General features: G+C 67.9%; 60 protein-coding genes (1 of these 60 only partly in view). 8 read left to right on the top strand and 52 right to left on the bottom strand.

Annotated features, from left to right (window positions below; all coding sequences use genetic code 11):
• Positions 1-24: 24 nt before the first annotated feature.
• The 5 genes from H9633_RS08610 to gabT all read right to left on the bottom strand — a co-directional run bounded on the left by H9633_RS08610 (position 25) and on the right by gabT (position 6,803).
• Positions 25-1,494: an NAD-dependent succinate-semialdehyde dehydrogenase gene (locus H9633_RS08610; protein WP_191712987.1), complete on the bottom strand. Its 1,470-nt coding sequence runs from the start codon at positions 1,492-1,494 to the stop codon at positions 25-27.
• Positions 1,495-1,522: 28 nt separating this feature from the next.
• A complete protein-coding gene (locus H9633_RS08605) occupies positions 1,523-3,088 on the bottom strand; it encodes an APC family permease (RefSeq protein ID WP_191712790.1) in 1,566 nt (521 codons plus the stop codon).
• On the bottom strand, positions 3,088-3,981 hold the full coding sequence (locus H9633_RS08600; RefSeq protein ID WP_191712789.1) for a universal stress protein: 894 nt from the start codon (positions 3,979-3,981) through the stop codon (positions 3,088-3,090). The genes H9633_RS08605 and H9633_RS08600 overlap by 1 nt, the downstream gene beginning before the upstream one ends.
• Positions 3,978-5,357 (bottom strand): flavin monoamine oxidase family protein, encoded by a 1,380-nt coding sequence (locus H9633_RS08595; RefSeq protein ID WP_071643848.1) that lies wholly within the window; start codon positions 5,355-5,357, stop codon positions 3,978-3,980. Before H9633_RS08595 ends, H9633_RS08600 begins: the two co-directional genes overlap by 4 nt.
• An 87-nt stretch (positions 5,358-5,444) precedes the next feature.
• Positions 5,445-6,803, bottom strand: coding sequence for a 4-aminobutyrate--2-oxoglutarate transaminase (gene gabT / locus H9633_RS08590; protein ID WP_191712788.1), 1,359 nt, complete (start codon positions 6,801-6,803; stop codon positions 5,445-5,447).
• 95 nt (positions 6,804-6,898) lie between these two features.
• Here gabT and H9633_RS08585 point away from each other — a divergent pair, with 95 nt between their 5' ends.
• Complete coding sequence (locus H9633_RS08585; RefSeq protein ID WP_191712787.1) at positions 6,899-8,404, top strand: PucR family transcriptional regulator; 1,506 nt, start codon at positions 6,899-6,901, stop codon at positions 8,402-8,404.
• 10 nt (positions 8,405-8,414) lie between these two features.
• On the opposite strand, the gene H9633_RS08580 is transcribed toward H9633_RS08585, so the two are convergent.
• A complete protein-coding gene (locus H9633_RS08580; protein ID WP_191712786.1) occupies positions 8,415-9,851 on the bottom strand; it encodes an XRE family transcriptional regulator in 1,437 nt (478 codons plus the stop codon).
• 143 nt (positions 9,852-9,994) lie between these two features.
• Here H9633_RS08580 and aceB point away from each other — a divergent pair, with 143 nt between their 5' ends.
• From aceB to H9633_RS08560, 4 genes are all read left to right on the top strand, one after another.
• On the top strand, positions 9,995-11,659 hold the full coding sequence (gene aceB, locus H9633_RS08575; protein ID WP_191712785.1) for a malate synthase A: 1,665 nt from the start codon (positions 9,995-9,997) through the stop codon (positions 11,657-11,659).
• Positions 11,660-11,687: 28 nt separating this feature from the next.
• Positions 11,688-13,283 (top strand): isocitrate lyase, encoded by a 1,596-nt coding sequence (locus H9633_RS08570; protein WP_191712784.1) that lies wholly within the window; start codon positions 11,688-11,690, stop codon positions 13,281-13,283.
• An 82-nt stretch (positions 13,284-13,365) separates the two neighbouring features.
• Positions 13,366-13,830, top strand: a complete 465-nt coding sequence (gene rraA / locus H9633_RS08565; RefSeq protein WP_071644036.1) for a ribonuclease E activity regulator RraA — start codon at positions 13,366-13,368, stop codon at positions 13,828-13,830.
• 104 nt (positions 13,831-13,934) lie between these two features.
• Complete coding sequence (locus tag H9633_RS08560) at positions 13,935-15,152, top strand: pyridoxal phosphate-dependent aminotransferase (RefSeq protein WP_071644034.1); 1,218 nt, start codon at positions 13,935-13,937, stop codon at positions 15,150-15,152.
• A 43-nt stretch (positions 15,153-15,195) separates the two neighbouring features.
• Here H9633_RS08560 and H9633_RS08555 read toward each other — a convergent pair whose 3' ends face one another.
• From H9633_RS08555 to H9633_RS08535, 5 genes are read right to left on the bottom strand one after another with little or no spacing between them, the layout of a single operon-like run.
• A complete protein-coding gene (locus H9633_RS08555; RefSeq protein ID WP_191712783.1) occupies positions 15,196-15,591 on the bottom strand; it encodes a VOC family protein in 396 nt (131 codons plus the stop codon).
• Positions 15,592-15,623: 32 nt separating this feature from the next.
• Entirely contained in the window at positions 15,624-16,760 is a 1,137-nt protein-coding gene (locus H9633_RS08550; RefSeq protein ID WP_191712986.1) for a UDP-N-acetylmuramate dehydrogenase, read from the bottom strand.
• Positions 16,761-16,776: 16 nt separating this feature from the next.
• On the bottom strand, positions 16,777-17,178 hold the full coding sequence (locus H9633_RS08545; protein ID WP_071644022.1) for a MaoC/PaaZ C-terminal domain-containing protein: 402 nt from the start codon (positions 17,176-17,178) through the stop codon (positions 16,777-16,779).
• Positions 17,178-17,639: an FAS1-like dehydratase domain-containing protein gene (locus tag H9633_RS08540; RefSeq protein WP_191712782.1), complete on the bottom strand. Its 462-nt coding sequence runs from the start codon at positions 17,637-17,639 to the stop codon at positions 17,178-17,180. The genes H9633_RS08545 and H9633_RS08540 overlap by 1 nt, the downstream gene beginning before the upstream one ends.
• A 56-nt stretch (positions 17,640-17,695) precedes the next feature.
• Positions 17,696-18,493 (bottom strand): sulfite exporter TauE/SafE family protein, encoded by a 798-nt coding sequence (locus H9633_RS08535; RefSeq protein ID WP_404802959.1) that lies wholly within the window; start codon positions 18,491-18,493, stop codon positions 17,696-17,698.
• A gap of 125 nt (positions 18,494-18,618) precedes the next feature.
• Between H9633_RS08535 and H9633_RS08530 the strand changes: the two genes are divergently transcribed.
• On the top strand, positions 18,619-20,202 hold the full coding sequence (locus H9633_RS08530) for an AMP-binding protein (protein ID WP_191712780.1): 1,584 nt from the start codon (positions 18,619-18,621) through the stop codon (positions 20,200-20,202).
• 93 nt (positions 20,203-20,295) lie between these two features.
• Here H9633_RS08530 and rplQ read toward each other — a convergent pair whose 3' ends face one another.
• The 7 genes from rplQ to H9633_RS08495 all read right to left on the bottom strand — a co-directional run bounded on the left by rplQ (position 20,296) and on the right by H9633_RS08495 (position 24,161).
• Positions 20,296-20,814 (bottom strand): 50S ribosomal protein L17, encoded by a 519-nt coding sequence (gene rplQ, locus H9633_RS08525; RefSeq protein WP_191712779.1) that lies wholly within the window; start codon positions 20,812-20,814, stop codon positions 20,296-20,298.
• A gap of 35 nt (positions 20,815-20,849) precedes the next feature.
• Positions 20,850-21,839 carry a DNA-directed RNA polymerase subunit alpha gene (locus H9633_RS08520; RefSeq protein WP_071644014.1) on the bottom strand — a complete coding sequence of 330 codons (990 nt, stop codon included), beginning with the start codon at positions 21,837-21,839 and terminating at the stop codon, positions 20,850-20,852.
• 127 nt (positions 21,840-21,966) lie between these two features.
• Positions 21,967-22,365, bottom strand: a complete 399-nt coding sequence (rpsK, locus tag H9633_RS08515; RefSeq protein ID WP_071644012.1) for a 30S ribosomal protein S11 — start codon at positions 22,363-22,365, stop codon at positions 21,967-21,969.
• 27 nt (positions 22,366-22,392) lie between these two features.
• Positions 22,393-22,767 carry a 30S ribosomal protein S13 gene (gene rpsM, locus H9633_RS08510; RefSeq protein WP_071644010.1) on the bottom strand — a complete coding sequence of 125 codons (375 nt, stop codon included), beginning with the start codon at positions 22,765-22,767 and terminating at the stop codon, positions 22,393-22,395.
• A 178-nt stretch (positions 22,768-22,945) separates the two neighbouring features.
• Positions 22,946-23,062 (bottom strand): 50S ribosomal protein L36, encoded by a 117-nt coding sequence (gene rpmJ, locus H9633_RS08505; RefSeq protein ID WP_071644008.1) that lies wholly within the window; start codon positions 23,060-23,062, stop codon positions 22,946-22,948.
• 65 nt (positions 23,063-23,127) lie between these two features.
• On the bottom strand, positions 23,128-23,349 hold the full coding sequence (infA, locus tag H9633_RS08500; RefSeq protein ID WP_017201569.1) for a translation initiation factor IF-1: 222 nt from the start codon (positions 23,347-23,349) through the stop codon (positions 23,128-23,130).
• Between the two features lie 152 nt (positions 23,350-23,501).
• Positions 23,502-24,161 (bottom strand): DsbA family protein, encoded by a 660-nt coding sequence (locus tag H9633_RS08495; RefSeq protein WP_071644006.1) that lies wholly within the window; start codon positions 24,159-24,161, stop codon positions 23,502-23,504.
• Positions 24,162-24,542: 381 nt separating this feature from the next.
• Here H9633_RS08495 and H9633_RS08490 point away from each other — a divergent pair, with 381 nt between their 5' ends.
• Entirely contained in the window at positions 24,543-25,538 is a 996-nt protein-coding gene (locus H9633_RS08490) for a hypothetical protein (protein ID WP_191712778.1), read from the top strand.
• A 101-nt stretch (positions 25,539-25,639) separates the two neighbouring features.
• Here H9633_RS08490 and map read toward each other — a convergent pair whose 3' ends face one another.
• From map to H9633_RS08320, 34 genes are all read right to left on the bottom strand, one after another.
• The gene (map, locus tag H9633_RS08485; RefSeq protein WP_191712777.1) at positions 25,640-26,488 is read right to left on the bottom strand and encodes a type I methionyl aminopeptidase; all 849 of its coding nucleotides are present in this window, start codon (positions 26,486-26,488) and stop codon (positions 25,640-25,642) included.
• 7 nt (positions 26,489-26,495) lie between these two features.
• On the bottom strand, positions 26,496-27,116 hold the full coding sequence (locus tag H9633_RS08480; RefSeq protein WP_191712776.1) for an adenylate kinase: 621 nt from the start codon (positions 27,114-27,116) through the stop codon (positions 26,496-26,498).
• The gene (secY, locus tag H9633_RS08475; protein ID WP_071640251.1) at positions 27,113-28,435 is read right to left on the bottom strand and encodes a preprotein translocase subunit SecY; all 1,323 of its coding nucleotides are present in this window, start codon (positions 28,433-28,435) and stop codon (positions 27,113-27,115) included. The genes H9633_RS08480 and secY overlap by 4 nt, the downstream gene beginning before the upstream one ends.
• A gap of 113 nt (positions 28,436-28,548) precedes the next feature.
• Complete coding sequence (gene rplO, locus H9633_RS08470; protein ID WP_083428546.1) at positions 28,549-29,130, bottom strand: 50S ribosomal protein L15; 582 nt, start codon at positions 29,128-29,130, stop codon at positions 28,549-28,551.
• On the bottom strand, positions 29,130-29,315 hold the full coding sequence (rpmD, locus tag H9633_RS08465) for a 50S ribosomal protein L30 (RefSeq protein ID WP_071640253.1): 186 nt from the start codon (positions 29,313-29,315) through the stop codon (positions 29,130-29,132). The genes rplO and rpmD overlap by 1 nt, the downstream gene beginning before the upstream one ends.
• Entirely contained in the window at positions 29,315-29,998 is a 684-nt protein-coding gene (gene rpsE / locus H9633_RS13160) for a 30S ribosomal protein S5 (protein ID WP_071640255.1), read from the bottom strand. The genes rpmD and rpsE overlap by 1 nt, the downstream gene beginning before the upstream one ends.
• Positions 29,995-30,354, bottom strand: coding sequence for a 50S ribosomal protein L18 (rplR, locus tag H9633_RS08455; RefSeq protein WP_071640257.1), 360 nt, complete (start codon positions 30,352-30,354; stop codon positions 29,995-29,997). The genes rpsE and rplR overlap by 4 nt, the downstream gene beginning before the upstream one ends.
• 2 nt (positions 30,355-30,356) lie before the next feature.
• Positions 30,357-30,893 carry a 50S ribosomal protein L6 gene (rplF, locus tag H9633_RS08450; RefSeq protein ID WP_071640259.1) on the bottom strand — a complete coding sequence of 179 codons (537 nt, stop codon included), beginning with the start codon at positions 30,891-30,893 and terminating at the stop codon, positions 30,357-30,359.
• 6 nt (positions 30,894-30,899) lie between these two features.
• Positions 30,900-31,298 carry a 30S ribosomal protein S8 gene (rpsH, locus tag H9633_RS08445; RefSeq protein WP_071640261.1) on the bottom strand — a complete coding sequence of 133 codons (399 nt, stop codon included), beginning with the start codon at positions 31,296-31,298 and terminating at the stop codon, positions 30,900-30,902.
• 162 nt (positions 31,299-31,460) lie between these two features.
• On the bottom strand, positions 31,461-32,051 hold the full coding sequence (rplE, locus tag H9633_RS08440; RefSeq protein ID WP_071640263.1) for a 50S ribosomal protein L5: 591 nt from the start codon (positions 32,049-32,051) through the stop codon (positions 31,461-31,463).
• The gene (gene rplX, locus H9633_RS08435) at positions 32,051-32,410 is read right to left on the bottom strand and encodes a 50S ribosomal protein L24 (protein WP_191712775.1); all 360 of its coding nucleotides are present in this window, start codon (positions 32,408-32,410) and stop codon (positions 32,051-32,053) included. The genes rplE and rplX overlap by 1 nt, the downstream gene beginning before the upstream one ends.
• Positions 32,411-32,412: 2 nt before the next feature.
• Complete coding sequence (gene rplN / locus H9633_RS08430; protein ID WP_071640267.1) at positions 32,413-32,781, bottom strand: 50S ribosomal protein L14; 369 nt, start codon at positions 32,779-32,781, stop codon at positions 32,413-32,415.
• Positions 32,778-33,092, bottom strand: coding sequence for a 30S ribosomal protein S17 (gene rpsQ, locus H9633_RS08425; RefSeq protein ID WP_071640270.1), 315 nt, complete (start codon positions 33,090-33,092; stop codon positions 32,778-32,780). Before rpsQ ends, rplN begins: the two co-directional genes overlap by 4 nt.
• Positions 33,092-33,406 carry a 50S ribosomal protein L29 gene (rpmC, locus tag H9633_RS08420; RefSeq protein ID WP_071640272.1) on the bottom strand — a complete coding sequence of 105 codons (315 nt, stop codon included), beginning with the start codon at positions 33,404-33,406 and terminating at the stop codon, positions 33,092-33,094. Before rpmC ends, rpsQ begins: the two co-directional genes overlap by 1 nt.
• Positions 33,406-33,825 carry a 50S ribosomal protein L16 gene (rplP, locus tag H9633_RS08415; RefSeq protein ID WP_071640274.1) on the bottom strand — a complete coding sequence of 140 codons (420 nt, stop codon included), beginning with the start codon at positions 33,823-33,825 and terminating at the stop codon, positions 33,406-33,408. Before rplP ends, rpmC begins: the two co-directional genes overlap by 1 nt.
• Positions 33,825-34,589: a 30S ribosomal protein S3 gene (gene rpsC, locus H9633_RS08410; protein WP_071640276.1), complete on the bottom strand. Its 765-nt coding sequence runs from the start codon at positions 34,587-34,589 to the stop codon at positions 33,825-33,827. The genes rplP and rpsC overlap by 1 nt, the downstream gene beginning before the upstream one ends.
• Positions 34,589-34,990: a 50S ribosomal protein L22 gene (gene rplV / locus H9633_RS08405; protein WP_071640278.1), complete on the bottom strand. Its 402-nt coding sequence runs from the start codon at positions 34,988-34,990 to the stop codon at positions 34,589-34,591. Before rplV ends, rpsC begins: the two co-directional genes overlap by 1 nt.
• A gap of 38 nt (positions 34,991-35,028) precedes the next feature.
• A complete protein-coding gene (rpsS, locus tag H9633_RS08400) occupies positions 35,029-35,310 on the bottom strand; it encodes a 30S ribosomal protein S19 (protein ID WP_071640280.1) in 282 nt (93 codons plus the stop codon).
• A gap of 12 nt (positions 35,311-35,322) precedes the next feature.
• Positions 35,323-36,162 carry a 50S ribosomal protein L2 gene (gene rplB / locus H9633_RS08395; RefSeq protein ID WP_071640282.1) on the bottom strand — a complete coding sequence of 280 codons (840 nt, stop codon included), beginning with the start codon at positions 36,160-36,162 and terminating at the stop codon, positions 35,323-35,325.
• A gap of 20 nt (positions 36,163-36,182) precedes the next feature.
• Positions 36,183-36,503, bottom strand: a complete 321-nt coding sequence (rplW, locus tag H9633_RS08390; protein ID WP_071640284.1) for a 50S ribosomal protein L23 — start codon at positions 36,501-36,503, stop codon at positions 36,183-36,185.
• On the bottom strand, positions 36,500-37,165 hold the full coding sequence (gene rplD / locus H9633_RS08385) for a 50S ribosomal protein L4 (protein ID WP_071640286.1): 666 nt from the start codon (positions 37,163-37,165) through the stop codon (positions 36,500-36,502). The genes rplW and rplD overlap by 4 nt, the downstream gene beginning before the upstream one ends.
• Positions 37,166-37,169: 4 nt before the next feature.
• A complete protein-coding gene (rplC, locus tag H9633_RS08380; protein ID WP_071640288.1) occupies positions 37,170-37,829 on the bottom strand; it encodes a 50S ribosomal protein L3 in 660 nt (219 codons plus the stop codon).
• 8 nt (positions 37,830-37,837) lie between these two features.
• On the bottom strand, positions 37,838-38,146 hold the full coding sequence (rpsJ, locus tag H9633_RS08375; RefSeq protein WP_017201594.1) for a 30S ribosomal protein S10: 309 nt from the start codon (positions 38,144-38,146) through the stop codon (positions 37,838-37,840).
• Between the two features lie 445 nt (positions 38,147-38,591).
• Positions 38,592-39,785 (bottom strand): elongation factor Tu, encoded by a 1,194-nt coding sequence (gene tuf, locus H9633_RS08370; protein ID WP_071640290.1) that lies wholly within the window; start codon positions 39,783-39,785, stop codon positions 38,592-38,594.
• Positions 39,786-39,938: 153 nt separating this feature from the next.
• Entirely contained in the window at positions 39,939-42,053 is a 2,115-nt protein-coding gene (gene fusA / locus H9633_RS08365; RefSeq protein ID WP_071640292.1) for an elongation factor G, read from the bottom strand.
• A gap of 77 nt (positions 42,054-42,130) precedes the next feature.
• Positions 42,131-42,601 (bottom strand): 30S ribosomal protein S7, encoded by a 471-nt coding sequence (rpsG, locus tag H9633_RS08360; protein WP_017201608.1) that lies wholly within the window; start codon positions 42,599-42,601, stop codon positions 42,131-42,133.
• A gap of 5 nt (positions 42,602-42,606) precedes the next feature.
• A complete protein-coding gene (gene rpsL, locus H9633_RS08355; RefSeq protein WP_018187369.1) occupies positions 42,607-42,975 on the bottom strand; it encodes a 30S ribosomal protein S12 in 369 nt (122 codons plus the stop codon).
• A 211-nt stretch (positions 42,976-43,186) separates the two neighbouring features.
• Entirely contained in the window at positions 43,187-43,834 is a 648-nt protein-coding gene (locus H9633_RS08350; RefSeq protein ID WP_071640295.1) for a spermidine/putrescine ABC transporter substrate-binding protein, read from the bottom strand.
• A gap of 65 nt (positions 43,835-43,899) precedes the next feature.
• Positions 43,900-44,391, bottom strand: coding sequence for a hypothetical protein (locus tag H9633_RS08345; RefSeq protein ID WP_191712774.1), 492 nt, complete (start codon positions 44,389-44,391; stop codon positions 43,900-43,902).
• 15 nt (positions 44,392-44,406) lie between these two features.
• A complete protein-coding gene (locus H9633_RS08340) occupies positions 44,407-45,522 on the bottom strand; it encodes an ABC transporter (RefSeq protein WP_191712773.1) in 1,116 nt (371 codons plus the stop codon).
• A gap of 123 nt (positions 45,523-45,645) precedes the next feature.
• Positions 45,646-45,804 carry a hypothetical protein gene (locus tag H9633_RS08335; protein WP_181417655.1) on the bottom strand — a complete coding sequence of 53 codons (159 nt, stop codon included), beginning with the start codon at positions 45,802-45,804 and terminating at the stop codon, positions 45,646-45,648.
• 93 nt (positions 45,805-45,897) lie between these two features.
• On the bottom strand, positions 45,898-46,782 hold the full coding sequence (locus H9633_RS08330; protein WP_191712772.1) for a sugar ABC transporter permease: 885 nt from the start codon (positions 46,780-46,782) through the stop codon (positions 45,898-45,900).
• Positions 46,782-48,386, bottom strand: coding sequence for a maltose ABC transporter permease MalF (malF, locus tag H9633_RS08325; RefSeq protein WP_191712771.1), 1,605 nt, complete (start codon positions 48,384-48,386; stop codon positions 46,782-46,784). The genes H9633_RS08330 and malF overlap by 1 nt, the downstream gene beginning before the upstream one ends.
• An 88-nt stretch (positions 48,387-48,474) precedes the next feature.
• Positions 48,475-49,689, bottom strand: coding sequence for a sugar ABC transporter substrate-binding protein (locus H9633_RS08320; protein WP_191712770.1), 1,215 nt, complete (start codon positions 49,687-49,689; stop codon positions 48,475-48,477).
• 241 nt (positions 49,690-49,930) lie between these two features.
• Here H9633_RS08320 and H9633_RS08315 point away from each other — a divergent pair, with 241 nt between their 5' ends.
• Positions 49,931-51,059, top strand: the 5' portion of a protein-coding gene (locus tag H9633_RS08315) for a serine/threonine-protein kinase (protein ID WP_191712769.1). 251 nt of this gene lie beyond the right edge of the window; 1,129 of the gene's 1,380 nt are visible here — the first part of the coding sequence; it begins with the start codon at positions 49,931-49,933; the stop codon falls past the right edge of the window.

Genomic DNA, 51,059 nt, shown 5'->3' with positions numbered 1-51,059 from the left:
GCCCCCCCCCCCCCACCTCGCGGGTCAGCTGTTCGGAATCAGGGTGTACTTGGTGGACAGGTACTCGTGGATGCCCTCGGCGCCGCCCTCACGGCCGATGCCGGACTGCTTCACACCGCCGAAGGGAGCCGCGGCGTTCGAGACGACGCCCACGTTCAGACCCATCATGCCCGTCTCCAGCGCGTCGATCATCCGGTGGCCCCGGGCGAGGTTCTCGGTGAACACGTACGAGACGAGTCCGTACTCGGTGTCGTTCGCCAGCCGCACGGCCTCCGCCTCGTCGGCGAAGGTCGCGATGGCGAGCACGGGCCCGAAGATCTCCTCGCGGAGGATCGCGCTGCCGGCGGCCACATCGGTGAGCACGGTGGGCTCGTAGAACGTGCCGGTGCCCTCGACGGCCTTGCCGCCGGCGAGCACGCGGGCGCCGCGGTCGACGGCGTCGCCCACGAGCTCCTCCGCCTTGGCGACGGCGTCCTCGTCGATCAGCGGGCCGATGGCCACGCCGTCTTCGGTGCCGCGGCCGATCTTCATCGCCTGCACGCGCTCGGACACGCGACGGCCGAACTCCTCGGCGACGTCCTGGTGCACGATGAAGCGGTTGGCTGCGGTGCAGGCCTGTCCGATGTTGCGGAACTTCGCGGCCATCGCGCCGTCGACCGCCTTGTCGAGATCCGCGTCCTCGAAGACGACGAACGGGGCGTTGCCGCCCAGCTCCATCGACACGCGCAGGATGCCGTCGGCCGCCTGTGCGATGAGCTTGCGACCCACCTCGGTCGACCCCGTGAACGAGAGCTTGCGCAGCCGCGGGTCGGCGATGATCGGGCCCGACAGCGCGCCGGAGCGCGAGGTCTGCACCACGTTGACGACGCCGGCGGGCAGGCCCGCCTCCTCCAGCAGCTTCGTGAAGAAGATGGTGGTCAGCGGGGTCAGGGCCGGGGGCTTGATCACGACGGTGCAGCCGGCGGCGAGCGCCGGTGCGATCTTCCGGGTCGCCATCGCGAACGGGAAGTTCCACGGGGTGACGAAGAACGACGGGCCGACCGGGCGCTGCGACACGATCATCTGACCGGTGCCCTCGGGGTTGCTGCCGTAGCGGCCGCTGATCCGCACGGCCTCCTCGCTGAACCAGCGCAGGAACTCGCCGCCGTAGACGACCTCGCCGCGGGCCTCGGCGAGCGGCTTGCCCATCTCGAGGGTCATCAGCAGCGCGAGGTCCTCCTTGTGCTGCTGCACGAGGTCGAAGGCGCGGCGCAGGATGTCGCTGCGGGTGCGCGGGGCGGTGGCCGCCCAGGCGTCCTGCGCGGCGACGGCCGCGTCGAGGGCCCGGATGCCGTCGGCGGGCGTCGCGTCGGCGATCGACGCGATCACCTCGTTCGTCGCGGGGTCGCGCACGTCGAAGGTGCGCCCCTCCTCGGCATCCGTCCACTGCCCGCCGATGAAGAGGCCGCCGGGGACGCGGGAGAGGAGTTCCTGCTCGTTCGATGCGAGTGTCATGGTCATCTCGATTCTGTGGGAAGGATGGTCAGCGGCGGCGGGCGCTGGGCGGGGCGTCCACGCTCAGCGTCTCGCCGCGGAAGAAGGCGGGGGCGAAGATCCGCTGCACGAACATCAGCACCGCGCCGAAGACGAGCAGGCCGACGCCGATGAAGAACACGATGCCGATGCCGCCCTCGCCGTTGGCGTCGACGCCGATGGCGATCGATCCGTAGTCGGGCGCGAGGCTGTCGACCGCGGTGATCACGAACAGCACGAGCAGGATGATGCCGCCGACGAGCGGGCTGGCGAACTTGAAGAAGAAGTCCTTGCCCGAGTCGAACCACTGGCGGCGGAAGTACCACACGCACGAGAGAGCCGTGATGCCGTAGTAGAAGCAGATCATCATGCCCAGCGCGAGGATCGTGTCCCACAGCGCGTCCTCGCTGAGGAAGCGCATCACGGCGTAGAACCCGCCCGCGACGAACGCGGACACGATCGTCGCGTAGCCCGGGGTGAAGAAGCGCGGGTTGACCCGGGCGAACTTCCGGGGCATCGCGCCGTAGTGCCCCATGGCGAGCAGGGTGCGGGCCGGCGAGATGAACGTCGACTGCAGCGACGAGGCAGACGAGGTGAGCACCGCGAGCGAGAGCAGGAAGGCGAGACCGCCCATCACCGGACCGGACAGCGCGAAGAACACGTTGCCGCCGATCTCCTCGTTGGTCAGACCGAGGCCCTCATCGCCGATGCCGGAGTACATCAGGCTGCTGATGGTGAGCAGGAGGTAGATGGCGATGATCGAGACCACCGTGAGCATCGCGGCGCGGCCCGGCGTGCGCTCGGGGTCCTTCGCCTCCTCGTTCATCGTGAGGGTGACGTCCCACCCCCAGAACATGAAGACGGATGCCGACAGCCCCATCACGATCATCGAGAGTCCGCCCTGGATCTCGAACGGGTTGAACCACGCGAACTCGGGCAGGTTCGCCTCGAACGCGCCGCCCTGCACGGTCTCGACGATCGCCATCACGGAGAAGAGCACGAGGATCGCGACCTGGAAGGCGACCAGGCCGTACTGCAGCTTCTGCGACGTCGACACGTCGCGGTACGACACCCAGGTCGCGAGGGCCACGAAGATCAGGCACACGGCGACGTTGACGAACGGGTTGCGCGTGATCGACGCGATCTCCTCGTTGCCGGAGATCTGCGAGATCAGCAGGAAGAGGAAGTCGACGGCGATGCCGGCGAGGTTGGACAGCACGAGGATCGTCGCGACGATCAGGCCCCACCCCGCCATCCACCCCACGTACGGGCCGAAGGCGCGGGTGGCCCAGGTGAAGCTGGTGCCCGAGTCGGGCATGGCCTTGTTGAGCTCGCGGTAGCCGAAGGCCACGAGCAGCATCGGGATGAAGCCGAGCAGCAGGATGGCCGGAACCTGGAACCCGACGGCGCCCACCGCTCCGCCGATCCCGGCGGTGTACGTGTACGCCGGGGCGATGCACGAGATGCCCATCACGAGGGCGCCCAGGACGCCGACGGTGCCGACGCTGAGACCCTTGCGGGAGATACCGGTCGTGACTCCGGAGTCGGGCGCCATCGCCCGATCGGTGCTGGACATCAACGTTCTCCTGCTTCAGCGCGGGTGCGCGGGACGACGATCATGGGTACGGGAAGCTCGTGCAGCATCTTCGCCGCAGTCGATCCCAGGAAGAGCCGGCGGGGCTGGGCGAGTCGGCTGGAGCCGACCATGACGACCTCTCCCGGATGCCAGCGCAGGTGCGCCACGGCGTCTTCGACGCTGTCTCCTGCCGCACGCTCGACCTCGGCGTCGATGCCCTCGGGAAGGGCTGCCCGCACCTGCTGCAGGACGTCCTCTCCGTGCGCGTTCTGCGCGAGGGTGATCGCGCCGGTGTCGAGGCCGGCCGGCACGTCGAACGGCACGAGCGAGACGAGACGCAGGGTGCCGTGGGCGGCTGCCGCGAGGCGGGCCGCCTCCTCGACCAGCGCGTCGGCGCCGGCACGGGTGCCGACGGCCGCCGTCACCCGCGGGATCGGCATCTCGGCGTCCGCGTTGTCGCGGGAGCCGGCGGGTGCCAGGGCCACGGGGATGGGCGAGGAGTGCACGAGTTCGGAGGCGACGGAGCCGAGGCGGTGGCGGCCGAGGGTGGTGCCGTTGGCCGCCCCGACGACGAGGAGCCGCGCGTCGAACTCCTCGCCGGCGGCGATGATGCCCTCGGCGAAGGATTCGTTGAAGCGCACGTGTCCGAGGCAGCGGACGTCGGCGGGCACCTGAGCGACGGCTGTCCGCAGCCACGCCTCGGCCTGCGCGCGCACGTGCTCCTCGAAAGCGCGCTCCGGGGGCACCACGGCCGAGCTGCGGGTGCCCTCGGGCGGAAGCACGATGACGAGATCGAGATGCGCGTCGATGCTGCGCGCGAGCCTGGCCCCGAGGGCGAGGGCGTCGGCGCCCTCGTCCGTCGCCGTGTATCCGACGACGATCGACCCGGTCATGCCTCGGCGACCTCGGCGCCGGCCTTCTCGAGGATCTGCGAGGCGGCGAGGCGCCCCATCCGGATCGCACCGTCGACGTGCTGGTACCCGGCGCCGGCCATGTCGCTGCACGCGAAGTGGATCGGGCCGACGGCGGTGCGCAGGTCGGCGCCGTAGCGGTGCAGGCCGCCCATGTCGAAGCTCGCGGCGTAGGCTCCGCGGGTCCACTCCTCGCTGCCCCAGTCGCTCTCGTAGTACACGACCGGGTTCTTCGCCTCGGGTCCGTAGTAGTGCGACAGCGACTCGAGGATGCGCTCCTTGCGCTCCTCGGCGCTCAGCGTGAACAGGTCGTCGGCGTTCTGGTCGCTGACGAAGCCGACCAGCGTGCCGCGCTCGTCACCGTGGTTGGTGTTGTCGTACGCCTCGTGCGAGAGCTCGTAGGGGCTGAACGCGGTGCCGCTGAGGCCCTGTTCCCGCCAGAACGGGCGGTCGTACACGGCGTGCACCTTGATCACGAAGCCCATCGACAGGTGCTGGTGCAGCTGGTGCTGGCGGCGCGGCAGCGGCGGCACGAACGAGATGCGGTCGTACAGCACGGGGGCGTGCGCGAGGATCGCGTGCGTCGCGCGAACGGTCATGCCGTCAGCGTGCGCGACCACTCCCTGGTCGGACCACTCGAGCGTGCGCACCGGCTGGTTCAGGAAGACGTCGTCGCCGAGGCGCTCGGCGAGCAGCTGCGGAACCTGCTGCAGGCCGCCGACCACGCGCTTGTCGAGGATGAAGTCCGCGTCGACGAGGTTCGAGTACGACCCGGCGGATGCCGCCATCAGCAGCGACTGCAGCAGCGAGAACGCGTGCGTCGGCTTGGTGAGCATGGCGGAGCCCGTGGCGAAGGCGAGGTTTCGGACGGCCTCGTCATCGTCGGTCTGCCGGCGCAGCCAGGCATCCCAGGTGATCGAGTCCCACTCGGCGGCGTTCGGGTGCTCCCACGGACGGTCGGGGTCGATCTCGGCCACCATCGCGTCGAGGCGCTCGGTGATCTCGGCGATGACGGCCTCTGTCTCGGCCGACACGGGGAACATCTCTCCCGTGAAGCGGTGCACCGCACCATCGGGACCGACGTAGACGCTGTCGCCCTCGCGGTAGCGGTCGAAGGTCTCGAGGCCCAGCTCGGCGATCGTCTCCTTCAGCGCGTCCTGATCGGGCGAGACCCACTGACCGCCGAGTTCGAGCATCGCGCCCTCGATCTCGTCGGTCCAGAGCCGGCCGCCGACGCGGTCGCGCGCCTCGAGCACGGCCACCGACAGGCCGGCCCTGCGCAGCTCGTTCGCCGCTGTGGTGCCGGCGGCTCCCGCGCCGACGATGACGACGTCGCGCGTGATCTCGTGCTCTGCCATGGGTGATCTCCTTTGATGCGGAATGTACGAGTCGGGGTGTGTCGGCCGCGACCCCTGATCCCCCGACCAGGGTCGCGGCCGACCGTCTCAGGCGCCCTGGAGCGCGGTGGCGAGGACGTCGATGCCCTCGTTCAGCAGGTCGTCGCCGATCGACAGCGGCGGCAGGAAGCGGATGACGTTGCCGAAGGTGCCGCAGGTCAGGATGATGACGCCCTCGGTCACGCACGCCTTCGCCACGGCGGCGGTGAGGGCCGCATCCGGAGCGCCGGTCTCGGGGTCGACGAATTCGACGGCGATCATCGCGCCGTGGCCGCGGATGTCACCCAGGCGCGGGTCGTTCTCGCGGATCGCGCCGAGGCGGTCGGTGAGCACCGCACCGATCTGCTGAGCCCGTTCGATGAGCCCGTCGTTCTCGAAGGCGTCGATCGCGGCGAGCGCGGCCGCGCAGGCGATCGGGTTGCCGCCGTAGGTTCCGCCCAGGCCACCGGCGTGGGCGGCGTCCATGATCTCGGCACGGCCGGTGACGCCGGCGAGGGGCAGGCCGGCGGCGATGCCCTTGGCCGTGGTGATCAGGTCGGGCTCGATGCCGAAGATCTCGCTGGCGAACATCGCACCGGTGCGAGCGAAGCCGGTCTGCACCTCGTCGGCGATGAAGACGACCCCGTTGGCGCGGCACCAGGCCACGACCGCGTCGAGGAATCCGTCTGCCGGGACGATGAAGCCGCCCTCGCCCTGGATCGGCTCGATGATCACGGCGGCGAGGTTGTCGGCACCGATCTGCTTCTCGATGAGGGTGATGGCGCGCGCGGCCGCCTCGGCGCCGGTCAGCCCGTCGCGGTACGGGTACGAGCCCGGAACGCGGTAGACCTCGGGGGCGAACGGTCCGAATCCGGACTTGTAGGGCATCGACTTCGCGGTCAGCGCCATGGTGAGGTTGGTGCGGCCGTGGTAGCCGTGGTCGAAGGCGACGACGGCCTGGCGTCCGGTGTGCTTGCGGGCGATCTTGATCGCGTTCTCGACGGCCTCGGCACCCGAGTTGAACAGCGCCGTCTTCTTCGCGAAGTCGCCCGGGGTGAGGCGGTTGAGCGCCTCGGCGACGTCGACGTACGACTCGTACGGCGAGACCATGAAGCAGGTGTGCGTGAACTGCGCGGCCTGGGCGGCGACGGCGGCTGCCACCTTCGGGTGGGCGTTGCCCACGCTCGTCACGGCGATGCCGGACCCGAGATCGATGAGCGAGTTGCCGTCGGCGTCGACGACGACACCGCCGCCGGCGGCGACGACCGAGACGGGCATCGAGTGCGCGACTCCGGCGGCGACGGCGTCGGCCTTGCGGGCGAGGATCGCGGCGGAGCGCGGGCCGGGCAGGTCGGTGACGACACGACGGACCTGCTCGAGGGTGGGTCCGCCTGCGGGAATCGTGGAGGTCTCGTCGATGAGGGTCATGAGGCGAGGCTACGACTCGGCCCGACGGGACGCATTCGCCGCAGCGTACACTTCTGATCATCCATTCGCCGCGTTGTACAACATGAGGAGATCCCGTGGAGATCGCCACCCCGCCGACGCTGCGCACGCTGCTGGGAAACGGGGATCTGCGCCTGAGCCTGGTGTCCGCCGAGCGCTCCCTCGCCGACGGGGCACTCGACCGCCCCGTGCGCGGCGTGCACAGCTCGGATCTGGTCGACCCGACGCCGTTCCTCGCCGATGATCTCGTGCTGATGACCACCGGCAGCCAGTTCGCCGACCACGACGAGCGCGGGGTCGGCGACTACGTCGCCCGTCTCGTGCACCGCGGTGTGCGAGCGCTGGGTTTCGGCTCGGGTGTGCACCGGGTGGGACCGCCCGACGAGCTCGTCGCCGCGTGTGCGGCGTCGGGGCTCGCGCTGTTCGACGTGCCGTACGACATCCCGTTCCTCGCCGTCGCCCGAGCGCACGCGGAGGCGATGGCGTCGCACGCGTACGCTCGGCGCACCTGGGCGCTCGAGGTGCAGCGCGCTCTCGCCGTCGCGGCGCTGCGGCCGCGCGGCCTGGAGGCGACCCTCGCCGAGCTCGCTCGGCGGCTGGGCTGCTGGGTGGGGCTGTTCGACTCGAGCGGGACGATCGCTCAGGAGCATCCGGCCTCTCTCGCCGGCGGCGCGGATGCGGTGGCGGATGCCGTCGCCGAGCTGCTCGGCCGAGGGACGACCGCGACGCGCTCGCTCGAGGAGGGCGAGCGCACCGTGACGCTGTACACCCTCGGTCGCAGCTCGCAGCTGAAGGGCGTCATCGCGGTCGATCTGCGCCCCATCGACGCCGAGGCGCGCGCCGTGATCACGACCGTGATCGCCATGGCGGGCCTGGCGCTCGAGCAGAGCGAGCAGCTCGCCCGCGGGCGCCGCCGCATGCACACTCAGCTGCTCGCCTCGCTGCGGGCGGATGATCCGACCCTCGCCCGGCGCACGCTCGGAGCCCTGCCCCCGGCGCCGATGGTCGTCGCGACCGCCGCCGACGCGCCGGTCGAGGCGATCGTCGGCTGGTTCGAGCGGCAGCGCGCGGTCGGCGGCACGGTGTCGTTCGTGGCGGAGGACGCCGACGGGCTGACGATCTGCCTGGGGGCATCCTCCAGAGCGCTGCTCGACCAGGTGGCGGGGCGATTCGGCATCCGGATCGGCGTCTCCGAGCCGGCCGAGTACAGCGCGTTCTCGCATGCGCATGCGCAGGCGACGACCGCTCTGCAGCGTTCCGGCGGGGACGGCGTGATCGAGTATCACGACGTCGAATCCGGCGGAGTGCTCGACGCGCTCGTCTCGGCCGAGACGCGGACCCTGGCGCGCACGAGGCTCGCGCCGTTGCGCGCGCACGACGCGACGACCGGGGCAGAGCTCGAGCGCACCCTGCGGGTCTGGCTCGAGCAGGACGCGCGCGCAGAGCAGACCGCGGCGAGCCTCGGCATCCATCGCCACACGCTGCGCAGCCGCATCGCGCAGGCTGCTGTCCTGCTCGGCACCGACCTCACCTCGTTCCCGGCGCGGGCGGAGCTGTGGGCGACGCTGCGCGCGGCCGGGTGAACGCCGCCACTCAGCGCGGTGCGTGCGCCTCGAGGAACTCGTACACGTCGGTGGTGTCGACACCGGGGAACGACCCCGTCGGCAGGGTGGCCAGCAGGGTGCGCGGAGTGCGCACATTCGGCCACGCCTGATCGCGCCAGCGCTGCTCGAGCTCGGCGGGCGCACGACGGCAGCAGGTCTCGACCGAGTGCGTCGACACTCCTCGGTTCGGGGTGTCCCGCCCGACGAACCACTTCGTGTCGTCGAAGCGCACGCCCACGCTCACCGAGTGCAGTCCTTCGCTCGACGGCTCGACGCGAGCGGTGCACCAGTAGGTGCCGTTGCCGGTGTCGGTGTACTGGTAGTACGGGTTGAACCGGTCGTCGACGTCGAACACCTCCCGGCTCGTCCACCGACGGCAGCACATCTGCCCCTCGATCGACCCCAGCCGGTCGGTCGGGAAGTTCACGTCGTCGTTCTCGTAGGCCTTGGTGATGGTGCCCGACTCGTGCACCTTGAGGAAGTGCACCGGGATGCCCAGATGCCGCGTCGCAAGATTCGTGAACCGGTGCGCCGCGGTCTCGTACGAGACGGAGTAGGCGTCGCGCACGTCCTCCACCGAGATGGCGCGGCGCTGCTTGGCGTCCTGCAGCACGGGCACGACGTGCGTCTCCGGCACGAGCAGCGCGCCGGTGAGATAGTTCGTCTCGACCCGCTGCCGCAGGAACTCGGCATAGCTGCGCGGCTCGGAATGCCCGAGGATCCGGCTCGACAGCGCCTGCAGCACGGCGGTGCGCGCATCGCCCTTCGCCGGGACGCTGCTGGAGAGGTACAGCCGACCATGCGCGAGATCGGCGACGCTGCGCGTGGACTGCGGCAGGTCGGGCGCGTAGTGCAGCGTGAAGCCGAGGTGGGCCGCGATCTCCGACGCGGTGCGCTGGGTCAGCGGCCCGCCCGGGTGACCCACCGCGTCGAGGATCTCGCGCGCCTGCGCTTCGAGCTCGGCGAAGTAGTTGTCCTGTCGGCGCATGAGATGGCGCAGCTCGAGGTTGGCGCGGCGAGCCTCCTCCGGCGTCGCGGCGCGCTCGTCGCGCAGCCGCTCGATCTCGCCGTGCAGCGCGAGCATCGCGTCGATCACGTCATTCGAGAGCGATTTGCCGATCCGGAACGACGGAATGCCCAGAGCCTGGAACGTCTGGCCCTTCATGGCGCGCTCGAGCGCGATCTCGCGGGTCGCACGCTCATCGAGGGGCTCGCCCTCGAGCAGCCCGTCCAGGGTCGTGTCGAGCACCCTGGCGATCGTCTGCAGGAGGGTGAGCTTCGGCTCGCGCTTGCCCGTCTCGAACATCGACACCTGGCTCGGCGCGCGGTCGATGCGCGCGGCGAGATCTTCCAGCGTCATGCCGCGGGCGAGGCGCAGCTGCCGGATGCGGCGGCCGATGGTGAGCGCGTCGGAGTCGTCGATCATGAACGCAGTCTGTCACAGAAACAGAAATTCAACCGAACTTCTCCGACCCTTCGGCCATCAAGGGCGTATTTCTTCACGCACAGTGGATGCCACGCCCCCGTCAGCCGCCTGGCCGACCGAACATCTCACGGAGGAGAACGACCATGAGCACTGCCCCTGCAACCGCCCCCGCGCGTACCGCCGCCGCTGCCGTCTCCGCCGACCTCGGCCCGACCCTGCACATCACCGGACCACGCCTTGCCCGCCAGGACGAGATCCTGACCGCGGAGGCCATCGCGTTCCTGACCGAGCTGCACCACCGCTTCGGCGGGCGGCGCCACGACCGCCTTGCCGATCGGATGCGCCGTCGGTTCGAGATCGGCAACGGCCACGACCCGCGCTTCCGCGACGACACCGCGCACATCCGCGACGACGCCGACTGGCGGGTCGCCGGAGCCGGGCCCGGCCTCGATGACCGCCGGGTCGAGATCACCGGGCCCACCGATCCGAAGATGACGATCAACGCCCTCAACTCCGGTGCCAGCGTGTGGCTGGCCGACCTGGAGGACGCCACCAGCCCGACGTGGCGCAACATCATCGGCGGCCAGCTGACGCTGCGCGACGCGATCCGCGGCGAGCTCACCCACACCAGCGCCGACGGCCGCGCATACCGGGTCACCGCCGAGCAGACGCCGACCATCGTGATGCGCCCCCGCGGCTGGCACCTGCCCGAGAAGCACGTAGAGTTCACCGACCGCGCGGGCCGCCGGCTGGCGGCATCCGCATCCCTGATCGACTTCGGGCTGTACTTCTTCCACAACGCCCGGGCGCTGATCGACGCGGGGCGGGGCCCGTACTTCTACATCGCCAAGATCGAGTCCCGCGAAGAGGCCCGGCTGTGGAACGACGTGTTCTCGTTCAGCGAGGAGTACATCGGGATCCCGCACGGCACCATCCGCGCGACGGTGCTGATCGAGACGCTGCCGGCAGCCTTCGAGATGGACGAGATCCTCTACGAGCTGCGCGACCACTGCGCGGGCCTGAACGCCGGCCGCTGGGACTACATCTTCTCGATCATCAAGAACTACCGCGGGCGCGGCGCGCGGTTCGTGCTGCCCGACCGCAGCGAGGTCACCATGACGGTGCCGTTCATGCGGGCGTACACCGAGCTGCTGGTGAAGACCTGCCACCGGCGCGGAGCGCACGCGATCGGCGGTATGAGCGCCTTCATCCCGAACCGACGCGACGCCGCGGCCACGGAGCACGCGCTGCAGAAGGTCGCCGCAGACAAGCGCCGCGAAGCCGGCGACGGGTTCGACGGCACCTGGGTCGCGCATCCCGACCTCGTCGCCGTCGCGAGGGCCGAGTTCGACGCGGTGCTCGGCGAGCGCCCGCACCAGCTCCACCGCCGGCGCGACGACGTCGAGGTGACGGCGGCGCAGCTGCTCGACCTGCGCATCGGCCGGCCGGTGACCGAGGCCGGTGTCCGCGAGAACGTCTCGGTGGCGATCCGCTACCTCGAGGCGTGGCTGCGCGGGCAGGGCGCGGTCGCCATCGACGGCCTGATGGAAGACGCCGCGACCGCCGAGATCAGCCGTTCGCAGGTGTGGCAGTGGATCCACCAGGATCGCCGCACCCAGGAGGGCTCGGCGATCACCGTCGACCATGTCGAAGGCCTGATCCGCGATGCGCTCGCCCAGGCGGCGCGATACGAGGGCGACCGGTTCGACGATGCCGCAGAGATCTTCCGCGAGGTGACTCTGCGCCCCGAGTTCCCTGCGTTTCTCACCCTGCCGGCGTACTCGCGCTACCTGACCGACAACGACTGACCATCCCTCCCCACACGAAGGACATGCCATGACCCGCTACCAGGACGACATCGACGCCATCCGGCAGCTCACGCACGCGCACGGCGCGGGCTGGGCCGCCATCGACCCCGAGTCGGCAGCGCGCATGCGCGCGCAGAACCGGTTCCGCACCGGGCTGGAGATCGCGCAGTACACGGCCGACATCATGCGCCGCGACATGCAGGAGTACGACGCCGACTCCTCGGCGTTCACCCAGTCGCTCGGCGTCTGGCACGGCTTCATCGGGCAGCAGAAGATGATCTCCATCAAGAAGCACCTGAAGTCGACGAACAAGCGCTACCTGTACCTGTCGGGCTGGATGGTCGCGGCCCTCCGTTCCGAGTTCGGCCCGCTCCCCGACCAGTCGATGCACGAGAAGACCGCGGTCCCCGCGCTGATCGAAGAGCTGTACACGTTCCTCCGGCAGGCGGATGCCCGTGAGCTCGACCTGCTGTTCACCCAGCTCGACGACGCTCGGGCCGCCGGCGACGAGACGGCCGCGGAGTTCATCCAGTCGCAGATCGACGAGCACGAGACCCATGTCGTGCCGATCATCGCCGACATCGACGCCGGCTTCGGCAACCCCGAGGCGACGTACCTGCTCGCGAAGAAGATGATCGAGGCCGGCGCCTGCGCCATCCAGATCGAGAACCAGGTCTCGGACGAGAAGCAGTGCGGTCATCAGGACGGCAAGGTCACCGTGCCGCACGAGGACTTCATCGCCAAGATCAACGCGGTCCGCTACGCGTTCCTCGAGCTCGGGATCGACAACGGCATCATCGTCGCGCGCACTGACTCGCTCGGCGCCGGCCTCACGCAGAAGATCGCCGTCTCGCGCCAGCCGGGCGACCTGGGAGATCAGTACAACTCGTTCCTCGACGTCGAGGAGATCGCACCGGCCGACCTCGGCGACGGCGATGTCGTGATCAAGCGCGACGGCCGGCTGCTGCGCCCGAAGCGGCTGGCCAGCAATCTGTATCAGTTCCGCGCGGGCAGCGGCGCCGACCGCGTCGTGCTCGACTGCATCACCTCGCTGCAGCACGGCGCCGATCTGCTGTGGATCGAGACCGAGAAGCCGCACGTCGAGCAGATCGCGGAGATGGTCGACCGCATCCGCGAGGTGGTCCCGAACGCGAAGCTGGTCTACAACAACAGCCCGTCGTTCAACTGGACGCTGAACTTCCGCCAGCAGGCGTACGACCTGCTCGCCGAGCGGGGCGAGGACGTGTCGGCGTACGACCGCGACAGGCTGATGAGCGTCGAGTACGACGACACCGAGCTCGCGGCGCTGGCCGACGAGAGGATCCGCACCTTCCAGCGCGACGGGTCCGCGCGGGCGGGCATCTTCCACCACCTCATCACGCTGCCGACGTACCACACGGCGGCTCTCTCGACCGACGACCTCGCGAAGGGCTACTTCGGCGACGAGGGCATGCTCGCGTACGTGAAGGGGGTGCAGCGGCGGGAGATCCGCGGCGGCATCGCCACCGTGAAGCATCAGAACATGGCCGGCTCCGACCTGGGCGACAACCACAAGGAGTACTTCGCGGGAGAGGCCGCGCTGAAGGCGGGCGGGCAGCACAACACGATGAACCAGTTCAGCTGATCCGCCGGGCTGATACGGAGGCCGGATGCGGCACAGCATCCGGCCTCCGCCGCGCGGCCGCTGCACCTGATAGGAGTGAGTCATGACATCCACCGCTGATCTGTACGACCTGCACGGCGACGACCTGCAGTCCCTGCCGCTGCAGCTGCGCTCGTTCGGCGGGCGCACCTCGTTCGAGGGCCCGATCCGCACCGTTCGGTGCTTTCAGGACAACGTGCTGCTGAGATCGCTGCTCTCCTCCCCAGGCGAGGGCGCGGTGCTCGTCGTCGACGGCGACGGGTCGTACGGCACGGCGCTGATGGGCGACATGATCGCGCAGCTCGCGGTCGACAACGGCTGGGCCGGCGTCGTCATCAACGGGTGCGTCCGCGACAGCGCGGCGATCGCGACCATGCCGCTGGGCGTCAAGGCGCTCGGCACCAATCCCCGCAAGAGCGGGAAGCAGGGCACCGGCGAGGCCGACGTGACCGTCGAGTTCGGCGGAGTCGCCTTCCGCCCGGGAGCTCGGCTGTACGCCGACGAGGACGGCGTGCTCGTCGAGCGCTGAGCATCCGGCGAAGAATGCCGGTTTTCTTCGGATGCCGGGGTTTCGCCGCTTCTCGTCCTGCCTCAGACCGATCGGGGCCTTCGGCCCCGAGTACGATCGGAGTCGTGACCGAACGCGCCCCGCTCTCCCGCAAACTGTCCGCCATCGCCGAGTCCGCCACTCTGAAGGTGGATGCCAAGGCCAAGGCCCTCAAAGCCGAGGGCAAGCCCGTGATCTCGTACGCTGCCGGGGAGCCCGACTTCGCGACTCCGCAGTTCATCGTCGACGCGGCCGCGACCGCTCTCGCCGACCCGGCCAACTACCGTTACACCCCCGCCGCGGGTCTGCCCGAGCTGCGCGAGGCGATCGCCGCGAAGACGCTGCGCGACTCGGGTCTGAAGGTCTCGCCCAGCCAGGTCATCGTCACCAACGGCGGCAAGCAGTCGGTGTACCAGGCGTTCCAAGCGGTCGTGAACCCGGGCGACGAGGTGCTGCTGCCGGCGCCGTACTGGACCACGTACCCGGAGGCCATTCAGCTGGCCGACGGCGTGCCGGTCGAGGTCTTCGCCGGCGCCGACCAGGAGTACAAGGTCACCGTCGCGCAGCTCGAGGCCGCCCGAACCGAGCGCACCACTGTTCTCGTGTTCGTCTCCCCGTCGAACCCGACCGGGTCGGTCTACACGGCTGAGGAGACGAAGGCGATCGCCGAGTGGGCGCTCGAGCACGGCATCTGGGTGATCAGCGACGAGATCTACCAGAACCTCACCTACGAGGGGGTCAAGGCCACCTCCATCGTCGAGGCGCTGCCCGAGATCGCGAACCAGACGATCCTCGTCAACGGCGTCGCGAAGACCTACGCCATGACCGGATGGCGGGTCGGCTGGATGGTCGGCCCCGCGGACGCCATCAAGGTCGCCGCGAACCTGCAGTCGCACCTGTCGAGCAACGTGAACAACGTCGCCCAGCGCGGCGCGATCGCCGCCCTGAACGGTCCGCAGGACGAGGCCGAGAAGATGCGCGAGGCGTTCGACCGCCGGCGCAAGCTGATCGTGGCGGAGCTGTCGAAGATCGACGGCATGGTCGTGCCCACCCCGACCGGTGCGTTCTACGTCTACCCGGACGTGCAGGGCCTGCTCGGTCGCGCCTGGACCCGGCGCGACGGCAGCACGGTGACGCCGAGCACCTCGCTGGAGCTCGCCGACTTCATCCTCGACGAGGCCGAGGTGGCGGTCGTGCCCGGCGAGGCATTCGGTCCGTCCGGCTACCTGCGCCTGTCGTACGCCCTGGGCGATGACCAGCTGCTCGAGGGCGTGCAGCGCATGCAGCGCCTGTTCTCGGCCTGAGGTCGATCACCGGCTACTCGACACTCGATACCGGGGTCTGCCGTCAGCCCTGGTATCCGATGAGCCAGGGCACGCCGAAGCGGTCGACGAGCGTGCCGTCGTGGTCGCCCCACGGGCGCTTCTGCAGCGGGTCGATGATGCTGCCGCCCTCGGCGAGCGCGTCGAACCACGCCGCGAGCGTCTCAGGCTCCGCCGCACCCAGAAGCGAGAAGAACATGCCGTTCACCGACACCGTGCTCTCGCCGGCCGCGGCATCCGCCCCCGCCAGCTCGATCGGGCCGTCGAGCATGCCATGCGCGATCGCGTCGCCGGGACCGTCGGCGCGCCCCGCCTCGGCATAGGTGAACAGCCGCGTCTCACCGCCGAACACCGATGCGTAGAACGACAGCGCCTCTGCGGCGCTGCCGGGGAAGAGCAGATACGGGATCAGTCCGGCCATCCGGCGAGTGTACGCGCGGTGCCCCGTTCGATCTACAGGTCCACCCCGACGAGCACCGGCTCGGGCTGCAGCAGCAGGCCGAACTCGGCGTGCACACGGCTCTGGATGAACCTGGCCAGCTCGCTCAGCTCCGCAGCGGTCGCGCCGCCCCTGTTGCTGAGCGCGAGCGCGTGCTTGGTCGACAGCCCTGCGCGCGACTGCGGCAGACGGAAGCCCCTGCGGATGCCGGAGTTCTCGATGAGCCACGCGGCGCTGACCTTCACCGAGGCGAGGGGCTTCTCCTCGCGCGGCGCGAGTCCGTGGTACGAGTCCAGCGGGATGACGGTGACCGAGTCGAGGTCGGGCTCCACGGGCCAGCGCGGGCACTCCGGCGGCAGACTCCGCGCCACGGTCTCCGGCACGATCGCATTCTGGAAGAACGAGCCGGCGCTCCACGTGTCCGGGTCGTCGGCGTCGAGCAGCATGCCCTTCGCCGCACGCGTCTCGAGGATCCGCGAGCGCACCCACGCGAGGGGGACGGCCTCGTAGTCCTCGAGGCCCAGTGCTCGACGCAGCTGCTCGCCGCGCACCACCCGGCCGGCGTCGCCGGTGACGGCGAGATCGAGGGTCACCGAGACGATGACAGCGCGGCGGCCCTCCGCCTCTCCGTAGTGATGCTTGAGCACGGAGGTGCGAAAACCCAGGCCGAGTTCGGCCGCGGGGAGTATCGTCGGGGCATCTTCGTGCTCGTCGATCAGCTCGACCTCGACGAGGGTCTCCTGGATCTCCTGCCCGTATGCGCCCACGTTCTGCACGGGCGCGGCCCCGACCGTGCCGGGGATCCCGCTCATCGCCTCGATGCCGGCGTACCCGCGGTCGACGGCGTACGCGACCAGGGCGTCCCAGCTGTGCCCGGCCTGCACGCGCAGACGGACGCGGCCGGCATGCGGAGAGGGGAGCTCTTCGATGCCCTCGGTGAGCACACGGATCACCGCGCCCTCGAAGGGCGCATCGCCGACGAACAGGTTCGATCCGCCCCCGAGCACGAACCAGTCGTCGCCGGTCGCCCAGACGTCCTGCAGCGCAGCGAGCAGCTGCTCGCGCGTGCGCGCCTCGAGCATCCGCTGCGGGGCGGCGCCGGTGCGCAGGGTGGTGAGCTCGCGCAGGGCGATAGGCGGGATCTCGATCACGTCGGCGGTTGCCATGTCAGAGCGCGACCCGGAGCTGAGCCTTGACGAGCACGGTCGTCCCGGCCGCCTTCACGGTGAGGTCGATGCGCGCCGCGGTCTCGTCGACCGCGGCCACCTTGGCGACGATGTGCACGTCGGCCCCCGTCTCGGCGTCGACGACGACCGGCTTGGTGAACCGGACCCCGTAGTCGACGACCCGCGTGTCGGCCGGCAGAGCCGAGAGGACGACGGACGACGCGATGCCCATGGTCAGCATCCCGTGCGCGAGCACACCGGGCAGGCCGACGGCGGCGGCGATGTCGTCGCGGTAGTGGATCGGGTTGAAGTCTCCGGATGCCCCGGCGTAGCGCACGAGGGACTCGCGGGTCAGATGCAGGGTGCGCTCGGCGATGACATCGCCGACGGTGAACTCGGCCATCACGCGGTCTCCCCTTCGCTGTCGGAGCCGACCAGCAGCACGCTGACCGCCGTGACGACGTGCTCGCCCGCCGCGTCGGTGATGCTCGCCTCGCTCGTGATCATCGCGTTGCCGCCCAGCGAGCGGATGCCCGTGACGGCCAGCTGGGCGGTCAGCTCATCGCCGGCCACGATCGGCCGGGAGTACTGGAACCGCTGCTCGGCGTGGATCGTGCGCGCCAGGACGATGCCGGAGTCGGGCTCGGAGAGCAGCTGCTGCAGAGTGAGATCCTGGATCACCATCGGGAAGGTCGGCGGAGCGACGAGGTCGGAGTAGCCCGCTGCGCGAGCCGCATCGACGTCGATGTGCTGCGGGGCGTCGGCGAAGACGGCGCGCGCGAACTCGCGCACCTTCTCGCGGCCGACGAGGTACGGGTCTGTCGGCGGGAACTCCCTGCCGACCAGTTCACTGTTCACGGGCACCCCCCGATCCTACCCGGCAGCCCGATCCGCACCCTGCTGGGCGCCGTGCACACGCGTCAGCGCCGGCGCGACCGCAGCGCCTTCAGCGCCATCTGCACGGCGATCACGACGAGATACGCGGCGAACAGGATGTTGCCCGCGAACGGGTCGATCCGCGTGGCGAGCCAGGCGCCGAGCGCGGTCGTCGTGCACGCGGAGACGCCGATCAGGGCCGCCGCGACCAGATCGACGTTGCGGTGACGCAGGTTGCCGATGGTTCCGGAGACCGCCGTGGGGATCATCATCAGCAGCGAGGTTCCCTTGGCGACCAGGTCGCTCGTGCCGAAGCCGAGCATGAGCACGGGGACGATGATCACTCCCCCGCCGACGCCGATCAGCCCGGCGATGACGCCGGTGACCACGCCGACGGCGACCAGCGCGACGCCGTTGAGCCAGCCGAGCTCGAACTCGGCGGCGCGGGAGGGGATGACCAGGAACAGACTCACGATCACGACGATGAGGAACACGACGAATCCCCACCGCAGCGCGTTCTGCGAGACCCGCGGCAGAAGACGCGAGCCGATCTGCGCGCCCACCACGGCGCCGGCGGCGAGGATGAGCGCGGGGATCCAGGCCACGGAGCCCGAGATCGCATACGAGATCACCCCGACGCTCGCGGTAGGAACGATGGCTGCCAGCGACGTGCCCGCGGAGATGCGCTGTCCGAAGCTGAGCAGCAGCACCAGCAGCGGCACGATCACCGTGCCGCCCCCGACGCCGAACAGCCCCGAGAGCAGACCGGCCAGGAGGCCGATGCCGATGAAGGAGAGGTAGGCGCGCGGCCCTCGGGTGATGGCCTGGTGCTCTGCATTCACGCAGTTCAGACTATCGCCGGGGCCGGGCGTCACGATCCGCACTCGATTCCGGACCATTGAGACGGTGTCTCAGCCCGTGCGAGACTGACGCTCACAAGCCGCCCGCTCTGATCGAAGGAGATCACATGCTTCGCAGCCCTCTGGCCGACGTGCACATCCCGGCCGTGACGATCTACGACTACCTGTTCTCCGAGCTCGACGAGACGACACTGGACGCCGTCGCGATCGTCGACGGCACGACAGGTGCCGAGACGACGTACCGCCAGCTGGTCGCACAGATCGGTCTGTTCGCAGGCGCTCTCGCCGCACGGGGGATCGCCGTCGGCGACCGAGTGGGCGTGCTCTGCCCGAACGTGCCGGCATTCGCCACGGTGTTCCACGGCATCCTGCGCGCGGGGGCGACCGCCACCACCATCAACTCCCTGTACACCCCCGACGAGATCGCGAACCAGCTCGACGACGCGGGCGCGGAGTGGCTCGTGACGGTGTCGCCGCTGCTCGCCGGCGCCAAGGCAGCCGCAGCGCAGCGCGGCATCGCCGATGACCACCTCATCGTGCTCGACGGCGCTGACGGGCATCCCAGCCTGCGCGACCTGCTCGGCGAGGGCCACCCTGCTCCCGACGTGACGTTCGACCCGGCCACCCACCTCGCCGTGCTCCCCTACTCCTCGGGCACGACGGGGCGACCGAAGGGCGTGATGCTCACGCACCGCAACCTCGTGGCCAATGTCGCCCAGTGCCGCCCCCTGCTCGACGTCGACCACACCGACCGGGTGCTGGCAGTGCTGCCGTTCTTCCACATCTACGGCATGACCGTGCTGCTCAACTTCGCGCTGCGGCAACGGGCCGGGCTCGTCACCATGCCGAGGTTCGACCTCCCCGAGTTCCTGCGCATCATCGCCGAGCACCGCACCACCTGGGTGTTCGTCGCGCCGCCCATCGCCGTCGCGCTGGCGAAGCATCCGGTCGTCGACCAGTACGACCTGTCGGCCGTCAAGGTGATCTTCTCGGGCGCCGCTCCGCTCGACGGCGCACTGGCCGCCGCGGTCGCGACCCGCCTCGGCTGCGAGGTGGTGCAGGGATACGGGATGACCGAGACCAGCCCCGCCGTGAACCTGATACCGGCGGGTCGACCCGAGATCGACAAGTCGTCGATCGGCCCGCTGGTGCCGAACACCGAGGCCCGGATCGTCGATCCCGAGACGGGCGCCGATCTCGCGGTCCCCGCGGAGGGCGACAGCGCTGCCGGCGAGCTGTGGGTGCGCGGCCCGCAGGTCATGGTCGGCTACCTGAATCGTCCGGATGCCACGGCGGAGATGCTGGATGCCGACGGCTGGCTGCACACAGGAGACATCGCGACCGTGTCGGCGGACGGGATGTTCCGGATCGTCGACCGCCTCAAGGAGCTGATCAAGTACAAGGGGTACCAGGTGGCGCCGGCGGTGCTCGAGGCGGTGCTGCTCGAGCATCCGCTGGTCGCCGACGCCGCGGTGATCGGCGCGAACGACGACGACGGACAGGAGGTGCCGAAGGCGTTCGTCGTGCCGCAGAAGGATGCCGCGCTCACCGCGGAGGACGTCATGACGTTCGTGGCGGCGAGGGTCGCACCGCACGAGAAGGTGCGGCAGGTGGAGTTCATCGACGCCATCCCGAAATCGGCATCCGGGAAGATCCTGCGCAAGGATCTGCGGATGCGAGACCGCGGCTGACCCTGTTCACGGCCCGCTGCGCGACTGCGCACCTGCGCGAAGAAGCCCGCCGCCCCGGAAGGGACGACGGGCTTCTTGTGCAGAAGAGAGGACTTACTCGGACTTCTCCTCGGCGGGAGCCTCGGTGGTCTCCTCAGCGGCCTCGACCGGAGCCTCGGTGGTCTCCTCGACGGGAGCCTCCTCGACCTTCTCGGCCTTGGGGGCCTCGGCCTTGACGGCCGGCTTCGCAGCGGCCTTCTTCTTCGGGGTGACGGGCTCGAGGACGAGCTCGATCACGGCCATCGGGGCGTTGTCGCCCTTGCGGTTGCCGATCTTCGTGATGCGGGTGTAGCCACCCTGACGGTCGGCGACCAGCGGCGCGATCTCGTTGAACAGCACGTGCGCGGCGTCCTTGTTGGTGCGCAGCACCGTGAGCGCACGACGACGCGCGTGCAGGTCGCCGCGCTTGCCGAGCGTGATCAGGCGCTCGGCCAGCGGACGCAGGCGCTTCGCCTTGGTCTCGGTCGTCTTGATCGACTTGTGGGTGAAGAGCGCTGCCGCGAGGTTCGCGAGAAGAAGGCGCTCGTGTGCGGGGCCGCCTCCGAGGCGGGGACCCTTGGTGGGCTTGGGCATAATCGTCTAGCTCCTGGTCAGAAAGATGTCGGGTTTCAGAAGGACTCGTCTTCGCCTGCGCTGTAGAAGTGGGCGCCGTCGAAACCGGGCACCGAATCCTTCAGCGACAGACCGAGCGAGACGAGCTTGTCGCGCACCTCGTCGACCGACTTCTGTCCGAAATTGCGGATGTTCATCAGCTGCGTCTCGGAAAGGGCGACCAGCTCCGAGACGGTGTTGATGCCCTCGCGCTTGAGGCAGTTGTACGAGCGAACCGACAGATCGAGGTCCTCGATCGGCATGGAGAGCTCGCTGGAGAGCACAGCCTCGACCGGCGCGGGGCCGATCTCGATGCCCTCGGCCTCGACGTTCAGCTCGCGGGCGAGGCCGAACAGCTCGGTGAGGGTCTTGGCTGCGGAGGCGACGGCGTCGCGCGGGAGGATCGAGGACTTGGTCTCGACGTCCAGCACGAGCTTGTCGAAGTCGGTGCGCTCACCGGCACGGGTGGCGTCGACGCGGTAGCTGACCTTGAGCACCGGCGAGTAGATCGAGTCGACCGGGATCTGGCCGGCCTCAGCGTACTCGTTGCGGTTCTGAGCGGCCGAGACGTAGCCGCGGCCGCGCTCGATGGTCAGCTCGAGCTCGAAGCGAGCGGTGTCGTTGAGCGTCGCGATGACCAGGTCGGGGTTGTGCACCTCGACACCCGCCGGAGCGGAGATGTCGGCTGCGGTGACCTCGCCGGCGCCCGTCTTGCGCAGGTACGCGGTGATGGGCTCGTCGCGCTCGCTGGAGACGACCAGCTGCTTGATGTTGAGGATGATCTCGGTCACGTCCTCCTTCACACCGGGGATCGTGCTGAACTCGTGCAGCACGCCGTCGATGCGAATGGTGGTGACCGATGCGCCGGGGATCGACGAGAGCAGGCTGCGACGCAGCGCGTTGCCGATCGTGTATCCGAAACCGGGCTCCAGCGGCTCGATGACGAACCGGCTGCGGTTCTCGGAGATCTTCTCCTCGGTGAGAGTGGGACGCTGTGCGATGAGCACTATGTGTTCCTTTCGATCACATGCCCGCTATATGACATGTGTGGGGTGAGGTCTGAAGTTGTGGGGAATCTGGGGGCGAGTCTGCCCCTCCCGTGCCGCGTGGGCTCAGGAAGGGCAGACTGCGAGATCAGACGCGACGGCGCTTCGGCGGGCGGCAGCCGTTGTGGGCCTGAGGCGTGACGTCCTGGATGGACCCCACCTCGAGGCCGGCGGCCTGCAGCGAGCGGATCGCGGTCTCGCGGCCGGAGCCCGGACCCTTCACGAAGACGTCGACCTTCTTGACGCCGTGCTCTGCCGCCTGGCGGGCAGCGGACTCCGCGGCCATGCCGGCGGCGTACGGCGTCGACTTGCGCGAGCCCTTGAAGCCCACGCCACCCGACGAGGCCCAGCTGATGACAGCGCCGGACGGGTCGGTGATCGAGACGATGGTGTTGTTGAACGTCGACTTGATGTGGGCCTGGCCCAGCGCGATGTTCTTCTTTTCCTTGCGGCGCGGCTTGCGCGCGGCGGCCTTGGGTGCAGCCATGAAAGTGTTCTCCTATTCCCTGGCCGCTTAGCGGGCCTTCTTCTTGCCGGCGACGGTGCGCTTCGGGCCCTTGCGGGTACGCGCGTTGGTCTTGGTGCGCTGACCGCGGACCGGAAGGCCGCGGCGGTGACGCAGACCCTCGTAGGAGCCGATCTCGACCTTGCGGCGGATGTCGGCGGCGACCTCGCGGCGCAGGTCACCCTCCACCTTGTAATTGCCTTCGATGTGATCGCGCAGTGCGATGAGCTGCTCGTCGGTGAGGTCCTTGACGCGGATCGACTCGTCGATCTCGGTCGCCTGAAGGATCTCGACGGAGCGGGTGCGGCCGATGCCGTAGATGTAGGTGAGGGCGATCACCACGCGCTTGTCGCGCGGGATGTCAACGCCGGCAAGACGTGCCATGCGGTTCTCCTGGAGTGTTGTGGAGGTGTGGAGCAGCATCCGGTCCCGGGCCTCCGCCCCGAGGTGTCCGCCGCGATCGCCCGTGAGGGGCGAGCCGCGGCATCCGATGCTGCCTGTTTTCGATGTTCAGTTCTTCAGCTGCCGGGCCCGATACCGAAGCACGTGGCCCGACCCCTGCTCAGCCCTGGCGCTGCTTGTGACGCGGGTTCGACTTGCAGATGACCATGACGCGACCGTGACGACGGATCACGCGGCAGTGGTCGCAGATGGGCTTGACGCTGGGGTTGACCTTCATGATGTTTCCTGTTCGCTGTCTTCACCGGGCAGGCGGGAACGCCTGGGGTGTTACTTCTCGACCGATCAGCGGTAGCGGTAGACGATCCGACCGCGGGTCAGATCGTAGGGCGAGAGCTCCACGACCACGCGGTCCTCGGGGATGATGCGGATGTAGTTCTGCCGCATCTTTCCGGAGATCGTGGCGAGCACCTTGTGTCCGTTGCTGAGCTCAACGCGGAACATCGCGTTGGGCAGCGCCTCGGAAATGACGCCCTCGATCTCGATGACACCGTCTTTCTTAGCCATAGCCTCGCTGACGCTTCTGCAGATCGGTCGATCTGCGGTGGGTGGGTGATGAGTGTGGTGCGACCTGTTCGGACACGCCGGAACAAGGCACAAGGCACCAAAGAACTAAGATATACCCTTGGCGGCCCTGCGGCAAATGAAGCCCGGCTCGATCAGGGCAGCACCTTGGGGAGCTCGGTGTTGATCTCGCTGATGTCGAGACGTTTGCCGTTGATCTCGACCGTCGGAGTGCCCGTGATCTCGTGCGCCTTGGCCTGCGCGGCGCCGTACTTCAGGTAGGTGCCGTCGTCGATGCACTCCGCCGCCTTGTCGGCGCCCACCTGGTCGGCGATCTCCTTCAGCTGATCGTCGGTCAGGCCGGTCGAGTTCTCCTGAGGCTGGTTCGCGAACAGCGCGTTCATGAAGTCGAGCGCCTTGTCGGGGTTGTTCTCGGCGACGCAGTACATGGCCGCCGCTGCGCGTGACGAGTAGTCCGTACCCTGCGAGAGGTGGTCGAGGATCGCGATCGGGTGCACCTCGAGGGTCAGCTGGTCGGACGCTGCGGCCTCCTGCAGCTGCTGGCCGTACGCCTGCTCGAACGAGTTGCACGCCGGGCACATGAAGTCGATGTAGGTCGAGACGACGTCCTCGCCCTCGCCGAAGCTGATGGCCCCGGTCTCGGAGTTGACGATCTCGCCCTTCGGAGCCGGCCCCGCGTCGGTGGCCTGGTTGTTCAACCAGACGACGACCGCGCCCAGCGCGACAAGCACGATGACGACGGCGGCGGAGATTCCGATGGCGAACCAGTTGGGCTTGCTCTGGGCGTGGGCCATGACAGTCCGATCTTCAGCACAAAATTGTCGCGTCCATTCTCCCCCGCGCACGCTATGCCTGCCATGTGAGCCCCCGGGCGGCGGGCCCTTCGGCCTTCCGCCCTTCCTTTCGGCGAGCCGCCTGCCGGTGGCCGCCCCCCTCCGCCTCCCCCTCCTCCGCCGCCTCCCCTGCCCCATAAACCAGATCCAGCGCGAGAAACCAGATTCCGCATGAGAAACCAGCGCAGCGGTGGGTTCTCACGCAGGAAGAGGTTTCTCACGCACGAAGGGGTTTCTGCTTCGGCCGCACTCACCCTGCACAGCCAGCGCTTCCGTCCGAATGCTCCACAGATCGCCGGATTCGTCTGCGCGGCCAGAGCCAACCAGGCATCCTCGAGTCGTATGACCATCACCCTCGACCACCGAGCGATCAATCAGTCGCCACTCGCTCTTCTGACGGCGTCGGAGGCGCGGATGCTCGGCATCGGCCTCGGCGTGCGACAGTACGCACGCGTGCGCGCCGGGATCTACGTCGCACGCGCGGCGTACGAGAAGCTTCCCGGTTGGCAGCGATACGCCGTCCGGGTCCACGCGTTCGTCCGCAAGCATCCCGACGCCGTCCTCTGCCTCGAGTCCGCCGCCGTGCTGCTCGGGCTGCCCTACTTCAACGAACCCAAAGACATCCACGTCTACGACGCGGACCGCTCGGCGTCCCGGCGCTTCGGCAACGTCGCGGTGCACACCGGCGCAGACCCGCGTGCGGTCGGCGACGTCCGCGGCGTGCTGACCACCTCTCCAGTCGACACCGCCATAGACCTGATGCGCGTGCTCCCCCTCGCGCAGGGGCTCGCGGTCGCCGACGCGGCCATCTCGCCCAAGCAGCAGGGGTTCACCAGCGTCAGGGGGATGCGGGATCTCGGGCTGTCACAACGGAACCGGCGCGGCCGCGGTCGGATGAACTGGGTACTCGACCACGCCGATGATCGTGCGGAGTCTCCGGCGGAGAGCGTGAGCCGAGCTGTCATCGGCTGGTGCGGTTTCGAGCATCCGGAGCTGCAGCGGGAGTTCCACTATGAGGGCGAAGATGACCGCGTCGACTTCCTGTTCCCCTCGGTGGGCGCCATAGGTGAAGCGGACGGGTGGGGGAAGTATGACTTCGACGACCCGAGGAAGGCGGAGCAGCACCTGCGAAACGAGAAGCGCAGAGAGGACAGGCTGCGGCGACATGGACATGCCTTCGCGCGTTGGGACCTGAGCGATGTCTGGAAGATCACGCCGCTCGTCACGGCGCTGCGTGCGGCTGGTGTGCCTCTCAAGCATCCGCGCAAGACGGCGAAGCTGGCCAGCCTCAAATCCCGGCCGCGCGAGAAACCATATCGAGCGCGAGAAACCACTTGAGAGGTGGTTTCCCACGCTGGATGTGGTTTCCCACGCGAGAAGTGGTTTCTCAGCCCAGTCGGCGACGCGAAGCCGGGCCCCGAGCCGACAGGGTTCGGGGGCTACGGGATGGGGACGGGGGTCACGCCGAAGGGCGCGAGGCCGGCGGCGCCGCCGTCGGGCGCGGTGAGCACCCAGATGCCGCCCTCGTGACGAGCCACGCTGTGCTCCCAGTGCGATCCGTCGGAGCCGTCGATCGTCGAGACCGTCCAGTCGTCGTCCTCGATGAACGTCGCCTCTCCCCCGGCCGTGACCATCGGCTCGATGGCGAGCACGAGCCCGGGGCGGATCTCGGCCCCGGCATCGGGAGTGCGGTAGTTGAACACGCTGGGCGCCTCGTGCATCTTGCGCCCGATGCCGTGCCCGACGTACTCGCGCAGGATGCCGTAGGTCTCCCCCGACACCTCTGAGGGTCCCTGCGCCTCGATGTAGTCCTGGATGGCCGCTCCGAGGTCGCCGAGATGGGATGCGGATGCCATGGCGGCGATGCCCGCCCACATCGACCCCTCGGTGACCCGGGAGAGCTCCTCCCGGCGCGCCACGAGCTCCGGCCGGGACGCATCGGGAACCACGAAGGTCACCGCGCTGTCGCCGTTCCAGCCCTTGAACTGGGCGCCGCAGTCGATCGAGACGATGTCGCCCGGCTCGAGCACCCGGTCACCAGGGATGCCGTGCACGACCTGCTCGTTGACCGAGATGCACGTCGTGTGGCGATACCCGCGCACGAGCTGGAAGTTCGATTCCGCACCGCGATCGAGGATGGTGCGCTCGGCCACGGCATCCAGCTCCGCGGTCGTCACCCCCGCCCGCACCAGCGGACGGATCGCGTCGAGAGCCGCGGCGGTGATCAGCCCCGGCTCGAGCATCGAGCGCAGCTGGGCGGGCGTCTTGTAGATCGACTTGCGGAACATCGACAGGTCAGACCAGCTGCGCGATGCCGCGCGCGGCGAGGGCAGCCGAGATGCGCGCCGTGATCTCGTCGAGGGAGCCGACGCCGTCGATGCGATCGACGATGCCGCGCTCCTCGTACACCGAGATGATCGGAGCGGTCTCGTGCTCGTAGATGTCGAGACGGTGCGCGATGGCCTCATCCGTGTCATCGGAGCGGCCCTGCTCCACAGCACGCAGGCTGAGGCGCGCGATGCTCTCCGCGCGGGGCACGTCGAGCAGGATGACCGCGTCGAGCGACGCGTCGTGCTCGCCGAGGAACGCGTCGAGGTGATGCACCTGCGCGGTGTTGCGGGGGTAGCCGTCGAGCAGGAAGCCGCCCTGCGCGTCGTCCTGCGACAGGCGGTCGCGGACGATCTCGCTGGTCAGCTCGTCGGGCACCAGGTCGCCGGCGTCGAGGATCGCGGTGACCTTCTGCCCCAGCTCGGTGCCCTCCTTGATGTTGGCGCGGAAGATGTCGCCGGTCGACACGACGGGGATGTTCAGCGCCTCGGCGACGCGGATGCCCTGGGTGCCCTTGCCGGAGCCCTGCGGGCCGACGATCAGAAGACGAGCGGAAGCGAGGTCGTCCTGAGCCTGTCGAAGTGTCATCGGAGGAGCCCTTCGTAGTGGCGCTGCTGCAGCTGCGCGTCGATCTGCTTCACCGTCTCGAGGCCGACACCCACGATGATGAGGATCGAGGCGCCACCGAACGGGAAGTTCTGGTTGGCCTGCACCGTCGCCAGCGCGATCAGCGGAATCAGCGCGACGAGGCCCAGGTAGAGCGAACCGGGGAACGTGATGCGGGTGATGACGTAGTCGAGGTACTCCGCGGTCGGACGCCCGGCGCGGATGCCGGGGATGAACCCGCCGTACTTCTTCATGTTGTCGGCGACCTCGACCGGGTTGAACGTGATCGCGACGTAGAAGTACGTGAAGCCGATGATCAGCAGGAAGTACGCGGCCATGTACAGCGGCTGGTCGCCGGATGCCATGTTCGCCAGGATCCACGCCACCCACGCGGGCGGCTCGCTGCCGTCGGCAGGGGTGTTGAACTGCGCGACGAGCATCGGCACGTACAGCAGCGACGAGGCGAAGATGATCGGGATCACACCCGCCATGTTGACCTTGATCGGGATGTACGTGTTCGTGCCCCCGTAGGTGCGGCGGCCGACCATGCGCTTGGCGTACTGCACGGGCACGCGGCGCTGCGACTGCTCGACGTACACGATCAGCGACATCACGACGATGCCGATGATCATCACCAGCAGGAACGTCTCGAAGCCCTTCGCCTCCCAGATCGCCCACATCGACGACGGGAAGGTGGCGGCGATGGAGGTGAAGATGAGCAGCGACATGCCGTTGCCGATGCCGCGCTCGGTGACGAGCTCGGCCATCCACATGATCAGACCGGTTCCCGCGGTCATCGCGATGATGATGAGCGCCTGCGCCCACCACACGTCGTTGGTCAGCAGATTGTTGCAGGCTGCGACGTCGGTCTGACCGAACAGCTGCCCGCTGCGCGCCACGGTCACCACGGTCGCCGACTGCAGCAGTGCGAGCGCGATCGTGAGGTAGCGGGTGTACTGGGTGAGCTTGCTCTGGCCCGCCTGGCCCTCCTGGTGGAGGGTCTCGAAGTGCGGGATGACGACGCGCAGCAGCTGCGTGATGATCGTCGCGGTGATGTAGGGCATCACGCCGAGGGCGAAGATCGACAGCTGCAGCAGCGCACCGCCGGAGAAGAGGTTGACCAGTCCGAGCAGTCCGTCGGTGCCGGCGTTGGCCGCGAGGCACTGCTCGACGTTCGGGAAGTTCACGAAAGGAGCCGGCACGTTCGAGCCCAGACGGTACAGAGCAATGATGCCGATGGTGAAAAGGATCTTCTGCCGCAGGTCAGGCGTGCGGAAGATTCGCGCGATGGCGCTAAACAAGGGCGTTCCTCCTGAAGGGATTGCCGAACGTGGAAGGACGGCCGAAAGTCCAGGGTAACGCAAAGGAGGGGCCGGATAATCTCCGACCCCTCCCAGCGTTCACTGCAGCCTGATCAGTTGACCGAACCGCCGGCGGCGACGATCTTCTGCTCGGCGCTGCCGGAGACCTTGTCGACCGACACGGTCAGCTTGACCGAGATGTCGCCGTCGCCGAGGACCTTGACCTTCTCGTTCTTGCGCACGGCACCCTTGGCGACCAGGTCGCTGACGGTGACATCGCCACCCTGCGGGTACAGCTCCGCGAGCTTGGCCAGGTTCACGACCTGGTACTCGACGCGGAACGGGTTCTTGAACCCGCGCAGCTTCGGGGTGCGCATGTGCAGCGGCATCTGCCCACCCTCGAAGCCGGCGCGCACGGTGTTGCGCGCTTTGGTGCCCTTGGTTCCACGACCGGCCGTCTTGCCCTTCGAGCCCTCACCGCGACCGACACGGGTCTTTGCGGTGTGAGCGCCGGGGACCGGACGCAGGTGGTGCACCTTCAGGACAGACGGACGCGCGGCCGGAGCCTCGGCATCCTTCTTGGCCGGAGCCTTCTTGTCGGCAGCCTTGGCCGGAGCGGCCTTGGCGGCAGCCGGCTTCTTGGCGGCGGACTTCGGGGCCTTCTCGGCCTCGACGGTTTCGTTCTTCTCAGCCATTAGTCGATCTCCTCAACCTTGACGAGGTGCGCGACGGCGCGGACGTAGCCGCGGGTCTGAGCGTCGTCGGGACGAACGACCGAGTCGCCGATCCGCTTGAGACCGAGCGAACGCAGCGTGTCGCGCTGGTTCTGCTTCTCGCTCACCTTGGACTTGATCTGCGTGACCTTGAGGCGCTCAGCCATCAGGCACCTACCTTCTGCGCTGCGGCGGCGGCAGCGGCCTTCGCCTCGTTGCGGATGATGATCTCCGGCACGACGGCGTCGTAGTCGAGACCACGACGGGCGGCGACGGCGCGCGGCTCCTCGAGGCCCTTGAGCGCCTCGACCGTGGCGTGCACGATGTTGATCGTGTTCGACGAGCCGAGCGACTTCGACAGGACGTCGTGGATGCCCGCGCACTCGAGCACGGCGCGAACCGGACCGCCGGCGATGACACCCGTACCGGCAGCGGCCGGACGAAGCAGCACCACACCTGCGGCGGCCTCACCCTGCACGGGGTGCGGGATGGTCGAGCCGACGCGCGGAACGCGGAAGAAGTTGCGCTTGGCCTCTTCGACGCCCTTCGAGATCGCCAGGGGGACCTCGCGGGCCTTGCCGTAGCCGACGCCGACCAGACCGTTGCCGTCACCGACGACCACGAGAGCGGTGAAGCTGAAGCGACGACCACCCTTCACGACCTTCGAGACGCGGTTGATGGTGACGACGCGCTCCAGGAACTGGTTGTCCCCGCGGTCGCGCGAGTTGCGGTCGCGGCTCTGGCCACGGTCGCGACCGCCGCGGCGGTTGTCGCGCTGCTCACGCTGCGGCTCGGCCTGAGCCTCGGCAGGAGCGGTTTCGGTCACTTCGTTCTCCTTGATGTCACTCACAGTGCCAGCCCCCCTTCACGGGCGCCTTCGGCGATGGCTGCGACACGACCGGCGTAGCGGTTGCCGCCACGGTCGAACACTGCCTCGGAAACGCCGGCGGCCTTCGCGCGCTCAGCGACGAGCTCGCCGACCTTGCGGGCCTTGGCGGTCTTGTCACCGTCGAAGGAGCGCAGCTCGGTCTCGAGCGTGGAAGCGGAAGCCACCGTGTGGCCCTTGGCGTCGTCGACGAGCTGCACGAACACGTGGCGCGCGGAGCGGTTGACGACGAGACGCGGGCGGACGTCGGAGCCGACGATCTTCTTGCGAAGACGTGCGTGGCGACGCGCGCGGGCGGCGGACTTGGACTTGACAGCCATGGTTACTTACCAGCCTTTCCGGCCTTGCGACGCACGACCTCGCCGGCGTAGCGCACACCCTTGCCCTTGTACGGCTCGGGCTTGCGGATCTTGCGGATGTTGGCAGCGGCCTCGCCGACAGCCTGCTTGTCGATGCCACTCACGGTCACCTTGTTGGTGCCCTCGACCGTCAGGGTGATGCCTGCGGGCGGGTCGACCAGGACCGGGTGCGAGAAGCCGAGAGCGAACTCGATCGAGTTGCCCTTCTGCTGCACGCGGTAACCGGTGCCGACGACCTCGAGACCCTTGGTGTAGCCCTGGGTGACGCCGATGATGTTGTTGCTGATGAGGGTACGGGTCAGACCGTGCAGCGAGCGCGACTCGCGCTCGTCGTCCGGGCGGGTGACGAGAACCTGGTTCTCCTCGACCGTGACCTCGATGGGGTTGGCCAGGGTGAGCGACAGCTCGCCCTTGGGGCCCTTGACTGCGACCTCGCGGCCGTCGACCGAGACGGTCACGCCGGAGGGGATGTCGATGGGAAGTCGTCCGATTCGCGACATGTCAGATCACCACACGTAGGCGAGAACTTCTCCGCCCACGCCCTTCTGCTCAGCCTGACGGTCGGTGAGGAGACCGGAGGAGGTGGACAGGATGGCAACGCCCAGGCCGCCGAGGACCTTGGGCAGCTCGGTCGACTTCGCGTAGACGCGCAGACCGGGCTTCGACACGCGCTTGATGCCGGCGATGGAGCGCTCACGGTTGGGACCGTACTTGAGCGAGAGGGTGAGGTTGCTGCCGACGCGGGCGTCGGTGACCTCGAAGCCGGCGATGTAGCCCTCCTGCTGGAGGATCTCGGCGATGTTCGTCTTGAGCTTGCTCGACGGCATGGTCACGGAGTCGTGGTGGGCCGAGTTCGCGTTGCGCAGACGGGTCAGCATGTCTGCGACCGGGTCTGTCATCGTCATATCTGGTTTCCTTCGATCATGAGGTTCCGGCTGCCGTTACACGGCAGACGGCCTTCGATGAGAGTCGCGCCCGAGCGGACGCACAATCTTCAATTGTACGGGATGCGGGGAGGGATGCCGTGCAGCATCCCTCCCCGCATCCCGAAGCGCGCGGCGCTTCGATCAGGCGGGGGCGTCGGCGGCCTTGAACGGGAAGCCGAGCGCGCGCAGGAGTGCGCGACCCTCGTCGTCCGTCTTGGCCGTCGTGACCACGGTGATGTCGAAGCCGCGGACGCGGTCGATCTTGTCCTGGTCGATCTCGTGGAACACGCTCTGCTCCTGGAGACCGAAGGTGTAGTTGCCGTTGCCGTCGAACTGGTCGGCCGACAGACCGCGGAAGTCGCGGATGCGCGGCAGCGCCAGGTTGACGAGGCGGTCGACGAACTCCCACGCACGGTCGCCACGGAGGGTGACGTGCGCACCGATGGCCTGGCCCTCGCGCAGCTTGAACTGCGCGATGGACTTGCGGGCCTTGGTGACGATCGGCTTCTGACCGGTGATCTTGGTGAGGTCGTCGATGGCGCCCTCGATCACCTTGGAGTCACGAGCCGCCTCACCGACACCGGTGTTGACGACGACCTTCACCAGGCCGGGGATCTGCATGACGTTCGCGTAGCCGAACTGCTCCTGCAGAGCCTTCTTGATCTCGGTGTTGTACTTCTGCTTCAGGCGAGGCTGGGTCTTGCCAGTCTCAGCAGCAGTTGCCGTTGCCATCAGAGGTCCTTACCTGACTTCTTCGCGTAGCGCACGCGGACCGTGCGCTTCACGCCGTCCTTGACCTGCTCCTCGACGCGGTGGCCGACGCGGGTCGGCTTCTTGGTCGAGGGGTCGACGAGAGCGACGTTGGAGATGTGGATCGGGGCCTCGACGGTCTCGATGCCACCGGTCTTGGTGCCGCGCTGGGTCTGGCCGACACGGCTGTGGCGGGTGACGAAGTTGACACCCTCCACGACGACGCGGTTCTGCCCGACGAGGACCTCGAGGACCTTGCCCTGCTTGCCGCGGTCGCCGCCCTTGTCCTGCTTGCGGCCGCTGATGACCTGAACCAGGTCACCCTTCTTGATTTTCGCCATGATCAGATGACCTCCGGGGCGAGCGAGACGATCTTCATGAACTTCTTGTCGCGAAGCTCACGACCGACCGGTCCGAAGATGCGGGTGCCGCGGGGCTCCCCGTCGTTCTTCAGGATCACGGCGGCGTTCTCGTCGAACTTGATGTACGAACCGTCGGGACGACGCGTCGACTTGACGGTGCGGACGATGACGGCCTTGACCACATCGCCCTTCTTGACGTTGCCGCCGGGGATCGCGTCCTTGACGGTCGCGACGATGGTGTCGCCCAGACCGGCGTAGCGGCGGCTGGAACCACCGAGAACGCGGATTGTGAGCAGCTCCTTGGCGCCGGTGTTGTCGGCGACCTTGACGCGGGACTCGGTCTGGATCACTTTGCCTTCTCCAGGATCTCCACCAGACGCCAGCGCTTGGTGGCGCTCAGCGGGCGGGTCTCGTTGATGAGAACGAGGTCGCCGATGCCGGCGGTGTTGTTCTCGTCGTGCGCCTTGACCTTCGAGGTGACGCGGATGACCTTGCCGTAAAGCGGGTGCTTCACGCGGTCCTCGACCTCGACGACGATGGTCTTGTCCATCTTGTCGCTGACGACGTAGCCACGGCGCGACTTGCGGTATCCGCGCGCGTCTGCGTCGCGGACGTCGTGCTCGCCGTGCTCGACGGCGTCAGCAGCCTTCTTCTCAGCCATTACTCGGCCTCCTCCTTCGGCGCCTCAGCCTCGTCGGCCTTCTTCGCCTTCGCCTTGGACGCCTTCTTGGCCGGAGCCTCGACCGGAGCGGGCGTCGCACGGATGCCCAGCTCGCGCTCGCGGATCACGGTGTAAAGGCGCGCGATGTCGCGCTTGACGGCGCGGATGCGGCCGTGGCTCTCCAGCTGGCCGGTGGCCGACTGGAAACGGAGGTTGAACAGCTCCTCCTTGGCCTTGCGCAGCTCCTCGACGAGGCGCTGGTCTTCGAACGTGTCGAGCTCGCTCGGTGCGAGCTCCTTGGTGCCGATCGCCATTACGCGTCGCCCTCCTCGCGCTTGATGATGCGTGCCTTGAGCGGCAGCTTGTGAATGGCCCGGGTGAGCGCCTCGCGAGCGAGTTCCTCGCTGACGCCCGCGACCTCGAAGAGGACGCGGCCCGGCTTGACGTTGGCGACCCACCACTCGGGCGAGCCCTTACCCGAACCCATGCGGGTCTCAGCGGGCTTCTTGGTGAGCGGGCGGTCGGGGTAGATGTTGATCCACACCTTTCCACCACGCTTGATGTGACGGGTCATCGCGATACGAGCGGACTCGATCTGACGGTTGGTCACGTAGGCGGGGGTCAGCGCCTGGATGCCGAACTCACCGAACGACACCTTGGTGCCACCGGTGGCCTGGCCCGAACGCTTCGGGTGGTGCTGCTTGCGGTACTTGACCTTGCGAGGGATAAGCATCAGGCAGACGCTCCTTCTGCGACGGGAGCCTCGTTGCGACGGTCACCGCGGTCGCCACGGGGGCCACGACGGTCGCCACGCTCGCGCGAAGGCTTCTGGTTGGCCTGCTCGCGAGCAAGCTCCTTGTTGGTGAGGTCGCCCTTGTAGATCCAGACCTTCACGCCGATGCGGCCGAAGGTGGTCTTCGCCTCGTAGAAGCCGTAGTCGATGTTCGCGCGCAGCGTGTGCAGCGGCACACGACCCTCGCGGTAGAACTCCGAGCGGCTCATCTCCGCGCCGCCGAGGCGGCCGGAGACCTGGATGCGGATGCCCTTGGCGCCGGCGCGCTGAGCGCCCTGCAGACCCTTGCGCATCGCGCGACGGAACGCCACACGAGCAGAGAGCTGCTCGGCGATGCCCTGCGCGACGAGCTGAGCGTCGGCTTCGGGGTTCTTGACCTCGAGGATGTTCAGCTGGATCTGCTTGCCGGTGAGCTTCTCGAGGTCACCGCGGATGCGCTCGGCCTCGGCGCCACGGCGGCCGATGACGATGCCCGGACGCGCGGTGTGGATGTCCACACGCACGCGGTCGCGGGTGCGCTCGATCTCGATGTTCGAGACGCCGGCGCGGTCGAGCTGCGTCTGCAGCAGACGACGGATCTTGATGTCCTCGGCGACGTAGTCGGCGTAACGCTGGCCCGGCTTCGTCGAGTCCGAGAACCAACGCGACACGTGGTCCGTGGTGATGCCGAGGCGGAAGCCGTACGGGTTGACCTTCTGGCCCATTACTTGCTCGCCTTCTTCGTCTTGGCCGCCGGTGCGGCCGCGTCAGCGGCCTCCGGGGTGGCCAGCACGACCGTGATGTGGCTCGTGCGCTTCTTGATCTGCGAGGCACGACCCTGAGCACGGGGGCGGAAACGCTTGAGCGTGGTGCCCTCGTCGACGTACGCGTTCTTCACGTACAGGTCCTGCTCGTCCAGGAATTCGCCGTCACGGTCGGCCTTGACCGACGCGTTGGCGATGGCGGAGTGCACGAGCTTGTAGATCGGCTCGCTGGCACCCTGCGGTGCGAACTTCAGAATGGCCAGTGCTTCCTGCGCCTGCTTGCCCTTGATGAGCGCGACGACACGACGAGCCTTCTGAGGGGTCACGCGAATGTGCTTGACGCGTGCGATGGATTCCACCATTGTTCTCCTCCTCTGTTTCTGTCCAGAGCGTCACCGCGTCAGCGGCGACGGCCCTTCTTGTCGTCCTTCTCGTGGCCGCGGAAGGTGCGGGTGGGCGCGAACTCGCCCAGCTTGTGGCCGACCATGGTCTCGGTCACGAACACAGGGATGTGCTTGCGACCGTCGTGCACGGCGATGGTGTGTCCCAGCATTGCGGGGATGATCATCGAGCGACGCGACCAGGTCTTGATGACGTTCTTCGTACCGGACTCGTTCTGTCCGACCACCTTGCGAAGCAGGTGCTCGTCGACGAAGGGGCCCTTCTTGAGACTGCGTGGCATCTTCCTCTACTCCTACTTGCGCTTCTTGCCAGCGTTGCGGCGGCGGACGATGTACTTGTCACTTTCCTTGTTGGCGTGACGGGTACGACCCTCAGCCTGACCCCACGGGGAAACCGGGTGACGACCACCGGAGGTCTTGCCCTCACCACCACCGTGCGGGTGGTCGACCGGGTTCATGGCGACACCGCGGACGGTCGGGCGGACGCCCTTCCAGCGCTTGCGGCCGGCCTTGCCCCAGTTGATGTTCGACTGCTCGGCGTTGCCGACCTCGCCGATGGTCGCGCGGCAGCGCGCATCGACGTTGCGGATCTCGCCCGAGGGCAGACGCAGCTGGGCGTAGGGGCCGTCCTTCGCGACCAGGCGCACCGAGGCGCCGGCCGAACGAGCCATCTTCGCTCCGCCGCCGGGACGCAGCTCGATGGCGTGGATCACGGTACCGGTGGGGATGTTCTTCAGCGGCAGGTTGTTGCCGGGCTTGATGTCAGCGCCGGCACCCGACTCGACGACGTCGCCCTGCTTCAGCTTGTTCGGGGCGAGGATGTAGCGCTTCTCGCCGTCGAAGTAGTGCAGCAGCGCGATGCGCGCGGTGCGGTTGGGGTCGTACTCGATGTGCGCGACCTTGGCGTTGATGCCGTCCTTGTCATTGCGACGGAAGTCGATGACACGGTACTGGCGCTTGTGGCCACCACCGATGTGACGGGTCGTGATGCGGCCCTGGTTGTTGCGACCACCGGTCTTCGAGAGCGGGCGCAGCAGCGACTTCTCAGGCGTCGATCGGGTGATCTCGGCGAAGTCAGCCACCGACGAACCGCGGCGACCCGGGGTCGTGGGCTTGTACTTGCGAATAGCCATTATCTGTCCTTATCCCCCGGTCAGCCGACTGCCGTGAAGATGTCGATGGAACCCGACTTCAGAGCCACGATCGCGCGCTTGGTGTCCTTGCGCTTGCCGGTGCCGAAGCGGGTGCGGCGGGCCTTGCCGACGCGGTTGATCGTGTTGACCGAGGCCACCTTGACGCCGAAGATCTTCTCGATGGCGAGCTTGATCTCGGTCTTCGAGGCGCGCGGGTCGACGAGGAAGGTGTACTTGCCCTCGTCGATCAGGCTGTAGCTCTTCTCGGACACGACCGGTCCGAGAATGATGTCGCGCGGGTCCTTGTTCAGGGCCGTGGCGAGAACGTTCTGCTCGGTCATGCCGAGACCTCCTCTGCGGTCGCGCCCGTCTTCGAGGCGATGAAGCCCTCGAGTGCGGCCTTGGTGAAGACGATGTCGTCGGAGACGACGACGTCGTAGGCGTTCAGCTGGTCGAAGCTGATCAGGTGAACGTTCGCGAGGTTGCGCACGCTCTTCGTGGTCAGCTCGTCGGAGCGCTCGATGACGACCAGCACGTTCTTCGACGGAGCGACGGAGGCCAGCAGGCCGGCCGCAGCCTTGGTCGAAGGAGTGCTGTCGGCGACGAAGGCCTCGACCGCGTGCAGACGCTCGCCGCGCAGACGGTCGCTCAGCGCGCCACGGAGGGCGGCGGCGATCATCTTCTTGGGGGTGCGCTGCGAGTAGTCACGCGGCTGCGGGCCGTGGACCGTGCCACCACCGCGGTGCTGCGGCATGCGGATCGAGCCCTGACGGGCGTTACCCGTGCCCTTCTGCTTGAAGGGCTTGCTGCCGGAGCCGGACACGTCGCCACGAGTCTTCGTGGCGTGGGTGCCCTGACGCGCGGCGGCGAGCTGCGCGACGACGACCTGGTGGATCAGCGGGACGTTGGTCTCGACGTCGAAGATCGAGGCGGGCAGCTCGACAGAGCCGGCCTTCTTGCCGTCGACCGACAGGACGTCGATTGCCAGAGTGGAGTCAGCCATGAGATCAGGCACCCTTCACTGCGTTGCGGACGTACACGATACGACCACGCGCACCGGGGACGGCGCCCTTGACGAGCATGAGTCCCTTCTCGGCGTCGATGGCGTGCACCGTGAGGTTGAGGACGGTCACGCGCTCGCCACCCATGCGGCCGGCCATGCGCATGCCCTTGAACACGCGGCTCGGGGTCGACGAGGCGCCGATCGAGCCGGGCTTGCGGTGGTTGCGGTGCGCACCGTGGGAGGCCGAGACGCCGGCGAAGTTGTGACGCTTCATGACACCGGCGGTGCCCTTGCCCTTGCTGGTGCCGACGACGTCGACCAGCTGGCCTGCCTCGAACACGCCGTCGAGCGTGAGCTCCTGGCCGAGCGAGTAGTCAGCGGCATCCGCGGTGCGGATCTCGGTGACGTGGCGACGCGGGGTGACGCCGGCTGCCTCGAAGTGGGCGGTCAGCGGCTTGTTGACCTTGCGGGGGTCGATCTGGCCGTAGGCGATCTGGATGGCGTTGTAGCCGTCCTTCTCGGGGGTGCGAACCTGGGTGACCACGTTCGGAGCCAGCTCGATGACGGTCACGGGGATGAGCTTCCCGTTCTCGTTCCACACCTGGGTCATGCCGAGCTTCGTGCCGAGCATGCCCTTGGAAATCTTTGCGTTGATGTCAACCATGGCGGACTTCAGAGCTTGATCTCGATGTTGACATCGGCGGGCAGGTCGAGACGCATCAGCGAGTCGACAGCCTTCGGCGTCGGGTCGACGATGTCGATCAGACGCTTGTGGGTGCGCATCTCGAAGTGCTCGCGGCTGTCCTTGTACTTGTGGGGCGACCGGATGACGCACACGACGTTCTTCTCGGTCGGAAGCGGCACGGGGCCGACGACGGTCGCGCCCGCACGGGTCACGGTGTCGACGATCTTTCGTGCCGACGTGTCGATGACCTCGTGGTCATACGACTTCAGGCGAATGCGGATCTTCTGTCCCGCCATTGTCTGCTCTCTCTCTATAGGCGTCGTACCATCCGGGACCGGGTGACCCTGGGGCATTGGACGCTCGATGGCGCTGATCGCGCCTTCGGCACTTGCGCACCGCTGTTCTCTTTTCACCATGAAGACGCCAGCATCGGATGCTCGCGTCTTCGAGTGGGATTCGCACGTCGTCTCGGGCATCGCCCTCGCTCAGTGCACGTTCTGCTGTCCGCGGCCTAGAACCCTGCAGCATCCTTGGGATGTCGCCGTCTATGCACTGTCGTGACAGTGATTCCGCGCATCATGAAGCGCGCAGAAATGTGGAACTTGACTATTCTGCCACGCGGATTCCGGCACCGCAAACCCGGGCGTGTCGCGCATGATCCCGCGGCTCAGGCCCCGCACCGCGGACACGCGAAGAGGGGCCGGACCCGAAGGTCCGACCCCTCTTCCGAGAAGCAGATGCTTACGCGAGCACCTTCGTCACCGTGCCGGCGCCGACGGTGCGGCCACCCTCACGGATCGCGAAGCCGAGGCCTTCTTCCATGGCGATGGGCTGGATGAGGTCCACCTTCATGTCGGTGGTGTCACCGGGCATGACCATCTCGGTGCCCTCGGGCAGCGTGATGACGCCGGTGACGTCGGTGGTGCGGAAGTAGAACTGCGGGCGGTAGTTCGTGTAGAAGGGGTTGTGACGGCCACCCTCGTCCTTCGACAGGATGTACGCGGTGCCCTCGAACTCCGTGTGCGGGGTGATCGAGCCCGGCTTCACGACGACCTGGCCGCGCTCGACGTCCTCGCGCTTGGTGCCGCGGAGCAGCAGACCGCAGTTCTCGCCGGCCCAGGCCTCGTCGAGCTGCTTGTGGAACATCTCGATACCGGTGACCGTGGTCTTCTGCGTCGGGCGGATGCCGACGATCTCGACCTCGGAGTTGATCGCGAGGGTGCCGCGCTCGGCGCGGCCCGTGACGACCGTTCCACGACCGGTGATCGTGAAGACGTCCTCGATCGGCATGAGGAACGGCTTGTCGCGGTCACGCTCGGGGTCCGGGATGGCGTCGTCAGCGGCCTGCATGAGCTCGAGGATCGAGTCGACCCACTTCTCTTCGCCGTTGAGGGCACCGAGAGCCGAGACCTTGATGACGGGAGCGTCGTCGCCGGGGAAGCCCTGCGACGAGAGCAGCTCGCGAACCTCGAGCTCGACGAGCTCCAGGATCTCCTCGTCGTCGACCATGTCCGACTTGTTCAGCGCGACCATCAGGTACGGCACGCCGACCTGCTTGGCGAGCAGAACGTGCTCGCGGGTCTGAGCCATCGGGCCGTCGGTGGCGGCGACCACGAGGATCGCGCCGTCCATCTGAGCAGCACCGGTGATCATGTTCTTGACGTAGTCGGCGTGGCCGGGGGCGTCGACGTGCGCGTAGTGACGCTTCGGGGTCTCGTACTCGATGTGCGAGATGTTGATGGTGATGCCGCGCTGACGCTCCTCGGGAGCCGAGTCGATCGAGGCGAAGTCACGCTGGACGTTGGTGTCCGACGGGTACTTGTCGGCGAGCACCTTCGAGATCGCGGCAGACAGGGTGGTCTTGCCGTGGTCGACGTGACCGATCGTTCCGATGTTGACGTGCGGCTTGGTCCGCTCGAACTTGGCCTTGGCCACTGGGTCCTCCTCAGGACGTTCGTGTAGAGATCGCCGGGCACTGGATTGTGACCGGCTCCCTACGGATTTCGGTTTCTCAGTTTAGTAGAGAGTGAATGTGAAGTTGTGGGGTACCGGATTCCAGGGCCGAGACCCCGGCATCCGGTGAAGGGCTTACTCGCCCTTGGCCTTCTGGATGATCTCATCCGCGACGGCGCGCGGAACCTCAGCGTAGCTGTCGAACTCCATGGAGTAGACGGCGCGGCCGGAGGTCTTCGAGCGCAGGTCGCCGATGTAGCCGAACATCTCGGACAGCGGCACCGAAGCGCGCACCACCTTGACGCCCTGTGCGTCCTCCATCGACTGGATCTGCCCGCGGCGCGAGTTCAGGTCGCCGATGACGTCGCCCATGTACTCCTCCGGAGTACGGACCTCGACGGCCATCAGCGGCTCGAGCAGCACCGGGTTGGCGCGACGTGCGGCCTCCTTGAAGCCCATCGAGCCGGCGATCTTGAACGCCATCTCCGAGGAGTCGACGTCGTGAGCGGCACCGTCGACGATGGTCGCCTTGACGCCCACCATCGGGTAGCCCGCCAGCACGCCGACGTTCATCGCGTCCTGGAAACCGGCATCGATCGAGCCGATGTACTCGCGCGGGATGCGACCGCCGGTGACGGCGTTGACGAACTCGTACGTCTTGTCGCCGTCGAGGTCGAGCGGCTCGATGTTGAACTGGATCTTCGCGAACTGGCCCGATCCACCCGTCTGCTTCTTGTGGGTGTAGTCGTGCTTCTCGACGGTCTTCTTGATCGTCTCGCGGTAGGCCACCTGGGGCTTTCCGACGTTCGCCTCGACGCGGAACTCGCGCTTCATGCGGTCGACGAGGATGTCGAGGTGCAGCTCGCCCATGCCCTTGATGGTCGTCTGACCGGTCTCGGGGTTGAGCTCGGTGCGGAACGTCGGGTCCTCCTCAGCGAGCTTCTGGATCGCGAGACCCAGCTTCTCCTGGTCGGCCTTCGTCTTCGGCTCGATGGCGACCTCGATGACCGGCTCCGGGAACGTCATCGACTCGAGCACGACCGGGGCGGCCGGGTCGGCGAGGGTGTCACCGGTGGTGGTGTCCTTCAGGCCGATGACGGCGTAGATGTTGCCGGCGGTGAGCGAGTCGACCGGGTTCTCCTTGTTGGCGTGCATCTGGAAGATCTTTCCGATGCGCTCCTTCTTGCCCTTGGTCGAGTTGACCACGGCAGAGCCCGAGTCGAGGTGACCCGAGTACACGCGCACGTAGGTCAGGCGACCGAAGAACGGGTGCACGGCGACCTTGAAGGCCAGGGCCGAGAACGGGTCGTTGGCGTCGGGGTGACGCTCGATGACCTTCTCCTCGTCCTTCGGGTCGTGCGCCTCGATGGCACCGACGTCGAGGGGGTTCGGGAGGTAGTCGACGACAGCGTCCAGCATCGGCTGCACGCCGCGGTTCTTGAACGCCGAGCCGCAGAGCACCGGGTAGATCTCGTTCGCGACGACCATCTTGCGGATCGCGCCCTTGATCTCGGCGATCGAGAGCTCCTCGCCGCCGAAGAACTTCTCGAGCAGCGCGTCGTCGGTCTCGGCGACGGTCTCGAGCAGGTGCTGGCGGTACTCCTCGGCCTTCTCCTGAAGGTCGGCGGGGATCTCCTGCACCTCGTACGAGGCGCCCATGGTCACGTCACCCTTGGAGTCACCGGGCCACACGAGCGCGCGCATCTCGATGAGGTCGACGACACCGATGAAGTCGCTCTCGGAGCCGATCGGAAGCTGCAGCACGAGCGGCTTGGCGCCCAGGCGGTTCACGATCGTGTCGACGGTGTAGTAGAAGTCGGCGCCCAGCTTGTCCATCTTGTTGACGAAGCAGATGCGGGGCACGTCGTACTTGTCGGCCTGACGCCAGACGGTCTCGGACTGGGGCTCGACGCCCTCCTTGCCGTCGAAGACGGCGACAGCGCCGTCGAGCACGCGCAGCGAGCGCTCGACCTCGACGGTGAAGTCCACGTGACCGGGGGTGTCGATGATGTTGATCTGGTTGTTGTTCCAGAAGCAGGTCACGGCGGCAGACGTGATCGTGATGCCGCGCTCCTTCTCCTGCTCCATCCAGTCCGTCGTCGACGCGCCGTCGTGGGTCTCGCCGAGCTTGTGGTTGACACCCGTGTAGAACAGGATGCGCTCGGTCGTGGTGGTCTTGCCGGCATCGATGTGCGCCATGATGCCGATGTTGCGGACCTTGCTCAGGTCGGTGAGCACTTCTTGTGCCACGGGGGTTCCTCCGGGATGGTTCAGGAACGAACAGAGAGTGGGAGCGGACGCCGCGGTGGCGGCATCCGCTCAGCCCTTTACCAGCGGTAGTGGGCGAAGGCGCGGTTCGACTCGGCCATCTTGTGGGTGTCTTCGCGGCGCTTGACCGCGGCACCCAGACCGTTCGACGCGTCGAGGATCTCGTTCTGCAGACGCTCGGTCATCGTCTTCTCACGACGGCCCTTGGCGTAGCTGACCAGCCAGCGCAGCGCGAGGGTGTTCGCACGGTGCGGCTTGACCTCGACGGGAACCTGGTAGGTCGAGCCGCCGACGCGGCGGCTGCGGACCTCGAGGGTGGGGCGCACGTTGTCGAGCGCCTTCTTGAGGGTGGCGACGGCGTCCTGGCCGTTCTTCGCCTCGACACCGCGGAGGGCGCCGTAGACGATGGACTCGGCGAGCGACTTCTTGCCGTCGACGAGGATCTTGTTCACCAGCGAGGTGACGATCGGGGCGCCGTAGACCGGGTCGTTGACGACGGGGCGCTTGGGTGCGGGACCTTTACGAGGCATCTGACTCAGCCCTTCTTCGCGCCGTAGCGGGAACGAGCCTGCTTACGGTTCTTGACTGCCTGGGTGTCGAGCGCACCGCGGACGATCTTGTAGCGGACACCGGGGAGGTCCTTCACACGACCACCGCGGACGAGCACCAGCGAGTGCTCCTGGAGGTTGTGGCCCTCACCGGGGATGTAGGCGGTCACCTCGGTGCCGTTGCGCAGCTTCACACGAGCGACCTTGCGCATCGCCGAGTTCGGCTTCTTCGGGGTGGTGGTGTACACGCGGGTGCACACGCCGGCCTGCTGCGGGTTCGCCTTCAGGGCGGGCGCCTTGGTCTTGGTGACCTTGGGCGAGCGTCCCTTGCGAACCAACTGCTGAATAGTTGGCACGTTCTCTCCTCATAGTGCTGCACGGTGACAGCGTGATGGGTTTCACATCATGACCCACCGGCTCGACAGAGAAGTCGGGCTTTTGGTGTGATGGGTATGCCGTGGGGGCGAACCGACGGTGCCGGCGCCCTGCGTGCGCACAGTGATGCACACACCCGATCAAGTGTACGCGCCACGGGCGGCGGCGGTCAAATGAGCACCGGATGCTGTGCTACGGCGTGTCCGGGTCGAAGGGCGAGTCCAGTGCTTCGCTGAGCTCGGCCAGCATCGCCTCGATCTGCGGCTCGACGTACTGCGAGATCGCCGCCTGCACGTGCAGTCGGTGCCGCAGCAGCAGGCCGCAGATCTCTCGTCCGACCATGTTGGCGTACTCGTCAGCGAGCGCGACTTCCTGACGCAGCGCGGCCTTGGCCTCGTCGGAGAGCGGGGGCAGAGGCGGCAGCTGGGCAGCCGCCTCGTCGGCCAGGCCCGCGACGGTGAACAGGAACGGCGCGCCCGGAACGGGGTCGGGATCGAGCGGCATCCCCTCGTACTCGGGATCGAGACCGTCGGCCGGCCGGTAGGCGCGCGACCGGTTCCTCGCCGCCTGGTGGTCGAGCTCGGCCTGGAGCATCGGCAGGTTGCGCGCGGTGTACTCGGCGACGGCCTGGTCGACGATCGACTTGATCCGCGTCGAGAGCCCGTGCTGCACCCCGTGCGGCACGTTGCCGCCGATGCCGACGGCGGAGAGCACGGGAGAGCCGAGGCAGCGACGACAGGGCGCCACCCGGCCCCGGTGCGTGGCCGGAGCCCAGCGCGGCACCCAGCGCAGCCAGGCCTCGACGGCCTGGTCGACGAGGGATTCCAGCGACCTCTCCACGAATACAGAGTAGGGCCGGGATGCCCTCCAGGCGCGCTTTCCTGCCAGTGGCGGCGCGTCCGCCGTCACTCGTCGTCGTCGCGCTCCCACGGCCACCGCGGCGTGCCCGACCGCGAGCGGCGCAGCGCCACGGCGATCCATCCGGCGATCAGCGCGGCGACGATGATGACGACGCTGGAGCCGCGGACGACGATCTGCGATGCGGCTGCCGACGCGTGCGCGAGTCCGGAGCCCCCGGCCATCGCCGACAGCCAGACTGCCGCGAGATGCGCGAGCGCCGTGGCCAGCGCCACGAGGACCATCGCGCCGTAGGGCGGAAGCCGCCTTCGCAGCACCGGTGCCAGCAGCAGCGCGAAGACGGCGATCGCGACCGCCATGCCCGCCACTCCCGGCCAGAGGGTGAGTCCCTCGACGGAGATGATGTCGACGTCGGCGAAGTACGACAGCATCCCCAGTCCGAGAATGGCGAAGGCGGCGAAGCAGACCCCGCCCACCACCCCGGCGAGAAACGCAGAGACCCCCTCCGGCACGGGGCCGCGGGGGTCTCTGAGGCTCATGCCGTCAGACTACGCTCATCGCAGTGCGGCAGGACCCGCTTCGAGCGTGCGCTCGTACTCCGCCTGCGCCTCGGCGTTGAGCGCCTTCTTCTTGGCTCCGCTGCGGGCGACCCAGGCGCCGAACCAGATCGTCAGCTCACGGGCGAAGATGAACGAGGCGATGGCCAGCGGTGCGAGCAGCTGCTCGTTCACCAGCTGGACCGACTCGGTGGCGGTGACACGCCAGAACGGCGCCTGGAAGAGCTGGCCGAGGATGTATCCGCCGTAGGTCGCGATGGCCACGAACAGGCCGAAGATGACCCACGTGCCCCAGCGAGCACGGTTGACGAAGGCGCCCAGCAGCCAGAACGACAGGAAGAACACGACGACCGGAACCCAGAACGACCACGTCATCAGCGTCTCGAGCGCGGCGGTGCCGACGTTCTCGAGGGTGACGTCGCCGCCCAGTGCGCCGAAGCCGAGGATCGCGGCGAGGTAGAGGATGGCGAAGGCAACCGTCGCCACCAGGCCGATGGCGCCGGCGGCGCCGCGGTTGCCCAGCTCGCGGGGCGGCTCGGGGGCCTGCACGAAGATCGGCTGCGGCGCCGCGGGCGGTGCGACGGGCTCGGCCGGAACGACCCGCGTCTCGGCGGCGGAGCCGCCAGGAGCGGCGTACGCGGTGTCGGCGACGGTCGGGTGGTGCTCCCGATCGGTGTCGATCACCCGGGCGGCGTCCGCATCGTGGGCGTGCCGGTCGGTGTCGGGCGCATCGTGGACCGCTGCCGCGTCACGGTGCAGGTCGTCGCGGTGCCAGTCGTCGCGGTGCGCGTCGTCACGGTTCGCGTCGTCACGGTTCGCGTCATGGCGATCGGCGCCGTCGGCGGCTGCCGCGTCGGCGAGGTCTGCGCGACGGTCGGCATCCGCGCGCGGGTCGACGGAAGCGGCAGGCTCGGAGGCGCCGAAAGTGCCGGGGTAGTCGCGCTCGGCAGCCGCGAACGCCTCCATGTCGGGGTCGACGGGCTTCGCTGCGGCCTCCGTGCTCGAGCCGCCCTCGCGCGCTGCGGCGGCGGCGTCGAGTCCCTCATTGGCACGGCCGACGACGTGGTCCACGTCGTGGTGCTGCTCGTTCTTGGGAACCTCGGGGTCGCTCATGTGATCGCCTCTCGTGATAGATGCACACCGAGGCTAGCGCCGACGGTGATTCGCGCCGCGCAGGCGTGCCGATGTGTTCGGGATCTCGGTGGTCGACGGGGACCTGTCATCGCGCCCGCCGGCTCACGGGGGAACCGTTCCGTCGAGCAGGTGACCGACCACGAAGAGCAGCCCCGGTCCCGCCGGAAGCGACAGCCAGAGCAGTGCGCCGACCACGCCCGCGCACAGCAGCCCGACGATCCAGCTGATCGCCAGATTGCGACCTCCCACGCGTGCGGCCACGCTCTCACCGTATGCCTCTCGAGCGCCCCGCCATGGCATCCGGTCGTCGTGTCTCGCCGACCATCTGCACCCGACGGCGAGCCGGGTCGCGACCTACTTGACGGCGCCTGCGGTGAGGCCGCCGACAATGTACTTCTGCAGGCAGAGGAACAGGATCATCACCGGGATCGCCGCCATCACGGCCCCCGCCGAGAAGGCCGACCAGTCGGCGTAGCGCGGGTTCGCGACGAGCTTGGTGAGACCCACGACGAGCGTCTGCTTCTCGGGGTCGATCAGGATGACGCTGGCGATCACGTACTCGTTGACGATGCCGATGAACGAGAGCAGCCCGACCACAGAGAGGATGGGCGCCACCAGCCGCAGGATGATCGTGAAGAAGATGCGGGCGTGCCCTGCGCCGTCGATGCGGGCCGCTTCGTCGATCTCCTTAGGAATCGTGTTGAAGAAGCCGTACATGAGGTAGGTGTTCACGCCCAGCGCGCCGCCGAGGTAGACCAGGATCAGGCCGGTGTGCGTGTTCAGGCCGATCGCCGGGAACCAGTCTCCGAGAGCCGACATGAGCATGAACAGCGCGACGACCGCGAGCAGCTGCGGGAACATCTGCACGACGACCACGGTGATCAGTCCGACCCGCCGTCCCGCGAACCGCATGCGCGAGAACGCGTAGGCGGCGCAGGCGCCGATGAACACCGTGAGCAGCCCGGTGATCGTGGCGATGATCAGGGTGTTCAGGAACCAGAGCGCGTAGGGGTTCTGCGGATCGGTGAGGATGCGCACGTAGCTGTCGATGCCGATGGCCGAGAAGAGCTGGTTCGAGCCGGTCAGCGTGCCCTTGGGGTTGAGCGATGCCGACAGCACGTACAGCAGTGGGAAGAGCGCGAACACGCTCACCACGATCGCGACGAGGTGGCGCCATCCGGTGTCGGCGAACCATGCGCCGAAGGAGCGCTTGGACGGCGCGAGGGTCTGGGTGCTCATCAGTTCAGCTCCTCGAGGGCCTTGGTCTTGCGGAAGCTGACGATCGAGATCGTCGCCACCACGATGAAGATGAGGATCGTGAACGCCGAGGCGAGACCGTAGTCTCGCGTCTGCCCGGTGAACGCCACCTTGTACACCATCGAGATCAGGATGTCGGTGTGCCCGACCGGGATCGAGACGTCGGTGAACCGCGGCCCGCCCTTGGTCAGCATGTAGATCAGGTTGAAGTTGTTGAAGTTGAACGCGAACGACGAGATCAGCAGCGGCGTCACGGTCACCAGCAGAAGCGGCAGCTTGATGCGCCTGAAGATCTGCCAGGGGTTGGCGCCGTCCATCACGGCCGCCTCGTTGACGTCCTCCGGGATGCCCTGCAGGGCCCCCATGCACACCAGGAACATGTAAGGGAATCCGAGCCACAGGTTCACGATGAGGATCGACACCTTCGCCAGCGTCGGGTCGGTCAGCCATGGGATCTCGGCTCCGCCGAGGAGCACCTGGTTGATGAAGCCGAAGCTCTCGTTCATCATCCCGGCCCACACCAGCGCCGACAGGAACGCGGGGAAGGCGTACGGCAGGATCATGATGATCCGGTAGGTGTTGCGGAACCGCATGCGGGTGTTGTTGAACACCAGCGCCATCAGCAGGCCCAGGAAGAAGGTGGATGCCACCGAGACGATCGCGAAGACGAACGTCCATACGGTGACCGAGATCAGCGGCCCGCGGATCGAGGCGTCGGTGACGGCCCGGACGAAGTTGTCGAACCCTACATTGACCTGCCATCCGGGCAGCAGCTGCTCGCCGTCGTCGGCGGTGAAGGCGCCGATGCCGGTGTCGGAGTAGATGACGCCGTTGCGCGTGTCGGTGATCGTGTCGGCGGCCGCGTCGTACTCGAGCTGCGAGATGTAGAGGTAGCCGCTCTGCCCGTCGGGAGTGCGCAGGCTGCCGTCGTTGGGATCGTCGCTGAACGGCACCGAGAGCTTCTCGAGCTCGGATGACAGGCTGAAGACCTCGGCGAGCGGGAGGGTGCGCCAGCCGTCGGTCGCAGTGGCGCTGCCGCCGTCGAACTGCGCGTCGACCTCGCGCAGCGGCTCGTCATTGGTTCCGAGCAGCGCGTCGCCGGTGTCGGGATCGGTCACGAGCAGGCCGTAGACGCCTGCCTGCTCGACGATCTGCACCGGGTAGACGGGCGAGTCCTCGACGCGCTCCTGGGCAGAGGCGAGAAGCGCGGAGACCGCCTGAGGCTTCGAGCCGTTGTGCCCGGTGCCGTAGTTGGTGAAGCCGATGTAGCCCGTGTAGACCAGCGCGAAGACCTGGAAGACGACCAGGAAGATGATTCCGGGCGTGAGGTACTTCGCGGGCACGCGTCGACGCGAGAAGTAGATGTAGTTCACCACGGCGGTGACGGCGATGACCACCGCGAGCACCAACCACTCCTGGTTGGCGAAGAGCACGAACGCCGCGTACACGGCGACCGCGTCGACGATCCCCAGCAGGAGGATCTTCAGCAGCATCCAGCCGACCGGCGTCGCGGCCGCCTCGGCGATCTGCGCGGCCTGTCGCTGGCGCTTGGTAGGAGGAGCGGTCTGCTCCATGGTCTCGGTCATCTCTGTTCCCGTTGTCGTCTCGCAGGCTCGATGATGGAGGCGCGCTCGAGGCGGGAGGGTATTCCCCGCCCCGAGCACGCCCGGGCGATCACTTGATCGCTGCGGAGACGTCGTCCGTGAGCTTCTGCCATGTCGCCTTAGGGTCGGCGCCGTTGATCACGGCCGCCTCGGCGATGCCCCAGTACTGCCAGACCGATCCCATCGCGGGGATCGCGGGCATCGGCACCGCGTCGGCGCCGACGGTCTGGAACCCGGCGATGATCGGGTCGGATGCCGCTGTGTCGGCGGCGGCGGTCAGTGCGGGCAGCACGTTGCCGGCCTTGAACAGTTCAAGCTGCACGTCTTCGGTGCCGATGTAATTGACGAGGAAGTCGTTCGCGGCGACCTTGTTCTTCGACTCCGAGCTGACGAAGAAGCCCTTGACACCGGCGAACGGCGAGGCCGCCTCTGCGGTGGGGCTGGGGATCGCGTCGATCGCGACGTCGATGCCGGCGTCGACGGCCGCGGCGACGTTCCACGGCCCGGTCAGCCAGAAGGCTGCGGTGCCGTCGAGGAACTGCTGCTTGGCGATCTCACCGTCGATGTCGGTGTTCAGCGTGCCGGACTGGCCCTGTGCGGCCAGCCAGTCGGCGAAGGCGAAGCCGCCCTCGCTGCCCAGCTGCAGGTCGGCCGGGTCGTAGCTGCCCGATGCGTCGGTGCCGAACACCGGGGCGCCGAAGGCAGTCTGGAACGGGTACATGTTGTACGGGTTGCCCTCGGCGCCCAACTCGACCACGAAGGTGCCCTTCGAGACCATGTCGTCGAAGCTCTTCGGAGCCTCGGGGACGAGCTTCGTGTTGCGCAGCATGGCGATGTTCTCGACCGCGTACGGGAGCATGTAGACCGTGCCCTCGTAGGTGGCCGCCTGAGTCGCGACGGGCAGGTAGCCGTCGGCCGAGTCGCCGAGCTCGATCGGGGCGACGACACCGTTGGTCGACAGCTCGCCGAGCCAGTCGTGAGCACCCATGACCACGTCGGGGCCCTTGCCGGTCGGCGCCTGCTGGATGAAGTCGTCCTTGATGTCGTCGACCGACTTGCCGACGAGGTCGACGGTGACGCCGGTCTTCTCCTCATAGGCGTCGGCCGCACCCTTGAGCGCGTCGACGCGCTCCGCGTCGAGCCAGACGGTGAGCTTGCTGGCCGCGCCCTTGCCTGACGAGTCCTCGTCGGCGGAGGGGGTGGATGATGCGCAGCCGCTCAGAGCGATTGCGGACGTGACGGCGAGTGCGCCGAACGCGAGGATGCTTCTCTTGGTCACCTTCATTGGTGCTTACCTCTCTGGATGCGAATGGTCTGCAGGAAACTGCAAGCGCTTACAGTATGCACTCCGTCGGGAGCTTTTCGGTAGGGTCGACTGAAAGCGTTTCCAAATCGAGATCCTCCTGCACCCTCCCGGCCTATTGCACGTCCTGACGTCGACGTCAAGGCGGAAGACGATGCGGGCCGGCGCCCCCTAGCTTGGGCAGGGTCACGGCGCCCGAGCCGTGCCGGATTGCGGAGTTCCGATGGACACGATCGACGACGAGGCGACGGCCCCTCTTCTCGACGGACGGTACCGGCTCGACGGCTGTGTCGGCCGAGGCGCGACATCCATGGTCTACCGCGCACACGACTCGCTGCTGCGCCGTACGGTCGCCATCAAGCTGCTCCGCGCGGACGACGAGACGCCTTTGGAATCCGAGCGCGTCCACAGTGAGACGGCGCTTCTGGCGTCCCTCTCCCACCCCTCTCTCGTCGCCCTGTACGACGCGAGTCTCGATCTTCCGCACCCGCGATACCTGGTGATGGAGTTCGTCGACGGGCCCACGCTCGCCACGCACCTCACCCGGGGCACCCTCACTCGCGGCGAGGCTGCCGCTATCGGTCGCGATCTGGCTGACGCGCTGCGCGTCGTCCACGCCCGCGGCATCGTGCACCGCGATGTCAAGCCGTCGAACGTCCTTCTCGCTCGCGCCGAAGGAGACGCCGGCTGGAACGCGAAGCTCACCGACTTCGGGATCGCCTTCCACCCCGATGAGGCACGGCGGACGTCGCCAGGCATCGCAATCGGCACGGCCGCATACATGGCACCGGAGCAGGTGCGGGCCGACCCGATCACCCCGGCAGCGGACATCTACTCGCTCGGACTCGTGCTGCTTGAGTCGTTGACCGGCGAGCCGGCGTTCCCGCGCACCCGTGACGTGCAGACCGCGCTCGCACGGCTGGTCAGCGAACCGGGCATCCCCGACGGGCTCGGCGCCGAGTGGGTTCATCTGCTGCGACGGATGACCCACAGCGAGCCGGATCAGCGCCCGACGGCGGCCGAGGTAGTGCACGAGGTGTCGATCATGTCGGCGGATGCCCGTGACGACACCACCGGCGTGCCGGACGACATCACCGGAAGGACGGCAGCACTGCCTGCGGTGTCGATCGCCACGCCCGCGGCGCCGAAGATCGCGTCGGCGACGACGCCCGACGTGCAGAAGCGCGGCCCCATGCGTCGTCGGACGATGGGCGCATTCGCGGCCGTTGCAGCGGCGGCCGCCGTTCTCGCCGGTGGGTGGATGGCGTGGCCGGCCGGTACGTCTCCGACGCCGACCGTCACGCCGGCCGAGGTCGCAGAGACTCCGACAACCCCGGATGCCGACCAGCCGG

This window comes from Microbacterium commune, assembly GCF_014836945.1.
GTDB classification, from domain to species: domain Bacteria; phylum Actinomycetota; class Actinomycetes; order Actinomycetales; family Microbacteriaceae; genus Microbacterium; species Microbacterium commune.
This window is presented reverse-complemented; position numbering and strand designations above follow the sequence as displayed.

Bases quoted from the DNA above. Each gene is read 5' to 3' on its own strand.
- H9633_RS08330 (WP_191712772.1), bottom strand. From the start codon at position 46,782: ATGAGCACCCAGACCCTCGCGCCGTCCAAGCGCTCCTTCGGCGCATGG.
- H9633_RS08340 (WP_191712773.1), bottom strand. From the start codon at position 45,522: ATGAGCGACCCCGAGGTTCCCAAGAACGAGCAGCACCACGACGTGGAC.
- rplE (WP_071640263.1), bottom strand. From the start codon at position 32,051: ATGGCAACGGCAACTGCTGCTGAGACTGGCAAGACCCAGCCTCGCCTG.
- rplV (WP_071640278.1), bottom strand. From the start codon at position 34,990: ATGGTGGAATCCATCGCACGCGTCAAGCACATTCGCGTGACCCCTCAG.
- infA (WP_017201569.1), bottom strand. From the start codon at position 23,349: ATGGCTAAGAAAGACGGTGTCATCGAGATCGAGGGCGTCATTTCCGAG.
- gabT (WP_191712788.1), bottom strand. From the start codon at position 6,803: ATGACCCTCATCGACGAGACCTCCACGATTCCCGCAGGCGGACCCACC.
- H9633_RS08495 (WP_071644006.1), bottom strand. From the start codon at position 24,161: ATGGCCCACGCCCAGAGCAAGCCCAACTGGTTCGCCATCGGAATCTCC.
- rpsM (WP_071644010.1), bottom strand. From the start codon at position 22,767: ATGGCACGTCTTGCCGGCGTTGACATCCCGCGCGACAAGCGCGTGGTG.
- rpsG (WP_017201608.1), bottom strand. From the start codon at position 42,601: ATGCCTCGTAAAGGTCCCGCACCCAAGCGCCCCGTCGTCAACGACCCG.
- rplP (WP_071640274.1), bottom strand. From the start codon at position 33,825: ATGCTTATCCCTCGCAAGGTCAAGTACCGCAAGCAGCACCACCCGAAG.
- H9633_RS08600 (WP_191712789.1), bottom strand. From the start codon at position 3,981: ATGACCGGGTCGATCGTCGTCGGATACACGGCGACGGACGAGGGCGCC.
- H9633_RS08580 (WP_191712786.1), bottom strand. From the start codon at position 9,851: ATGATCGACGACTCCGACGCGCTCACCATCGGCCGCCGCATCCGGCAG.
- rplC (WP_071640288.1), bottom strand. From the start codon at position 37,829: ATGGTTGACATCAACGCAAAGATTTCCAAGGGCATGCTCGGCACGAAG.
- rraA (WP_071644036.1), top strand. From the start codon at position 13,366: ATGACATCCACCGCTGATCTGTACGACCTGCACGGCGACGACCTGCAG.
- map (WP_191712777.1), bottom strand. From the start codon at position 26,488: ATGTTCCGCAAGTCGATCTACAAGACGCCCGCCCAGCTGCGCTCGATG.
- rplD (WP_071640286.1), bottom strand. From the start codon at position 37,165: ATGGCTGACTCCACTCTGGCAATCGACGTCCTGTCGGTCGACGGCAAG.
- H9633_RS08555 (WP_191712783.1), bottom strand. From the start codon at position 15,591: ATGGCCGGACTGATCCCGTATCTGCTCTTCCCCGGCAGCGCCGCAGAG.
- rpsH (WP_071640261.1), bottom strand. From the start codon at position 31,298: ATGACGATGACAGACCCGGTCGCAGACATGCTGACCCGTCTGCGCAAC.
- rplR (WP_071640257.1), bottom strand. From the start codon at position 30,354: ATGGCTGTCAAGTCCAAGTCCGCCGCCCGCGCGCGTCGCCACGCACGT.
- rplF (WP_071640259.1), bottom strand. From the start codon at position 30,893: ATGTCGCGAATCGGACGACTTCCCATCGACATCCCCTCCGGCGTGACC.
- H9633_RS08345 (WP_191712774.1), bottom strand. From the start codon at position 44,391: ATGAGCCTCAGAGACCCCCGCGGCCCCGTGCCGGAGGGGGTCTCTGCG.
- H9633_RS08545 (WP_071644022.1), bottom strand. From the start codon at position 17,178: ATGGCCGAGTTCACCGTCGGCGATGTCATCGCCGAGCGCACCCTGCAT.
- rpmD (WP_071640253.1), bottom strand. From the start codon at position 29,315: ATGGCTGAGCGCCTCAAGGTCACGCAGATCAAGTCCAAGGTGAGCGAG.
- H9633_RS08605 (WP_191712790.1), bottom strand. From the start codon at position 3,088: ATGTCCAGCACCGATCGGGCGATGGCGCCCGACTCCGGAGTCACGACC.
- malF (WP_191712771.1), bottom strand. From the start codon at position 48,386: ATGACCGAGACCATGGAGCAGACCGCTCCTCCTACCAAGCGCCAGCGA.
- H9633_RS08530 (WP_191712780.1), top strand. From the start codon at position 18,619: ATGCTTCGCAGCCCTCTGGCCGACGTGCACATCCCGGCCGTGACGATC.
- rpsC (WP_071640276.1), bottom strand. From the start codon at position 34,589: ATGGGCCAGAAGGTCAACCCGTACGGCTTCCGCCTCGGCATCACCACG.
- rpsQ (WP_071640270.1), bottom strand. From the start codon at position 33,092: ATGGCTGAGAAGAAGGCTGCTGACGCCGTCGAGCACGGCGAGCACGAC.
- H9633_RS08480 (WP_191712776.1), bottom strand. From the start codon at position 27,116: ATGACACTTCGACAGGCTCAGGACGACCTCGCTTCCGCTCGTCTTCTG.
- rplQ (WP_191712779.1), bottom strand. From the start codon at position 20,814: ATGCCCAAGCCCACCAAGGGTCCCCGCCTCGGAGGCGGCCCCGCACAC.
- rplX (WP_191712775.1), bottom strand. From the start codon at position 32,410: ATGGCGAAAATCAAGAAGGGTGACCTGGTTCAGGTCATCAGCGGCCGC.
- H9633_RS08610 (WP_191712987.1), bottom strand. From the start codon at position 1,494: ATGACACTCGCATCGAACGAGCAGGAACTCCTCTCCCGCGTCCCCGGC.
- rplO (WP_083428546.1), bottom strand. From the start codon at position 29,130: ATGGCTGAGAAGAACGAAACCGTCGAGGCCGAGAAGGCCCCGAAGTCC.
- H9633_RS08570 (WP_191712784.1), top strand. From the start codon at position 11,688: ATGACCCGCTACCAGGACGACATCGACGCCATCCGGCAGCTCACGCAC.
- H9633_RS08595 (WP_071643848.1), bottom strand. From the start codon at position 5,357: ATGGCAGAGCACGAGATCACGCGCGACGTCGTCATCGTCGGCGCGGGA.
- rplB (WP_071640282.1), bottom strand. From the start codon at position 36,162: ATGGCTATTCGCAAGTACAAGCCCACGACCCCGGGTCGCCGCGGTTCG.
- rpsS (WP_071640280.1), bottom strand. From the start codon at position 35,310: ATGCCACGCAGTCTCAAGAAGGGCCCCTTCGTCGACGAGCACCTGCTT.
- H9633_RS08490 (WP_191712778.1), top strand. From the start codon at position 24,543: ATGACCATCACCCTCGACCACCGAGCGATCAATCAGTCGCCACTCGCT.
- rplW (WP_071640284.1), bottom strand. From the start codon at position 36,503: ATGACCGAGCAGAACGTTCTCGCCACGGCCCTGAACAAGGACCCGCGC.
- H9633_RS08320 (WP_191712770.1), bottom strand. From the start codon at position 49,689: ATGAAGGTGACCAAGAGAAGCATCCTCGCGTTCGGCGCACTCGCCGTC.
- rpsJ (WP_017201594.1), bottom strand. From the start codon at position 38,146: ATGGCGGGACAGAAGATCCGCATTCGCCTGAAGTCGTATGACCACGAG.
- rpmC (WP_071640272.1), bottom strand. From the start codon at position 33,406: ATGGCGATCGGCACCAAGGAGCTCGCACCGAGCGAGCTCGACACGTTC.
- aceB (WP_191712785.1), top strand. From the start codon at position 9,995: ATGAGCACTGCCCCTGCAACCGCCCCCGCGCGTACCGCCGCCGCTGCC.
- rpsK (WP_071644012.1), bottom strand. From the start codon at position 22,365: ATGGCTGCACCCAAGGCCGCCGCGCGCAAGCCGCGCCGCAAGGAAAAG.
- rpmJ (WP_071644008.1), bottom strand. From the start codon at position 23,062: ATGAAGGTCAACCCCAGCGTCAAGCCCATCTGCGACCACTGCCGCGTG.